The organism is Isoptericola sp. NPDC057191 (assembly GCF_042670225.1).
GTDB lineage: Bacteria > Actinomycetota > Actinomycetes > Actinomycetales > Cellulomonadaceae > Isoptericola.
Map to the genome: position 1 here is coordinate 1 of NZ_JBHUWC010000002.1, position 57,671 is coordinate 57,671.

General features: G+C 73.5%; 43 protein-coding genes (1 of these 43 running past the window's edge). 21 read left to right on the forward strand and 22 right to left on the reverse strand.

What is annotated here, in order from left to right; translation table 11 throughout:
- Positions 1–48: 48 nt before the first annotated feature.
- Positions 49–2,091: a heavy metal translocating P-type ATPase gene (locus tag ACFT55_RS00575; protein ID WP_380240527.1), complete on the reverse strand. Its 2,043-nt coding sequence runs from the start codon at positions 2,089–2,091 to the stop codon at positions 49–51.
- Positions 2,092–2,523: 432 nt separating this feature from the next.
- Here ACFT55_RS00575 and ACFT55_RS00580 point away from each other — a divergent pair, with 432 nt between their 5' ends.
- Both ACFT55_RS00580 and galE read left to right on the forward strand, forming a co-directional pair.
- Positions 2,524–4,761 (forward strand): HelD family protein, encoded by a 2,238-nt coding sequence (locus tag ACFT55_RS00580; RefSeq protein ID WP_380240377.1) that lies wholly within the window; start codon positions 2,524–2,526, stop codon positions 4,759–4,761.
- An 89-nt stretch (positions 4,762–4,850) separates the two neighbouring features.
- Positions 4,851–5,951 carry a UDP-glucose 4-epimerase GalE gene (galE, locus tag ACFT55_RS00585; RefSeq protein ID WP_380240379.1) on the forward strand — a complete coding sequence of 367 codons (1,101 nt, stop codon included), beginning with the start codon at positions 4,851–4,853 and terminating at the stop codon, positions 5,949–5,951.
- A gap of 40 nt (positions 5,952–5,991) precedes the next feature.
- Here the strand turns inward: galE and ACFT55_RS00590 are convergent, their stop codons facing one another.
- The 6 genes from ACFT55_RS00590 to ACFT55_RS00615 form a co-directional block, all read right to left on the reverse strand.
- Complete coding sequence (locus ACFT55_RS00590; protein ID WP_380240381.1) at positions 5,992–6,594, reverse strand: gamma carbonic anhydrase family protein; 603 nt, start codon at positions 6,592–6,594, stop codon at positions 5,992–5,994.
- A gap of 72 nt (positions 6,595–6,666) precedes the next feature.
- Positions 6,667–7,647 (reverse strand): TAXI family TRAP transporter solute-binding subunit, encoded by a 981-nt coding sequence (locus ACFT55_RS00595; RefSeq protein WP_380240383.1) that lies wholly within the window; start codon positions 7,645–7,647, stop codon positions 6,667–6,669.
- Complete coding sequence (locus tag ACFT55_RS00600; protein ID WP_380240386.1) at positions 7,644–9,059, reverse strand: ATP-binding protein; 1,416 nt, start codon at positions 9,057–9,059, stop codon at positions 7,644–7,646. The genes ACFT55_RS00595 and ACFT55_RS00600 overlap by 4 nt, the downstream gene beginning before the upstream one ends.
- A 6-nt stretch (positions 9,060–9,065) precedes the next feature.
- Complete coding sequence (locus ACFT55_RS00605; protein WP_380240388.1) at positions 9,066–9,791, reverse strand: response regulator transcription factor; 726 nt, start codon at positions 9,789–9,791, stop codon at positions 9,066–9,068.
- Between the two features lie 84 nt (positions 9,792–9,875).
- Positions 9,876–10,859: a CorA family divalent cation transporter gene (locus tag ACFT55_RS00610; RefSeq protein WP_380240390.1), complete on the reverse strand. Its 984-nt coding sequence runs from the start codon at positions 10,857–10,859 to the stop codon at positions 9,876–9,878.
- A 112-nt stretch (positions 10,860–10,971) separates the two neighbouring features.
- On the reverse strand, positions 10,972–12,255 hold the full coding sequence (locus ACFT55_RS00615; RefSeq protein ID WP_380240392.1) for an MFS transporter: 1,284 nt from the start codon (positions 12,253–12,255) through the stop codon (positions 10,972–10,974).
- Positions 12,256–12,365: 110 nt separating this feature from the next.
- On the opposite strand from ACFT55_RS00615, the gene ACFT55_RS00620 reads away from it, so the two are divergent.
- The gene (locus tag ACFT55_RS00620) at positions 12,366–13,331 is read left to right on the forward strand and encodes a DUF5937 family protein (RefSeq protein WP_380240529.1); all 966 of its coding nucleotides are present in this window, start codon (positions 12,366–12,368) and stop codon (positions 13,329–13,331) included.
- Positions 13,332–13,364: 33 nt separating this feature from the next.
- Here the strand turns inward: ACFT55_RS00620 and ACFT55_RS00625 are convergent, their stop codons facing one another.
- Positions 13,365–13,940, reverse strand: coding sequence for a TetR/AcrR family transcriptional regulator (locus tag ACFT55_RS00625; RefSeq protein WP_380240394.1), 576 nt, complete (start codon positions 13,938–13,940; stop codon positions 13,365–13,367).
- 97 nt (positions 13,941–14,037) lie between these two features.
- Between ACFT55_RS00625 and ACFT55_RS00630 the strand changes: the two genes are divergently transcribed.
- Together ACFT55_RS00630 and ACFT55_RS00635 are read left to right on the forward strand one after the other, a co-directional pair.
- Positions 14,038–14,352: a DMT family transporter gene (locus ACFT55_RS00630; RefSeq protein ID WP_380240396.1), complete on the forward strand. Its 315-nt coding sequence runs from the start codon at positions 14,038–14,040 to the stop codon at positions 14,350–14,352.
- A 1-nt stretch (position 14,353) separates the two neighbouring features.
- Positions 14,354–14,731 carry a DMT family transporter gene (locus tag ACFT55_RS00635; protein WP_380240398.1) on the forward strand — a complete coding sequence of 126 codons (378 nt, stop codon included), beginning with the start codon at positions 14,354–14,356 and terminating at the stop codon, positions 14,729–14,731.
- Positions 14,732–14,749: 18 nt separating this feature from the next.
- Here the strand turns inward: ACFT55_RS00635 and ACFT55_RS00640 are convergent, their stop codons facing one another.
- The 3 genes from ACFT55_RS00640 to ACFT55_RS00650 all read right to left on the reverse strand — a co-directional run bounded on the left by ACFT55_RS00640 (position 14,750) and on the right by ACFT55_RS00650 (position 17,642).
- Positions 14,750–15,502, reverse strand: coding sequence for an SDR family NAD(P)-dependent oxidoreductase (locus ACFT55_RS00640; protein ID WP_380240400.1), 753 nt, complete (start codon positions 15,500–15,502; stop codon positions 14,750–14,752).
- A gap of 83 nt (positions 15,503–15,585) precedes the next feature.
- Entirely contained in the window at positions 15,586–16,416 is an 831-nt protein-coding gene (locus tag ACFT55_RS00645; protein WP_380240402.1) for an aldo/keto reductase, read from the reverse strand.
- A gap of 32 nt (positions 16,417–16,448) precedes the next feature.
- Positions 16,449–17,642, reverse strand: a complete 1,194-nt coding sequence (locus ACFT55_RS00650; protein ID WP_380240404.1) for an MFS transporter — start codon at positions 17,640–17,642, stop codon at positions 16,449–16,451.
- A gap of 149 nt (positions 17,643–17,791) precedes the next feature.
- Between ACFT55_RS00650 and ACFT55_RS00655 the strand changes: the two genes are divergently transcribed.
- Positions 17,792–18,238 (forward strand): MarR family winged helix-turn-helix transcriptional regulator, encoded by a 447-nt coding sequence (locus tag ACFT55_RS00655; protein WP_380240406.1) that lies wholly within the window; start codon positions 17,792–17,794, stop codon positions 18,236–18,238.
- 24 nt (positions 18,239–18,262) lie between these two features.
- On the opposite strand, the gene ACFT55_RS00660 is transcribed toward ACFT55_RS00655, so the two are convergent.
- From ACFT55_RS00660 to ACFT55_RS00670, 3 genes are read right to left on the reverse strand one after another with little or no spacing between them, the layout of a single operon-like run.
- Positions 18,263–19,141 (reverse strand): alpha/beta fold hydrolase, encoded by an 879-nt coding sequence (locus tag ACFT55_RS00660; protein WP_380240408.1) that lies wholly within the window; start codon positions 19,139–19,141, stop codon positions 18,263–18,265.
- A 12-nt stretch (positions 19,142–19,153) separates the two neighbouring features.
- Positions 19,154–19,807 carry a transcriptional regulator gene (locus ACFT55_RS00665; protein ID WP_380240410.1) on the reverse strand — a complete coding sequence of 218 codons (654 nt, stop codon included), beginning with the start codon at positions 19,805–19,807 and terminating at the stop codon, positions 19,154–19,156.
- Positions 19,804–20,253 (reverse strand): DNA-binding protein, encoded by a 450-nt coding sequence (locus ACFT55_RS00670; protein WP_380240412.1) that lies wholly within the window; start codon positions 20,251–20,253, stop codon positions 19,804–19,806. Before ACFT55_RS00670 ends, ACFT55_RS00665 begins: the two co-directional genes overlap by 4 nt.
- 82 nt (positions 20,254–20,335) lie before the next feature.
- Between ACFT55_RS00670 and ACFT55_RS00675 the strand changes: the two genes are divergently transcribed.
- From ACFT55_RS00675 to ACFT55_RS00700, 6 genes are all read left to right on the forward strand, one after another.
- A complete protein-coding gene (locus ACFT55_RS00675) occupies positions 20,336–21,562 on the forward strand; it encodes a PEP/pyruvate-binding domain-containing protein (RefSeq protein ID WP_380240414.1) in 1,227 nt (408 codons plus the stop codon).
- A 54-nt stretch (positions 21,563–21,616) separates the two neighbouring features.
- On the forward strand, positions 21,617–22,768 hold the full coding sequence (locus ACFT55_RS00680; protein WP_380240416.1) for an RDD family protein: 1,152 nt from the start codon (positions 21,617–21,619) through the stop codon (positions 22,766–22,768).
- Between the two features lie 340 nt (positions 22,769–23,108).
- Entirely contained in the window at positions 23,109–23,687 is a 579-nt protein-coding gene (locus ACFT55_RS00685; protein WP_380240418.1) for a hypothetical protein, read from the forward strand.
- Positions 23,684–24,826 carry a peptidoglycan-binding protein gene (locus tag ACFT55_RS00690; RefSeq protein WP_380240420.1) on the forward strand — a complete coding sequence of 381 codons (1,143 nt, stop codon included), beginning with the start codon at positions 23,684–23,686 and terminating at the stop codon, positions 24,824–24,826. Before ACFT55_RS00685 ends, ACFT55_RS00690 begins: the two co-directional genes overlap by 4 nt.
- Positions 24,823–25,470, forward strand: a complete 648-nt coding sequence (locus ACFT55_RS00695) for an ABC transporter ATP-binding protein (RefSeq protein ID WP_380240422.1) — start codon at positions 24,823–24,825, stop codon at positions 25,468–25,470. Before ACFT55_RS00690 ends, ACFT55_RS00695 begins: the two co-directional genes overlap by 4 nt.
- Positions 25,467–26,621: an FtsX-like permease family protein gene (locus ACFT55_RS00700; RefSeq protein WP_380240424.1), complete on the forward strand. Its 1,155-nt coding sequence runs from the start codon at positions 25,467–25,469 to the stop codon at positions 26,619–26,621. Before ACFT55_RS00695 ends, ACFT55_RS00700 begins: the two co-directional genes overlap by 4 nt.
- 22 nt (positions 26,622–26,643) lie before the next feature.
- Here the strand turns inward: ACFT55_RS00700 and ACFT55_RS00705 are convergent, their stop codons facing one another.
- Positions 26,644–26,964: a hypothetical protein gene (locus ACFT55_RS00705; protein ID WP_380240426.1), complete on the reverse strand. Its 321-nt coding sequence runs from the start codon at positions 26,962–26,964 to the stop codon at positions 26,644–26,646.
- A 242-nt stretch (positions 26,965–27,206) separates the two neighbouring features.
- Positions 27,207–27,875 (reverse strand): DUF4097 family beta strand repeat-containing protein, encoded by a 669-nt coding sequence (locus ACFT55_RS00710; RefSeq protein ID WP_380240428.1) that lies wholly within the window; start codon positions 27,873–27,875, stop codon positions 27,207–27,209.
- A 232-nt stretch (positions 27,876–28,107) separates the two neighbouring features.
- Between ACFT55_RS00710 and ACFT55_RS00715 the strand changes: the two genes are divergently transcribed.
- Positions 28,108–28,818, forward strand: coding sequence for a MarR family transcriptional regulator (locus ACFT55_RS00715; RefSeq protein ID WP_380240430.1), 711 nt, complete (start codon positions 28,108–28,110; stop codon positions 28,816–28,818).
- A 10-nt stretch (positions 28,819–28,828) separates the two neighbouring features.
- Here the strand turns inward: ACFT55_RS00715 and ACFT55_RS00720 are convergent, their stop codons facing one another.
- Entirely contained in the window at positions 28,829–29,338 is a 510-nt protein-coding gene (locus tag ACFT55_RS00720; RefSeq protein WP_380240432.1) for an LURP-one-related/scramblase family protein, read from the reverse strand.
- 122 nt (positions 29,339–29,460) lie between these two features.
- Here ACFT55_RS00720 and ACFT55_RS00725 point away from each other — a divergent pair, with 122 nt between their 5' ends.
- Positions 29,461–30,513: a YihY/virulence factor BrkB family protein gene (locus ACFT55_RS00725; protein ID WP_380240434.1), complete on the forward strand. Its 1,053-nt coding sequence runs from the start codon at positions 29,461–29,463 to the stop codon at positions 30,511–30,513.
- A 13-nt stretch (positions 30,514–30,526) separates the two neighbouring features.
- On the opposite strand, the gene ACFT55_RS00730 is transcribed toward ACFT55_RS00725, so the two are convergent.
- Positions 30,527–31,705, reverse strand: coding sequence for a VanZ family protein (locus ACFT55_RS00730; RefSeq protein WP_380240436.1), 1,179 nt, complete (start codon positions 31,703–31,705; stop codon positions 30,527–30,529).
- A gap of 80 nt (positions 31,706–31,785) precedes the next feature.
- Positions 31,786–32,544, reverse strand: coding sequence for a GH25 family lysozyme (locus tag ACFT55_RS00735; RefSeq protein WP_380240438.1), 759 nt, complete (start codon positions 32,542–32,544; stop codon positions 31,786–31,788).
- A gap of 57 nt (positions 32,545–32,601) precedes the next feature.
- Between ACFT55_RS00735 and ACFT55_RS00740 the strand changes: the two genes are divergently transcribed.
- Positions 32,602–32,784, forward strand: a complete 183-nt coding sequence (locus ACFT55_RS00740; protein WP_380240441.1) for a hypothetical protein — start codon at positions 32,602–32,604, stop codon at positions 32,782–32,784.
- Positions 32,785–32,790: 6 nt separating this feature from the next.
- Here ACFT55_RS00740 and ACFT55_RS00745 read toward each other — a convergent pair whose 3' ends face one another.
- Complete coding sequence (locus ACFT55_RS00745) at positions 32,791–33,795, reverse strand: phosphotransferase enzyme family protein (RefSeq protein ID WP_380240444.1); 1,005 nt, start codon at positions 33,793–33,795, stop codon at positions 32,791–32,793.
- Positions 33,796–33,915: 120 nt separating this feature from the next.
- On the opposite strand from ACFT55_RS00745, the gene ACFT55_RS00750 reads away from it, so the two are divergent.
- Both ACFT55_RS00750 and ACFT55_RS00755 read left to right on the forward strand, forming a co-directional pair.
- Entirely contained in the window at positions 33,916–34,335 is a 420-nt protein-coding gene (locus ACFT55_RS00750; protein ID WP_380240446.1) for a transferase, read from the forward strand.
- 116 nt (positions 34,336–34,451) lie between these two features.
- Entirely contained in the window at positions 34,452–35,546 is a 1,095-nt protein-coding gene (locus ACFT55_RS00755; protein ID WP_380240448.1) for an AI-2E family transporter, read from the forward strand.
- Positions 35,547–35,781: 235 nt separating this feature from the next.
- Here ACFT55_RS00755 and ACFT55_RS00760 read toward each other — a convergent pair whose 3' ends face one another.
- On the reverse strand, positions 35,782–43,770 hold the full coding sequence (locus ACFT55_RS00760; RefSeq protein WP_380240450.1) for a DUF5979 domain-containing protein: 7,989 nt from the start codon (positions 43,768–43,770) through the stop codon (positions 35,782–35,784).
- Positions 43,771–43,909: 139 nt separating this feature from the next.
- Positions 43,910–52,531 (reverse strand): GEVED domain-containing protein, encoded by an 8,622-nt coding sequence (locus tag ACFT55_RS00765; RefSeq protein ID WP_380240452.1) that lies wholly within the window; start codon positions 52,529–52,531, stop codon positions 43,910–43,912.
- Between the two features lie 226 nt (positions 52,532–52,757).
- Here ACFT55_RS00765 and ACFT55_RS00770 point away from each other — a divergent pair, with 226 nt between their 5' ends.
- The 4 genes from ACFT55_RS00770 to ACFT55_RS00785 form a co-directional block, all read left to right on the forward strand.
- A complete protein-coding gene (locus ACFT55_RS00770; RefSeq protein ID WP_380240454.1) occupies positions 52,758–54,443 on the forward strand; it encodes a SulP family inorganic anion transporter in 1,686 nt (561 codons plus the stop codon).
- Entirely contained in the window at positions 54,440–55,306 is an 867-nt protein-coding gene (locus tag ACFT55_RS00775) for a bile acid:sodium symporter family protein (RefSeq protein WP_380240456.1), read from the forward strand. The genes ACFT55_RS00770 and ACFT55_RS00775 overlap by 4 nt, the downstream gene beginning before the upstream one ends.
- A gap of 22 nt (positions 55,307–55,328) precedes the next feature.
- A complete protein-coding gene (locus ACFT55_RS00780; RefSeq protein WP_380240458.1) occupies positions 55,329–56,789 on the forward strand; it encodes a DUF1254 domain-containing protein in 1,461 nt (486 codons plus the stop codon).
- A gap of 71 nt (positions 56,790–56,860) precedes the next feature.
- A protein-coding gene (locus ACFT55_RS00785) for an alkyl/aryl-sulfatase (protein WP_380240460.1) crosses the window boundary here: on the forward strand, positions 56,861–57,671 show its 5' portion. It continues 1,076 nt past the right edge of the window; only the first 811 of its 1,887 coding nucleotides appear in the window; it begins with the start codon at positions 56,861–56,863; its stop codon lies off the right edge, out of view.

Genomic DNA, 57,671 nt, shown 5'->3' on the forward strand with positions numbered 1-57,671 from the left:
CGTTCTGACACCTCAGAACGTGTACAACCACCTGTTCGGCGACGGGGGTCAGCGGCCCAGGACCGCCCGGGTCGCGACGTCGGGCCGCAGGTCGAGGCGCCGCAGCAGCTGCGCGTTGAGGGCCACCACCACGGTGGACAGCGACATCAGGAGCGCCCCGACCGACATCGGCAGCACGAACCCCACCGGTGCGAGCACGCCCGCCGCCAGCGGCACCGACAGCAGGTTGTAGCCCGCCGCCCACCACAGGTTCTGCTTCATCTTCCGGTACCCGGCCCGGGACAGCTCGATCACCGACAGCACCGACCGGGGGTCGTCGCTGGCCAGGATGACCCCTGCCGACGCGATGGCGACGTCCGTGCCGGCACCGATCGCGATGCCGACGTCGGCCTGCGCGAGGGCCGGGGCGTCGTTGACGCCGTCCCCGACCATCGCGACCCTGCTGCCCTCCGCCTGCAGCTCCGCGACACGCGCCGATTTGTCCCCGGGCCGCACGCCCGCGAACCAGCGGTCGACGCCGAGCTCCTCCGCCACGGACCGCGCCACGGCCTCGGCGTCGCCGGTGATCATCACGACCTGCACCCCGAGCCGGTGCAGCGCCGCGACCGCCTCCGCCGACTCCGGCCGGACCTCGTCCGCGAGCTTCAGCCCGCCGACGACGACGCCGTCGCGCAGCACGTGCAGGATGATCGCGCCGTCGCCGCGCCACCCGTCGGCCTCGGCGACCTCGCTCACCCCCTGCTCCTCGAGCAGGCGCGGCCCGCCGACGCGGACCGCGTGGCCGCCGACCGTCGCGACCACGCCGACCGCGGGCGACGACGAGAAGTCCGTCGCGCGGGGGACGTCGAGGCCGCGCGCCTCCGCGGCGCGGACGATCGCCCGCGCGAGCGGGTGCTCGCTGTCCGCCTCGGCCGCAGCGGCCAGGGCCAGGACGGCGTCGTCGTCGAGGTCGGCGCCGGAGGTGGACACCGCCGCCACGGTCGGCTCGCCCTTGGTGAGCGTGCCGGTCTTGTCGAAGAGGACGGCGTCCACGGTGCGCATGCTCTCCAGCGCGAGGCGGTCCTTGATCAGCACCCCGCCGCGGGCGGCCCGCTCGGTGGCGATGGAGACGACCAGCGGGATGGCGAGCCCCAGCGCGTGCGGGCAGGCGATGACGAGGACGGTGATGGTGCGGACGACGGCGTCGTCCGGGAACCCGAGCGCCGTCCACGCGACTGCCGTGACGACGGCGGCGCCCAGGGCGAACCAGAACAGCCAGCCTGCGGCGCGGTCCGCCAGCCGCTGGGCCCGCGACGACGACGCCTGCGCGTCCGCGACCAGGCGCTGGATGCCGGCGAGCGCCGTGTCGTCGCCGGTCGCGACGACCTCGACCCGCAGGCTGGAGTCGGTCGCGACCGTGCCCGCCGTGACGGCGTCGCCCGTCGTGCGGGCGACGGTGCGCGACTCCCCCGTGACCATCGACTCGTCCATCTCGGCGCGACCGTCCACCACGCGACCGTCCGCGGGGACGCTGCCGCCCGGTCGCACGAGGACGACGTCGCCCACGCGGAGGTCCGACGGCGCGACGATGACGACGCGCTGGTCGTCGCCGTCACCCTCGACGCGCTCCGCCTCGTCCGGCAGCAGCGCCGCCAGCGAGTCGAGGGCGGACGTGGTCTGCGCCAGCGAGCGCATCTCGACCCAGTGCCCGAGCAGCATGATCACGACCAGCAGGGCGAGCTCCCACCAGAAGTCGAGCTGGTGGTCGAGCACGCCGAGGCTCGCGCCGAGCGACGCGACGAACGCCACCGTGATCGCCAGCCCGATCAGCAGCATCATCCCGGGGCGGCGGCCCCGGAGCTCCGACACCGCGCCCGTGAGGAACGGCTTGCCGCCCCACGCGAAGATCACCGTGCCCAGCACCGGCGAGACCCAGGAGACCCACGGCGCGGTGGGGAGCTCGTAGCCGAGCACCATCGCGAACATCGGCGACAGCGCGACCGTCGGCACCGCGAGCGCCAGCATGATCCAGAACAGCCGGCGGAACTGTGCCACGTGATCACCGTGGCCGCCGTGTCCGCCGTGGCCTCCATGACCTCCATGGCCGGCCATGTCGTGACCCGCGTGGGCGTCCCCGACCGCGCCGTCGTGCCCGGTGTGGTCGGTGTGCCCGGCGTGCTCGGCATGCTGGGTGTGGTCGGGATGACCGTGCTCCAGCACGCGCGCGGCGTCGTCGGGGCGGCGGTGCCCGGTGTGCTGGTCGGGTGGGGTGTGGTCCACGGTTCGATCCTCGTCTCGTCCGGAGGGTTCGCGACTCGATCTGATACCCCTAGGGGGTATCCAACACTCGGAACCATATACCCCCGCCACGTATTCCGCCACGCCTGACCACCCCCGCCCCGGCGCGCCGAACAGGCGGTTGAGCACGGAATACGGCCTCAGAACGTGCTCAACCACCTGTTCGGCAAGAAGGTCGGGGGCGGGAACGAACTCGCGGCGGCCGGCGTTGGGCCAGGGCCCGTCCGCCGTCCAGATCGAGGTCCCGTGCCCCAGGCTGCCCCGCAGAATCCCGCCGACACCACGCCCGACGCCGACACCCCCACCGACACCGCCCCCGCTCCCGACGCCGTGCCCGACGCCGCGAGCCACGCCGTCGCGGAGGAGCAGACGACGCTCGACGCGGCGTGGGCCCGGCGTGCCACGGTGCTCGACGACCTCGACGCGGCGCTGCACACCGCCCGGCCGGAGGACGCGGCCGCCCGCGCCCGGATCGCGCGGCTGCGGTCACGGCGCGCAGAGCTGCGCCAGGCAGACCACGGCCTCGTCTTCGGCCGGATCGACGGCGACGACGGGTCGGTGCGGCACCTGGGCCGCGTCGGCCTGCCCGGCGCGACGGAGGACGACGAGCCGCTGGTGGTGGACTGGCGCGCCGCCGTGGCCCGGCCGTTCTACACCGCCACGCCGGTGGACCCGCAGGGCCTGCGCCGCCGCCGGCACGTGCGCACCGACGGGCGCCGGGTGGTGGGCGTCGACGACGAGCCGCTCGACGGCGGCCTGGACGACTCGGGCCTCGTCGGCGAGGGCGCGCTCCTCGCCGCGCTCGACGAGCGACGCACGGGTCGCATGGGCACGGCGGTCGCGACGCTGCAGCGCGAGCAGGACGACGTGGTGCGCGCGGACGCCCGCACGCCGCTCGTGGTGCAGGGCGGCCCCGGGACGGGCAAGACGGTCGTGGCGCTGCACCGGGTCGCGTACCTGCTGTTCGCCCACCCCCACCTGGCGGAGCGCGGCGTCCTGGTCGTGGGGCCGTCGACCCGGTTCCTCGACTACATCGCCCAGGTGCTGCCCGCGCTGGGCGAGACGGCCGTCGTCTCGGCGACGTGCGACACCCTCGTCCCGGGCGTGCGCCCGACACGCTCCGAGGACCGAGACGTCGCGGAGATCAAGGGCCGCTCGTCGTGGCTGCCCGCGCTGCGCCGGTTCGTCGCGTCCCTCGAGCCGGCGGACGGCCCGCTCGCCCTGGTGCTCGACGGCGAGGAGCACGTCCTGCCCGAGGCGCAGGTCGCGGCCGCCCGGCGCGCCGCCGCGGGGGCCGGGTCGTACCACCGCACCCGGGACCGCGTCGTCGACCGGGTGCACGACCTGCTCACGGACGCCGTCGCCGACCGGCAGGCCGAGCTGCTCGCCCGCGCGGAGGAGGGCTTCGAGGACGTGCTCGGCCAGCTCGACGCCGCGCTCGCGGCCAAGGACGACCGCGCCGTGCACAGCGGCGCCACGGGCTCCGACGTCGACGGCGTCCTGTCCGACGCGGACCTCGAGACGCTGCGCGAGCGGGTCGCCGTGGACGACGGCGTCGCCGCCGCCCTCGACGCCTGGTGGCCTCTCCGCGACCCGGAGGCGGAGCTCGCGTCCCTGCTGCACGACCCGCGCAGGCTGCACGCGCACGCACCGGACCTCACGCCGGACGAGGTGGCGCGCGTGGTCGCCGAGCCCGCGGGCGGCGACGCCGGGTGGGCGAGCAGCGACGTCCCGCTGCTCGACGCGCTGGCCGACCTGCTCGGCGAGCGCGACGGCGACGCCTCCGTGCGCACGGGAGGCGACGCGGCGCACGACGAGGACGGCGTCTTCGTCGCCGGCCGGGCAGCCGCGCGCCGCGACTGGACGTACGGCCACGTCGTCGTCGACGAGGCGCAGGAGCTCTCCGGGATGCAGTGGCACATGGTGGTGCGCCGCTGCCCGACCCGGTCGGTCACGGCCGTCGGCGACATCGACCAGGCGTCGTCCGCGCACCGCCAGACGGACTGGGGCGAGGCGGTGGGAGACGCCCTCGGCGACCGCTGGCGACGCGCCGACCTCACCATCTGCTACCGCACCCCGCGCGAGGTCATGGCGCTCACCGGCCCCGTGCTGCGGCAGGCCGGCAGCCGCAACGACCCGCCGCGCGCGGTCCGCTCCGCGCCCGTCGCCCCCTGGCGCCTGGAGGTCGCCGGCGACGCGTGGCCCACCGCCGTGGCCGACGCCGCCGCCCGCCTCGGCGAGCGGTACGACGGCGGCACGGTCGGGGTGGTCGCGCCGGTGCGGCGGCTCGACGTGCTGCGTGCCGCGCTGCCCGACGGCGTCCCCGTGCTCTCGGCCACGGACGCGAAGGGCCTGGAGTGGGACGCGGCCCTGGTCGTGGACCCGGACGGCATCGTGGCGGAGCCTCGTGGCTGGAACGGGCTCTACGTGGCCCTCACCCGTTGCACGCAGGAGCTGGGGCAGGTGGTGGTGGGCTCCCTCTGACGTTCCTCAAATCGCTGCGCGCCGACCGTGCGGGCCAGCAGGATGACGGGGCGAGACACCTGTCGTGAGCTGTGAAGCGAGGAACCACCATGCGCGTCCTGGTGACCGGAGGCGCGGGGTACGTCGGGTCGCACACGGTGCTCCGGCTGCTCGAGGCCGGGCACGACGTCGTCGTGGTGGACGACTTCTCCCGGGGCACGCCCGCGGCGCTGGAGCGGGTGGCGGCCCTTGCCGGCCGGCCGGTCCCGGTGCACGCCTCCGACGCCGCCGACATCGACGCGCTCGAGCGGCTCTTCGACGCCGAGGGTTTCGACGCCGTGCTGCACCTCGCCGGGATCAAGCGCGGGGCGCGCGGCACGCGGCCGCTGGACAGCTACGAGACCAACCTCGGCACCACCTTCACGCTGCTGCGCTGCATGGCCTGGTACGGCGTCGCCCGCCTGGTCGTGTCGTCGTCGGCCGCGGTGTACGGCGAGGGCCGTGACCTGCCGCACCGCGAGGACGCGCCCCTCGCTCCCACGGGACCGGTGGGGCGCAGCCACGCGATGAACGAGCAGATCCTGCGCGACGTCGCGGCCGACGCCGGCCCCGCGCTGCGGGTGGGCGTCGTGCGTCACTTCGCGGCCGCCGGCGCCCACCCGTCCGCGACCCTCGGCCCCGACCGGCCGGGTGCCTCGGCGGGGCTGCTCACCGCGATCGCCGAGACCGCAGCGGGGGTCCGGGACCAGCTCGAGGTGCATGGCGCCGACCACCCGACGCCCGACGGCACGCCGATGCGCGACTACGTGCACGTCGACGACCTCGCGGCCGGGCACGTCGCCGCGCTCGACGCGCTCGACGACGCGGAGCAGCAGCTGTCCACGTGGAACCTCGGCAGCGGCCGGCCCACCAGCGTGCTCGACGCCGTCCGGGCGTTCGAGACCGCGACGGGCCGCCCCGTGCCCTACCGGGTCGCTGCCCGCCGGGCCGGCGACGTCGCCGTGTCGTACGCCGACCCCGGCCGCGCGGAGGCCGAGCTGGGCTGGCGAGCCGGCCGCGGCATCGAGGAGATCTGCCTCGACCTGTGGCGCTGGTACCGGCGCAACCCCGGCGGCTACCCCGCGTCCCACACCCCGTCCGCGCCCTGGCGCGGCGGCGTGGGCCACCGGCTGCGGCTCGTCTCCGCCGTCCCGGCCGCGTCGTCCTGGTAGTCGTCGTCGTCGTCGCAAGAGTCGTCGTCGCGCGGCGGCCTCAGACCTGGCGGTCGCCGAGGTGGCGGCCGAGGGCCCGGCCGAACCGCTCCGAGATGCCCGGCATGAGGCTCTCCCCGTCGGCGGGACGCTCCAGCCCGAAGACGTAGCCGGGGAAGTCGAGGTCCTTCTGCACCGCCCAGATCGCCTCGTGCTCCTGCGGCGGGAAGACCTGGGCTGGGTCCCCGACGGCGACCCAGCCGATCGGCACCAGCGAGTCGGCGGGCAGCGCCGTGCGCAGGTGCACGATCCCGTTGATGCGCACCTCCGAGCGGGCACCGATGCGCGCGCCGTTGAACACCCGGCTCCCGGTGGCCAGGAACACCTCGTCCTCGACCGAGCAGCCGCTCAGGGAGGAGCCCGGGCCGACCAGGACCTGCCGGCCCAGGACCAGAGGATCACGACGGGTCCCGCGCAGGACGGCGTTCTCCATCACGATGCAGTCCTCGCCGAGCTCCACCGGCCCGCCCTCGGCGCTGAGCACGGCCCCGAACAGCACCCGGCAGCCCGGCCCGACCCGGACGTCCCCGCACAACGTGGCCGTCGGCGCGACATAGGCCGTGGGGTGGACCGACGGCGAGCGACCCTCGTGTTCGATGAGCATGCGCGTGATCATGCAGCACGCGTGGTCACGCCGGTCCCCCGACGCGCCCGCCGCGCCGCGCGACTCGTGCGGTCAGTCCTTCGTCTCCCGGTAGTACCGGAGCGCGCCGGGGTGCAGCTCGACCGGGTCGGTGAAGATCGCCCGCACGCGGTCGAGGTTGGCCGCCGACGGCACCTGGGCGGCGATCTCGGACCGCGCGTCGAACAGCGTGGACACCAGGGCGTGCGCCACGGCGTCCGGCATGTCGCCGCGCACCATGAGGAAGTTCGGCACGGCGAGCGTCTCGACCGCCCTCGACGACCCGTACATCCCTTCCGGCACGATGCCGTGCCGGTAGCCGCTGCCGTACCGCGAGCGCACCTCCTCGACCAGGTCGCCCAGGGGCACCAGGCGCACGGGCACGACGTCCGCGAGCGCCGTCAGGCCCGGGGTGCGCAGGCCGCCGGACCAGAAGAACGCGTCGATCTCTCCCGCCCGCAGGGCGGCGATCGAGTCGTCGAGGCCGAGGCTGCGGGCGGTGATCGCGTCGACGCGCAGGTCGGCCGCGGCGAGCAGCCGGTGCGCGATGAGCGCCGTGCCGGACCGCGGTGCGCCGAGCGAGACGCGCCTGCCCTCGAGGTCGGCGATGCCGTGCACGGCGGACCCGGCCGGCACCACGAGGTGCACGAAGTCGTCGTAGACGCGCCCCAGCGTGCGCACGTCGAGCGGCTCGTCGAACTCCCCGACGCCGGCGACGGCGTCGAGGGCGGCGTCGGCGGCGCTGAACGCGACCTGCGCCGTGCCGGCGTCGAGGCTCTGCAGGTTCTCCACCGAACCGCCGGTCTGGTCGACCTCGACCGGCAGGTCGTACCGGTCCTCGAGCACCCCCGCGAGGGCGACGCCGTACGCGTGGTAGATCCCCGTCGCGCCGCCGGTCGCCACGGTCAGCGCGGCGGGCCGGTGCCCGTCCCACGGGTCGCCCGCGGCGTCGTCCCCGAGGCACCCGGTCAGCAGGGGCAGCACCAGCAGCACGGCCGCGAGCGCCGCGAGCAGGGGTCGGCGGGTCGCGCTCACGACACCACCGCGGCCGCGCGCGCCGGCATCCGCAGGCGCACCTCGAAGCCGCCGCCGTCGGGCAGGGCGAGGTGCAGGCTGCCGCCGCCCGTGGCGAGCAGCTCCGACGCGATGGCGAGGCCGAGGCCCGAACCGCGCACCGTGCTGTGCCCGGGCGAGCGCCAGAACCGCTCAGCCAGCCGCTCCAGCTCGTCGGGCGGCACGCCTGCGCCGTGGTCGCGCACCGTGACCTCGACCGTGCCCGCCGCGCCCTCTGCGCCGTCCGCGTCGTCTGCGCCGTCGTCGCCGTCTGGCCGGACGGCGACCGTCACGTCGATCCGGCCGCCGTCGGGCGAGAACTTCACGGCGTTGTCGAGGACGGCGTCGAACGCGCACTCGAGCACGATCTCGTTGAGCTCGGCCCACGCCCCGTCGGGGACGGCGTCGAACGCCAGGTGCCGGCCGACGGCGATCAGCCGCCAGCTCTCGACGCGCCGTCCGACGAGCTCTGCGACGTCCACGGGGTGCGCGGCGGCGGCCAGGTTGGCGTCGTCCGCGAGCAGCAGCAGGGCGTCGAGGATGTGCGCCATGCGCACGGCCTCGGCGCGGACGTGCGCCACCTCGGTGGCGTGCCCGGGCGGCGTGGACAGGGCCAGGTCCTCGACGCGCAGCATGAGCGCGTTGAGCGGGTTGCGCAGCTCGTGCGAGGCGTTGGACGCGAACTCCTGCTGCCGGCGCATGGAGTGCTCCACCTGCGCGGCCATGGCGTTGAACCGGGAGACGACGGCGCGCAGCTCGGGCGGCCCGGTGGCCGGCGGGATGCGCGCGTCGAGCCGCCCGCGGCCGATCTCGCCCATGGCGGCGTCGACCGCCCGCACGGGGCGCAGCACCCAGCCGGCGGTGCGGTGCGCGACGGCGACGGCGAGCACGCACATCGCGAGGCCCGCGGCGACGAGGATGCCCCAGCTCGACCAGATGCTGCGCGAGATCGACGACGCCTCCGAGACGGTGACGACCGCGCCGACCAGGTCCCCGCCGTCGTACACGGGCTCGGCCACCACGACCCGGTCCGCCTTCCAGGGCAGGGTGCTGAGCACGGCCTCGCCCCGGCGGCCGGCGAGGGCGGCGCGCCGCTCGTCCACGTCCTCGACGTCGAGCCCGTTGGTCGCCCACACGGCTCCCGCCTGGTCGAGGACGGTCGCGCCCACCCCGTACACGTCGCGGTAGCGCTGCAGGTCGCCCGCGACGATCGCCGGGTCGTCCGAGGTGAGGGACTGGCGGGCCGTGATGACGAGGTAGCCGGCGTCCGCGAGGCGGTCCAGGTAGACCTCCTGCTGGTTGGCCCGCGCCACGTTGCCGGAGTAGGCGGCGCCGAGCAGCACCAGCACGAGCACGCAGGGCACGAACAGGATGATCGCCAGCCGGGTCCGCATCGACGCCTACGCCCCCACGACGTGCGGCACGGCCGGGTCCCCACCGTCGGGCGCGGCCACCCGGTAGCCCACGCCCCGGACGGTCTCGACCAGGTCGGGCTCGCCGAGCTTGCGGCGCAGCGACGCGACGTGCACCTCCAGGGTGCGGCCGAGGCCCTTCCAGCTCGACCCCCACACGTCGCGCAGGATGCGCTCCCGCGTGAGGACCGACCCCTGCTGGCGCACGAGCAGCGCGAGCAGGTCGAACTCCTTGCGGGTGAGCTCGACGACGGTGCCCGCGGCCCGCCGCACCTCCCGTCGTGCCAGGTCGACCACCACGCCCCGCACCCGCACGCGCGCGTCGGGCGCCTCGGCCCGGCCGCCGTCCCACTCGCGGCCGCGGCCGCGGCGCAGCACGGCGTCGATCCGGGCGAGCACCTCGCGCACGTCGTAGGGCTTGGTCACGTAGTCGTCGGCGCCCAGCTCCAGGCCGCGGATGCGCGCGTCGAGGCGGGTGCGGGCCGTGACCATGATGATGGGGGTGTCAGAGACGCGGCGGATCCGGCGGCACACCTCGAAGCCGTCCAGGTCGGGCAGCGTGAGGTCGAGCAGCACCAGGTCCGTGCGGGGGCCGAGCTCGCGCAGCCCGGTCTCGCCGTCGCGGGCCCGCACCACCTCGAACCCGTGCTTGCGGAGCACGGACACGAGGGCGCCGGCGACGTGGTCGTCGTCCTCGATCACGAGCAGCTGCACGGGACCGTCCCTCCGTGGGGCGCCTGGAGCGCACAGGTTAGCGCCCGGTCGCGGGCCGTCTCCACCGGGTCCAGGACGGCCGCGTCAGAGCCAGCCGACGCGCCGGAACGCCCGGTAGAGCACCACGCAGCCCACCACCATGAGCGCCAGCGCGAACGGGTAGCCGAGCAGCCAGTGCAGCTCCGGCATGTTCCGGAAGTTCATGCCGTAGATGCCTGCGACCACCGTGGGGTAGACGAGGATCGCCGCCCACGCGGAGATCTTGCGCATGTCCTCGTTCTGCCGCACCGACACCTGGGCCAGGTGCACCTGCAGCATGTCGGACAGCAGGTCGTCGTGGGCGTCGAGGTGCCGGTCGATGCGCTCGACGGCTGACGCGGCACGTTCCAGGGTGCGACGGTCGGCGACGGCACGGCGGGAGTTGCCGACGTCGGTGAGCTCGGGCAGCTCCGCGGAGAACGGCAGCAGGGACCGGCGTGCCTCGGTGATCTCGCGCTTGAGGTCGTACAGCCGCTGCACCGGGTCGGACACGCTGCGGTCGAAGACGATCCGCTCCGTCTCGGCGACGGCGTCCCCGAGCGCCACCTCGACCTCCGACGCGACGCCCACCATCGCCATGAGCACGGCGAGCGCGACGCGTTGCGCTCCCTCCCCGTGCGCCGGGCCGGGGCCCCGCAGGCGCGCGAGGGCACGGTCGTGCACCCCTGCGTCGCCCACCTCGAACGTCAGCACCTGTCCCGGCCCGACCAGGGCGCCGAGCTCGCCGGTGTGCACCTGGCGGTCGGTCTCGGTGTACCAGACGGTCGGGGTGAACACGGCCACCCAGTCGTCGTCGAGCCAGCGCACCGCGGCGAACGGCCGCCGCGGCACCTGCCGCCCGGCGACGTGCACCGCGGCGAGCCGCTCCCGCAGCGACGGGTCCACCGCCTCCACCGCCGCCAGGAACTCGTCCTTGTCCGCCACCTGGGTCCACCGCGCCGGGTGCGCGTCGTCCGGGGCGTCCACCGGTGCGCCGTGCGACCCCACGAACCACTGCCCCGCCGTCGCCCGTGCCTCGTCGTCCGTCACCCCCGCATTCTCGGACGAGCCGGGCCGAACGGCGCGAGGGCACGCGACGGCAGTTCGGGTTCACGTCGGCAGTCCGAGCTGCCGACGTGAAGCGGAACTGCCGACGCGACGTTCAGACCTCGACGCGGACCGGCTCGACGGCGGCCGGGGACGCGGCCCGGGCGGCGACGGCCGCGGCGCCCGCCCCGGCGGCGACGAAGATCGCGCCGAGGGCGAGCCAGCCAGGGGTGCCGTACCGGATGGGCAGCGCGGTGACGACGACGGGCGCGGCCATCCCGGCGAGCGCGTAGCCCGTCTGCGACAGCCCCTGGTAGGCGCCGGCGCGGCGCGGGTCGGCCAGCTCGAAGGCCATGCCCCAGCCGCCGGCCTCGGACACCACCTCGCCGAGGGAGTGCGCGACGGCGGCCAGCACCAGCAGGACCGTCGCCGCGACGAGGCTGCCGTGCCCGGCCGCCGCGTAGAGGACGCACGCACCGGCCAGCAGGACGGCGCCGCGGCGCACCGCACGGCCGGCGCCCCGCACGTCGTGCGTGCCCCGCGAGGCGCGCACCTGCAGCAGCGCGACCAGCACGGTGTTGACGACCAGCAGCGCGGACACGACGGCGGTCGGGGCGTCGGTGCTCGCGACCCACAGCGGCACCCCGACCGTCATGACACCGAACTGCATCGCCACGACGGCGTTGAGCGCGACGCTCGCGACGTAGGTCCGGTCGCGCAGCGGGTGGCGGGCGGGCGGGCCCGCCTCGCCGTCAGCACCCTCGTCGCCCTGGTCGGCGCCCGACGCGGACGGGTCGGCGAGGAGCCGTGCCGCCAGCTCCGGCACGCGACGCGGCAGCACGACCAGCGGCACGACGGCGCCGAGCAGCAGCGCCGCCGTGGCCACCATCGCGGTGCGGTAGGCGGCCGTCGTGTCGAGCAGCAACGCGATGCCCGCGGCGAGCGTGCCCAGCCCGATGAAGACGTTCATGACGACGCGCAGCCGCGCCCGCACCTCGACGCGCTCGGGGCCGGTGAACCAGCGGGCGAGCAGCGCCTGGCGGGCGGTGGAGTGCACGCCGCGCGCCGCGGTCGCGACGATCGCGACGGCGGTGAAGGTCACGGCGTCGCCGGCGAACGAGTAGGCCGCCAGCGCCAGCGCCTGCGCGGCGACGCCCCACACCTGGACGCGATGCGCCCCGGCCCGGTCGGACCAGCGGCCGGCGAAGAACGCCCCGAGGACACCCGCGCCGCCCGCGATCCCGAGCCCGACGCCGACCGTCCCCGCGGACAGCCCGACGACGCGCGTGAAGTACAGCACCGACACCGTGTAGAACACGCCGTTCGACGCGGCGAGCGCCATGGTCGACAGGGTCAGGGCACGCGCGACGGGGTTGCGCGGGAAGAGGGTCTGCAGCACGGCACCAGTAGGCGGCACCCGCGGCGGCAGAAGAACGGATGTAGTGCAGGGCTACATCTATGCTCGGCCTGCGAGATGGTGGCACGACGAAGGGGGCACCGGTGGGCTGGATGCACTACGAGCTCGCGGGCATGGACCTGGCGGACGTGCGGTTCGCCGTCTCGCCGCTGAACGAGCTGGTCCTGTCGCTGCGGGCGTGGCGCGACCCGGGCCGCTACCCCATGCACCTGCCGTGGCTGCGCCGGGTCGAGGAGGCACGGGCGTCGCTCGACGACGAGATGCTGCTGGCGCTCACCAACGAGTCGCTGTGGACGCCGGACTACCTCACGCCGCGGCCCGGCAGCCCGCTGACGCGCATCGACGACGAGCTGGCCGCGGTGGCCGCCGTCGACGACGCCACGGTGGCCCACGACCTCGCCGAGGTGCACCCCCGCGGCCTCCCTGCCGCGCTGCGGGGCCCGGTCCCCCGGGTGCGGCGCCGGATCGACGCCGCGCTCACGGCCTACTGGGACGCCTGCCTCGCGCCCGTGTGGCCGCGGATGCGGGCGGTGCTGCAGGCCGACGTCGTGTACCGCAGCACGGTGGTCTCGGCGCGCGGCGCGGGCGCGATGTTCGCGGACCTGGCGCCGCGGGTGTCGTTCGCCGACGGTGTCGTGAGCGTGCAGCTCACCTCGCTGGCGGCGGCGCGGCGGCGCTCCACGACGGGCGCCGGGCTCACCCTGGTGCCGACGCTGTTCACGCGGGGGGCGTCGTGCCCGATCGACCCCGAGGAGCCGCCCGCCATCATGTACGGCGCACGCGGGACGGGCACGCTCTGGCAGGCGGAGCGGCCGGTGGCCGGCGACGCCCTGGTGGCGGTGCTGGGCCGGGCCCGCGCCGGGCTGCTCACCGTCCTGGAGCAGCCGGCGTCGTCCACCGAGCTGGCCCGCCGCCTGGACGTCACGACGAGCGCCGTGAACCAGCACCTGCGCGTGCTGCGCGACGCGGGCCTGCTGACCTCGGCCCGGGCGGGCCGGTCGGTGCTGTACCTGCGGTCCGAGGTGGGCGACGCCCTCGTGGGCGGGACGACCCGCTGACCGGCCCGGGCACCGGCCCGAGGACCGCGCGCCTCAGGCGGTGGCGTGGGCCGTCCGGGCCAGGTGCGCGTCCAGGACGACGAGGGCCCAGCCAGGGTCGGCGTCGGGGTCCTGCCGCACGACGTGCAGCGCCAGGCCGTCGACGAGCGCGTGCAGCTCGCGGACGGCGACGTCGGGGGCCGGCCCGCCGGCGAGGGCGGCGAGGGCACCCGCGCACACGTCGCGCACGGCGTCCTGCGCGGCGCGGTGGCCCTCGCGCAGCCCGGGGTCGGTCATGGCCGCGGTACCGAGGGCCAGGTAGACCTCCATCTCGGTACGACGTTCGGCGTCGAGCGGCAGCAGCTGCGCCAGCACGGCTCGCGGCCCGCCGGGGGCGGCGACGTCGACGGCGTCCACCCGCTCGCGCAGGCGCTCGACGACGAGGGAGACGGCGCGCTCGCGCACGCTGGCGACGGTCGGGAACGTGTAGCGCAGCGAGCTCTGGGGCAGCCCGGCCTCGGCGGCGACGTTCCGCACGGACAGGGCCTCGAGGCCGTCGCGCACGAGGACGCGCCACGCGGCCTGGGACACCTGGCGCCGGCGTTCGTCGCGGTCGAGTCTCTGGGGCACGAGCCCATGTTCGCACAGTCGTGCGAGATGTGATAGAAATTTGTTCGCACGCTCGTGCGAAAACAGCGGGGTGCCCGATCGAGAGGTTGTGAGAGCCGTGGACTGGCTGATCCTGATCCTGGCCGGCGTGATGGAGGCCGTGTGGGCCACCGCGCTCGCCACCTCCCACGGGTTCCGGCGCCCCGTGCCGACGGCGGTGTTCGTCGTCGGCCTGGCACTGAGCATGTGGGGCCTGGCGCACGCGATGCTCACCATCGAGGTGGGCACCGCGTACGCGGTGTGGGTGGGCATCGGCGCGGTCCTGACCGTGCTGGTCGCCATCGTGCGCGGCGACGAGCGACTGACCGTCGCGCGGGCGCTGCTGCTGGTCGGCCTCGTCGGGTCGGTCGTCGGACTCAAGGTGGTGAGCTGACATGAGCGCACGGAACGCGAACGGCGTGGCCTGGGGCGTCCTCCTGGCCAGCGCGGTGCTGGAGGCCGTGTGGGCCACCGCTCTGCACGCCAGCCACGGGTTCACCGTGGCGGGCCCGACGATCCTCTTCGTCGCGGCGCTGTCGCTGAGCATGGCCGGGCTCGGCCACGCGGCCCGGCACATCCCGATCGGCACCGCCTACGCCATCTGGACCGGCATCGGCGCGGCGCTCACGGTCACGTGGGCGATGGTCAGCGGCGCCGAGACGGCGTCGGCGCTCAAGGTCCTGTTCCTGGCCGGCATCATCGGCTGCGCCATCGGGCTCAAGCTGGTGGGCGACCCACCGCCGCGCCGCGCCACCGCGGGCCAGGCGGACTGACGGCGCGGTCGCAGGCCGTCAGACCTCGCGCCGGTGCACGACCTGCGCCGCGGCCTGGTCGCGCGGCATGAGCAGCACCTGGTCCACGTTCACGTGCGCGGGCCGCGTGGCGATCCACGCCACCGTCTCGGCGACGTCCTCGGCCGTGAGCGGCTGGACGCCGGCGTAGACGGCGTCGGCGCGCTCCTGGTCGCCCTTGAACCGGACCAGGGAGAAGTCGGTGTGCACCATGCCGGGGTCGATCTCGCTGATCCGCACCGGCTGGCCGAGCAGCTCCAGGCGCAGCACCCGGGTCAGCGCCGCCTCGGCGTGCTTCGCCGCGTTGTACCCGGCCCCGCCCTTGTAGGGCTCGCGGCCGGCGATGGAACCGATGGTGATGACCTGGCCGTCGCCGCTCTCGATCAGCTTCGGCAGGAGCGCCTTGGTGACCCGGACGGTGCCGAGCACGTTGATGTCGTACATGCGCTGCCAGTCGGCGAGGTCGGCGTCGGCCACCGACTCCGCCCCGAGCGCGCCGCCGGCGTTGTTGACGAGCAGGTCGCAACGACCCAGACGCTCGTCGACCGCGCGCGCGAAGGCCTCGACGGACGCGTCGTCCGTGACGTCGAGCGGGAGCGCGGTGCCCCCGGTCTCGGCGGCCACCTCCTCGAGCCGGTCCATGCGGCGCGCGCCCAGGACGACGTGGAACCCCGCTGCCGCGAGCGCGCGGGCGCTGGCCGCGCCGATCCCGCTGCTGGCTCCGGTGACGACGGCGACCGAACTGCTGATCATGGACCCTCCCGCAAGCGACGACTCTCGCTGTGATGCTAGCCGCCCGTCCCCGCGCCTTCGTTCGGCAGCGGTCGGGCGGCGACTCAGCCCTGGAAGGCCGACGGGTGCGGGCCGGTGCGGCCGTCGCGCTCGAGCCCGTCGACGGCGGCGAGCTCCGCGTCGGTGAGGTCGAAGCCGAAGACGTCGAGGTTCGCGGCGATCCGCTCGGGCGTCACGGACTTGGGGATGACGACGCGCCCCTGCTGCAGGTGCCAGCGCAGCACCACCTGCGCGGGCGTGACCCCGTGCGCGCGGGCGGCGTCGAGCACGGGCGCGTCGCCCAGGACGGCGCCCTGCGCCAGCGGGCTCCACGCCTCGGTGACGGCGCCGTGCCGGGCGTTCGCGGCCACGGTCTCGCGGTTCTGCAGCGCCGGGTGCAGCTCCACCTGGTTGACGACGGGCACGGCGCCGCCCAGCGCCGTGATGCGGTCGAGGTGCTCGGGCAGGAAGTTGGAGACACCGATCGAGCGTGCGAGGCCCGCGTCGCGCAGGTCCTCCAGGCCCTGCCAGGCGTCGAGGTAGGCGTCCGTGGCGGGGGCCGGCCAGTGGATCAGGTAGAGGTCCACGTGGTCAAGGCCGAGCCTGTCGAGGCTCCGCTCGAGGCCCTCGCGGGCGGCGGCCCGGCCCAGCCGGTCGACCCACAGCTTGGTGGTGACGAACAGCTCGTCGCGGGCGACGCCCGACTCGGCGAGCGCGCGGCCCACGCCGCGCTCGTTGCCGTACACGGCGGCGGTGTCGATGCTGCGGTAGCCGGACTCGAGCGCGGTGCTGACCGCAGCCGTGGTGTCGGCGTCGGGCACCTGGAAGACGCCGAAGCCCAGCTGGGGCATGGTGCGGCCGTCGGAGAGCGTGACGGAGGGGACGTGCGTGGTCATGAGGGTCCTTTCGGTGGTGCGAGGTCGAGGGGTCAGGCGGCGACGGCCGCGCGCTCGGGCTCGGGCTGGTGGGGCCGGGCGAGCTCGCCCCCGCGGGAGCGGACGGCGAGCAGCAGGACGCCGAGCCCGGCGAGGGTGACGGCGGCGCCGACCCAGAGGGGCGAGGTGTAGCCGGCGCCTGCGGCGAGGGCGAGGCCGGCCGCCCAGGCGCCGAAGGCGTTGCCGACGTTGAAGGCGGCGATGTTGGCGCCCGAGCCGAGGGTCGGCGCCGCGCCGGTGAAGCGCATGATGCGCGTCTGCAGCGCGGGCACGGTGGCGAAGCCGAAGCCGCCCATGAGGAGCAGCGACACGACCGTCGCGACCTTGCTCTGCGCGGTGAGCGCGAAGACCACGAGGACGACGGCGAGCACGGCGACGACGGCGACGAGCGTCCGGACGAGGTCGCGGTCGGCGGCGCGGCCGCCCAGCACGTTGCCGGCGAAGAGGCCGACGCCGAAGACGACGAGCAGCCACGGCACGGCGGCGCTGCTGAAGCCGCTGACCTCCGTGAGCGTGAAGGCGACGTAGCTGAACGCGCCGAACATGCCGCCGTAGCCGAGCACGGTGACGGCCATGGACAGCCACACCTGGCGGTCGCGGAAGATGCGGAACTCCGCCAGGACGGAGCCGGTGCTGCGGTGCGACGTCGCCGGCACGAGCACCGCGATGCCGATCAGGCCGAGCACGCCGATGACGGTGATGGCCCAGAAGGTCGCGCGCCAGCCGGCCGCCTGGCCCAGGAACGTGCCGAGCGGGACGCCCACCACGTTGGCGACGGTGAGCCCGGCGAACATGACGGAGACGGCGGCGGCGCGACGGTGCGCGGGCACCAGGTCGGCCGCGACGACCGCCCCGATGCCGAAGAACGCGCCGTGGCACAGGGCGGCGACGACCCGGCCAGCCAGCGTCATCCCGTAGGTGGGCGCGACGGCGGAGATCAGGTTGCCGGCGATGAACAGGACCATCAGGAGCATGAGTGCCCGCTTGCGGGGCACCCGGGAGAGCGCGGCGGTCAGGGCGATGCCGCCGACGGCGACGGAGAGGGCGTAACCGGAGATGAGGTAGCCCGCGACCGTCTCGGTGACGCCGAAGTCGGCGGCCACCTCCGGCAGCAGGCCCATGATGACGAACTCGGTGAGTCCGATGCCGAAGCCCCCGAGGGCGAGGGCGTACAGGGCGGCGGGCATCGTGGCCTCCAGGGTGGGGAACGAGAACGTTGCACGCGCAGTAGTTGCACACGCAACGTTTTAGATAGTTGCACACGCCTTCTATCGGCGCAAGGCGCTATGCTGGGGTCCGGGCAACGGGCCAGCACCTGGCCCCCGAGGAGGCCGACATGGGAATCGCCGACGACGCCGTCGAGATCCGCGCGCGCGGCTGGCGCACGCTCGCAGCGCTGCACGGGCTGATCGAGACCGACCTGGAGCGCGCGCTGCAGAAGGACCACCAGCTCTCCGTGGTGGAGTTCACCGTGCTCGACGCCCTGAGCCGCCAGGACGGCTGGCACATGCGGATGCAGCAGCTCGCCCGCGCCGCCGCGCTGTCCAGCAGCGCCACGACCCGGCTCGTGACCCGCCTGGAGGACCGCGGCCTGCTCACGCGCATCCTGTGCGCCGACGACCGCCGCGGCATCTACACCGAGCTCACTCCCGCCGGGCGCGACCTGCTGGACGCCGCGCGGCCGACGCACGACCGCGCCCTGGAGGACGCCCTCGCCCGCGCCGACGAGATCCCGGAGATCGCCCCGCTCGCCGCGTCCCTGCACGCCGGCGCGGTCGCGTAGCCGTCCCGGAACCCGAGCTTCGCGTCAGGCCAGAGGCGTCGCCGCGTCGAGGAAGCGGGTCAGGGCGGTGGCGAGCTCGTCGGGCGCCTCCTCGGCCATGTGGTGCCCGGAGTCGATGCCGTGGCCCTGGACGTCGTGCGCCCAGTCGTGCCAGATGAGGCGAGGGTCGCCGTACAGCTGCTCCAGGTCGTCGCGCAGCGACCAGAGGACGAGCACAGGCATCGTGAGCATGCGGCCCGCGGCGCGGTCGGCCCGCTCGTGGTCGGCGTCGACGGTCAGCCCGGCCCGGTAGTCCTCGAGCATCGCGCGCACGACGCGCGGGTCACGCACGGCCGCCCGCCACTCGTCGTGGTTCTCGCGGCCCATCACCTCGGGGTCACCGCGGTACCAGGCGTCCGGGTCGGCGTTGATCACCCGCTCGGGCGCCTCCGGCTGGGCGAAGAAGAACCAGTGCCACCACAGGGTCGCGAACCTCGCGTCGGCCCGGGCCAGGTGCTCGCTCACGGGGATGCAGTCCAGGCCGCCGAACGCGCTCACCCGGTCCGGGTGGTCGAAGGCCAGGCGCAGGGCGACGAGGCTGCCGCGGTCATGCCCGACGACGGCGAAACGGTCGTGGCCCAGCCGGTCCATGACCTGCACCATGTCGCGCGCGACCGCACGCTTCGAGTGCGCCGCGTGGTCGCGCGTGGGCTCCGGGCCGACGGACCGGCCGTATCCCCGCAGGTCGGCGCACACCACCGTGAAGCCGGCCTCCAGCAGCCGCGGCGCCACGCGGTGCCACGTCGCGGACGTGCGCGGGTGGCCGTGCAGCAGCAGCACCGGGCGGCGGCCGTCCCCGGCGTGCCGCACAAGGATGCGCGCGTCGGCCACGTCGACGAACTCTTCGGTGAACCCCTCGAACATGCGGGCATCGTGTCAGCGCTCCGGGATGCCCGCGCCTCGGGGCACCCCGGCCGTGGCGAGGAGGTCCTCGTGCAGCTCCATCCACACCCCGTGGACGGAGGCCGCCCCGACCCCCGCCACGCGCGCGCCGTCGCCGGAACGCGCGCCCGCGAGCGCGTCGTCGAGCCGTTCGTCGTACCCCGCGAACCGGTCGAGCTCGGCCGCGAGCCCGGCGAGCAGCGGCCGCGCGTCGTCGACCACGGCGGCGAGCCCGTCGAGCACGCGAGCGTCCCAGGCGGCGTCGCCGTGGTCGTTGACGTCGAGGCGCCCGTCCCCCGCCGGTCGGAGCTGCCAGTCGGTGCACGCCCGCAGCAGGCGGGCGTTGAGCGGGTCGAACGTCGGGAGCGCCGCCCGCACGACGGCCTCCGTGCGCCCCGACGGGTCCGCCGCCAGCTCGGCCGCGAGCCGCTGCTCGTCCTCGGCGCGACCCCGGGCGGTGAGCGACCAGGCACCCGTGCCGGCGAACTCCGACCAGGTCAGGCAGCCGAGCGCCTCCAGGTCGAGCAGGATCTCGCGCACGACGTCGAGGGCAAGCCCGGAGCGGGCGGCGACCGCGTCGTCGTCCGCGGCGCCCCGCACCCGGACGGCGTGGAGGACCAGGAGCTCGGGGTCGGACGGCCGGCTCATCCCGCCTCCCCGCCATCGTGCGTCCAGTGCGTACCGTCCGACCGCGCGACGAGCCGGTCGAGCCGCTGCTGCACGGCTTGCGGCGAGCCGAGCCCGAGCGCCCCCGCCATCCGGCCCCAGGTGTGCCCGGCGGCGCGCGCCGTGAAGAGCGCCGCGGTCTCGAGCTGCTCGGCCTCGGACCGCGCGGCGGGCACCAGCGCGAGGGCCGCGAGCGCCCCCGCGGCGTCCTCCTCCGCAGTGAGGCCACCGGCAGCCGAGCGCCACAGGTAGTGCCGGACGAGGTCCGTCGCCGACGGCGGCACCCCGGCCGGCTGCCACGGACGTCGGGCGAGCGCCTCCCCGCCGAGGTCGAGCAGCGTGCGCCGGGCCCGCGCCTCGACGTCGGCGGCGTCCTGGTCCGAGCCGGGGCGATGTCCGGAGTCCTCGGCGTGGGGCTTGCGTTCCATCCCGTGACCGTGCACCATCAACACACTGTTGTCAACACCGCGTTGACAACGCTCTGTTGATGTCGCCGGGCGGAGGTGTGGTGTGGAGACGGTCGTGTCGCTCGACGGCGCCACCGCGGCGCACGGAGGCAAGGCCGCCGCCCTCGGTGCACTGCGGCGGACCGGCCTCCCGGTGCCGGCGGGCTTCGTAGTGCCCGCCGGCGTCCCGGACCACGACCTGCCCGCCGCAGTCGCCGCCGGGCTGGACGACCTCGCCGGGCCCGGGGCCGAGAGAGCCGCCGTCGCGGTGCGGTCCTCGGCGACGGACGAGGACGGGCCGCGCGCGTCGGCGGCAGGACAGTACGAGACGGTGCTCGGCGTCGTCGGCCCGCGCGCCGTCGCGGCCGCGGTCGTGGCCTGTCGCGCGTCCGCGACGAGCGTGCGCGCCACCGCCTACCGCGGGGCGACGGCGGGCACGAGGACGGGCACCGCGGCCGGGGAGGGCGAGATCTCCGCTGTCGAGGTCGCGGTCCTCGTGCAGCGCCTGGTCGACGCCCGCGCCGCGGGTGTGCTGTTCACGGACGGCGGGCACACGGTGGTCGAGGGCTCGTGGGGACTGGGCGAGAGCGTCGTGCGCGGAGCGGTGGACCCCGACCGCTGGACGGTCGACGGCGGCGGCCTCCGGGACCGGCGCCCGGGGTCCAAGCGCACCCGCGTCGACCGCTCCCCCGGCGGGACCGCCGTGCGCGACGTCCCCGCGTCCCACCGCGACCGGCTCTGCCTCGACGACGCCACGGTGCTGCGCGTCGCAGCGCTGGGCGACCGCGCGGCCGCGCTGCTCGGCGGGCCGCAGGACGTGGAGTGGGCGGTGGACGACGACGGCGCCGTCTGGCTGCTGCAGGCCCGCCCCGTCACGGCCCCCCTGCCCGCTGGTTGTGGGCGGGCGTTTGGCCCCGTTCCAGGCCGAATCAAGGGCCAAATGCCCGCTCACAGCGACAGGGAGGCGGTGGTGCGGGGCGTCGGGGCGAGCGGTGGGCGCGCGACCGGGCCCGCGCGCGTGGTGCGCGGGCCGGAGGTCTTCGGCACGGTCCGCGCCGGCGACGTGCTCGTGTGCCGCGAGACGGACCCGGCGTGGACGCCCCTGTTCGGCGTCGTCTCCGCCGTCGTCACCGAGACGGGCGGGCTGCTGTCGCACGCCGCGATCGTCGCGCGCGAGCTGCGGCTCCCGGCGGTGCTCGGCGTGCCCGGCGCGACCGACGTCCTGCGCGACGGCGGGACGCTCGCCGTCGACGGCGACGTGGGCACGGTCACCGCGCACCCCGCCCGCTGAGCAGGGGCTGGGCACGCCATGGACGCGGACGCTCGCCCGTGGAAACATCCCGCCATGACCTCGCCGGCACCGGTGGCGCCTCCGCCCGCACCACCGAACCCGCCCCTGACGATCGAGCACGCCCTCGGCCCGTTCTCCGACGAGCGGCCCCGCGCCGCCTGGGGTCTGCGCCTGCTCGCCGTGCTGCTGGACTCCGCCGTCGTGGGGTCGGTCGTCTTTCTCGCCACCGGCAGCGACACGGGGCTGGCAGCTCTCCCCGGCCTGGGGGACAGCAGCGGCCCGTCCGACGACGCCGCCGCCGCGGCGTGGGCCGCGGGCACGTTGCTGCTGCTCGGCGCGCTCCAGGCGTACACGGGCATGACGCCGGGCAAGCGGGTCGCCGGCATCTCGGTGGTCGACGACCGGTCCGGCCGCCCGATCGGGCTGCCGGGCACGGCGCTGCGGTGGTTCGCGCACGTGCTCGACGCGATCCTCCTGATCGGCTACATCCGTGCCGCCTTCCACCGCGAGGGCCGCACGTTCGCCGACTCGCTGCTCGGTACCGTCGCCGTCCGCACCACTGCTCCCCCGCCGCACCCGCTCGTGGCTCGCCTGCGGGCCGCCCGCGACTCCCGCGCGCCGTGGCTGCGCTGGCCCCGGCGCGTGACCGGCGCCGTCGCCCTCGTCGTGTGCGCGGCGGCGACCGCCGCCAGCATCACGTCGACCAGCGGCGGGAGCCAGCAGATGTCCGAGCAGACGTCGTGCATCGGCACCGGGGACTTCGCGGCGACGGCCGTCCTCGCGAGCTCGCGCGACACCCGGTGGGTCTCCCGCCTCGGATTGACCCGCATCACCGAGCAGCGCTGGCAGGTCTCCGTGGCCTGGTCCACCGGCCTCGGCATCGATGCGGACGACAACCCCGACGTCGGCACCACCACGGCCGCCGTGGCGGTGACCTCGCCCAGGGGAGACGACGCCTATACCTCGGGTGGCCCGTTCGGCGGGGTCGTCGACGACGGCAGCACCGACGACGGCAGCACCGGCGACGTCGATGACCTCGGGCTGTCCGTCCCCGACGAGATCGCGTCCGCGACCGTCGCCGTGCCGCGGGACCCAGCCGGCTGGACCGCCCGCGCGGCGCTCATGGACGAGCACGGGTCAGTGCTGGCCGAGTGCTCGGTCCCCGTGCCGGCCATCGACGCGGACCCCCTCCCCGACCGCCTGTGACCGGGCGGCGCGACATCTCCGTCAAGACGACGACCACGCCGCTGCCTCGACCGGTCCGAGGGCTGCCCCAGGACGCGGAGCAGCCCGTTCGGCCGGACCACGTGGTCTCGCGCATCGGGGAGTCGCCACCCCTGCTGACCAGGCACGATGCTCGCGCATGGCCGGTCGTCGACTTCTGCTATCTTCAGCGCCACGAGGGCCACGAGGATCTCTTCGCCCAAGGAGAATGGATGAGATTCGGCAAGGCGCTGAGTGCCTCCGCTGCCACGGCTGGCCGCGTGAAAGCCGCATGACGAGGGGTCGGCGTGGCGCACGGCAGCATCTCTGGACGACGGTGGTCATGGTCGCCGCAGCCGGTGGGGTCTCGGCGTGCTCGGGTGGTGACGGCTCCGTCGCAGAATCGCCTCTGCAAGCCAGCGAGGTACAGGCGTCCCCCACGCCGACCTCCTTCGATCAGGTCGGGCCGGACGGGCTGATCGACGGCAAGACCCTGTCCCAGCTCAGCGGCGAGATCGCGTACGCCTGCATCACTGAACGAGGCTGGGCGCAGGTTCAGCTGACCGACGACGGCGAGATCAGCGGTCTGGTTCCGGAGGAGCAGCAGGACGCCTACAGCAAGGATCTCGACGCGTGCTGGGCCGAAGCCAACGCCCGGTACCCGTTCCCCGAGGTCACGGAGGACTCGCTGCGCGAGAGATACGCCCTCGAGGTCGAGACGCGTTCGTGCCTCATGGACGAGGGTTACACGATCGCCGAGCCACCGTCGGTGGACGTGTGGATCGATCAGATGAACCACCCGGACGGGGACGTGTGGCTGCCGTACGCCGAGCTCCAGTTCAGCAGCACCTTCGACAGCACGAAGCTCCCGGAACTGTACGAGAAGTGTCCGGATCCGGCGCAGAGGATCTATCTCCCGTGACGATCGTCCGGACGACGGCTGACGGGACCAGATCCACCGGTGCTGGTCAGCTGGACGAGGTCCTGACGGCCGACCGCCGTCGCCGGTGGCCTCTCGTCGTCGGCGCCGTCGCCTGCATGGCGGTCGCCGGGGCCGCCGGTTGGGCCGCGAGCCAGGTGCTCCAGGGTCCTGGCGCGGCGCCCCCGCAGGCGGCGTTCACGACGGTGGCGGTGACCTCGGGCGAGATCGGGGAGTCGATGACGCTCAACGCCGCAGCCCGTTGGGCCCCGCGCCCCACGGGGATCAACCGCGCCGCAGGCATCGTGACCTCGGTCGGCGTGCGGCCGGGCGACCGGGTCGCGCCGGGGGACGCTCTGTACGACGTCGACGAGAGGCCGGTGGTCGCGGCGAGCGGTCAGGTGCCGGCGTACCGGGACATGGCCGCTGGGACGAAGGGCGAGGACGTCGCGCAGCTGCAACGGCTGCTCGTGGGCCTCGGATACCTCCGCGTCGAGCCGAACGGAGAGTTCGGCAGCGTCACGTCCACCGCCGTGCGCGCGTGGCAACGCGACCTCGGGGTCGTCGCCGACGGCGTGGTCCGGGTCGGTGACGTGGTCTTCCTGCCTGAGAGCCTCCCGACTCGCCTGATGCTGGACGACGACGTGGTGCAGCGCGGGGCGCGGCTGAGCGGGGACGAAGCGGTGGTGAGCAGCCTGCCGAAGGCCCCGGCGTTCACGGTGCCGCTCGCCCCCGAGCAGGCCGACGCGGTGATCGACGGCACGGAGGTCCGCATCACCGGCCCGAAGGGTGACCCGTGGTCCGCGACCGTGGCGGGGCGCCACGAGGACACGACACAGGGCACCGTCGTCCTGGAGCTCCGCGGGGCCGACGGTGCGGCGATCTGCGCAGATCAGTGCGCCCAGATACCGGTGGCCGAAAGGTCGCTCCTGTCGGCGGAGATCATCACGGTGCCAACAGTCGGGGGCCTCGTGGTGCCGTCCGCGGCGCTGAAGACCGACGCCGACGGAGGGGTCGTCGTGGTCGACGCGCACGGGGCCGAGCACCCGGTGACCGTCGTCGCGTCCGCAAAGGGGATGGCCGTGATCGACGGCGTGGAGCCCGGCCTGCGCGTCCGAGCACCGGCAGAGGGCGGGGCATGACCGGCGTGCCCGCGCTGGCCTGCGAGGGCCTGGAGTTCGGCTACCGCCGGAGCGCACCGGTGCTCACCGGGTGGTCGCAGGAGTTCGCGGCGGGGCACGTCACCGCGCTGACCGGCCCGTCCGGGCGGGGCAAGTCCACGTTGCTCTACCTGCTCGGGCTGATGATGCGTCCGCGGGCCGGCCGCATCCTCCTCGACGGTCGGGACGTCACCAGGCTGCGCGACACGCAGCGCGCCGCGCTGCGGGCCCACCACTTCGGGTTCGTCTTCCAGGACGCGGCCCTCGACGCGACCCGCACGGTGCTCGACAACGTCCTGGAGACCACCCTCTACCGCCACGAAGGGCGACGGGAGAACGTCGCGGAAGCACAGGCGCTGATCGAACGCCTGGGCGTTCACGTCCCCGTCCACCGCAAGCCCGGGCAGGTCTCCGGCGGCCAGGCGCAACGCATCGCGCTGTGCAGGGCGCTCCTGCGCGAGCCGCGCGTCCTCCTCGCGGACGAACCGACCGGGAACCTGGACGCCGAGAGCGCGGCCGCCGTCGTCGCGGCCATGCGCGAGGTGGCCGACCGCGGCGGGAGCGTCGTCGTCGCCACCCACGACCCGGCCCTGGTCGACCGCTGCGACCGCGTGGTGCGACTGTGACGGGCGGGACGGCGATGCGGGCGCGCCGCGCGGGAGCCGTCCTGCGCGAGTCGGCCGAGATGGCGCGCTCGAGCCCGGTCATGTCCATCATGACGATCCTCGCCGTCGCCGCCATGTGCGCGGCGGTGCTGCTCACCCAGGGGCGCGCCGTCGGCGCCCGGGAGGCTGTCGCCGACACCCTCGACTCCGCGGGGTCGAGGACCATCGTCGTCTATGCCGATCCCCGCGCCGGCGTGACGACCGACGTCATCGGGCGGATCGCGCCCATCGACCAGGTCGCGTGGTTCGGGGTGTTCGGCCAAGCGGCCGACGTCACCGCGACCGCCGTCCCCGGCGGGCTCAAGGTGCCGGCTCGCGCGGTCTACCGCACGTCCGACGCTCCCTCCGGTCATGACGGCGAGGGTCACGACGGCGAGCTCGGGGTCCCCCCGACGACGCCCCTGCCCGGCCAGGATGCCTATGCCTCGGCACAGGCGATGGACCGGCTCGGCCTCGTCGCGGGGTTCGGTTCCGTGTCCGCCGTCGACGGGGGGTCCCTCGGCGTGGTCGGCACGCTCGACACCCCCGCGCAGCTGGCGTTCATGGAGCCCCTGATCCTCGTCCCGACGGCGGCGACAGGCGACGAGCCCGTCGGCGCCGTCGTCCTGGTCGCCAAGACGGCACAGGACGTCCCGGTATTGGCCGACACCGTCGTCTCCGTGCTCGGGGTGCGGGACCCGGAGTCGATCACCGTGACGACCAGCCGGCAGCTCGCCGAGCTGCAGGCCATCGTCGGCGACACGCTGGGGACGTTCGGCTCCACCCTGGTGGTAGGCGTCCTGGTGCTGACCGCCCTGCTGGTCGGCAGCCTGCTCTTCGGGCTGGTGATGATGCGGCGCAAGGACTTCGGCCGACGGCGGGCGCTCGGCGCGTCGCAACCGCTGCTCGTCGCCCTGCTCCTGGTCCAGGTCGCGATCCTCGCCGCCATGGGCGCCGTCGTCGGGACCACCGCGGCGGGTGCGGTCCTCATCGTGTCCCAGGACCCCGTCGCTCCCCCGCGCTTCGTCCTCGCCGTCGCACTGCTCGCCGTCGTGACGGCAGTCGTCGGCGGCATCGCCCCCGCCGTCGCGGCCGCCCGTCGCGACCCGCTCCACGAGATGCGGGTGCCCTGACCGCAGTCGGGCGCACCGTGCGTCAGGGGCGGAACGTCGTCTGACCGTGCGGCGACTTGGCGAACGCGAGCACCTTGTCGGGGACGACGCGGTAGACCAGGGCGCGCTGGCCGTGGGGGTCGAACGCCTCGTCGTCGTTCTCGAAGTCCCAGGCGTCGCCGTACTTGGCGCGGAACGCGTGGGCGAGCCGGCGCAGCTCGGGACCGCCGGTCGCGCGGACGGCGTCGCCCTCGACGACGACGTCCAGCCCGGCGTCCCAGGTGTCCGAGCCGATGGTGACCGCCACGTGCGGTCCGTGGGCGAGGTTGCGGGCCTTCTGCTCCTCGGGCCCGGTGCAGAACACGAAAGCCGCCGTCGACCCACACGCCGACCAGCGGCGTGACGTGCGGGCGACCGTCCGCCCGCACCGTCGTCAGGCGGTAAGACGTCGCGGCCGTCAGCGCGTCGTCGACCTCCTGCCACGGCGTCGGTGCGGTGGCCTCGCTGAAACGGGCGTCGAGCCTTCCGGTGAGTGTCATGGCGGGCAGACCCGCCGGAGCGACGAAACTCGTCGCCCCGGCGAGCCTGTGCGCCGGTGCCACCCGCTCAGAGGCTGTGGGCGGAGATGTCGCCCATCGCGGTGGTGGCGCGGATCTGCAGCGTGACGGCGCCGCCGGTGCTGGCGAGCGCGTTGCGCACCCGGCCGAGGGCGGTGCCGGAGTCGAGCGACGCCGTCACCCCGGCGGCGACGCCCACGGTGATGCCGCCGAGCTGCGTGTCCAGCTCGAGCGTGCCCGCGGTGGCCTCGTCGACGCGCAGGTCGCCCTTCGCGGTGCGCAGCGTCGAGGAGTCCGTGAGCCGGCCGACGGTGATGTCCCCCGCCTGGGTGGTGAGGCGGGCCGTGGCGGCCTCGTCGACCTTGATGTCGCCGTGCGCGTTCTCGACGACGACGTCGCCGAGGCGGCCGACGACGCGCACCTCGGCGCTGGCGACCTCGGCCTGGAGCCGGGACCCGGAGGGCACCTGCACGGTCACGTCGACGAAGCCGGTGCTGCCGAGGGCACGGTGCTCCGCAGGCGTGGTGACGCGCACGACTCCGTCGGCGAAGTCGACGGTCGTGCGCTCGGCGGCCTCGACGTCCCGGCGCTTCGCAGGGTTGGCGGGCCGCACGTCGACGGTGGTGTCCTGGCGGTCCGCCGCGACGACGGTGAGCCGGCCGGCCGGAAGGTGGACGACGGCGGTGGCGGTGGCGGTGGTGGTCTGGAAGGTCTGCATCGTGCTCAGCTCCTGTGGTGATCCGTGCGGTCGCTTTCTGACTTGCGAAACGCTACGTTGCGTTCGCCATCTCGGCAAGAGTGTTTGTTGCACGAGAGATATGTTTACGCAGGTCATATGCCCTTTATCGTTGCATCCGTCGTGAAGAGTAACGCAACCTCGAGCGCGCTATTCGTTGCATCCAACCCAGGATGAACGTAACGTGGGTGCCCCACGACCCAGGAGGACCGCCATGCCGGGAGGCCGGCTCACCGCCCAGGAGCGTCAGCAGATCGCCGCCGGCCTCGCCGACGACCTCGCCTACGCCGAGATCGCCCGACGCATCGACCGGCCGACGTCGACGGTCACGCGCGAGGTGCTGCGCCACGGCGGCCCCGGCGCCTACCGCGCCGACCTGGCCCACCGCACGGCGCAGCAGGCGGCGCACCGCCGTCGTCCCGCCGCGCGCGGCACCCGCACCACGAGTGCGGCGGGCCAGGACGACGCGGCGCTGCGCGCGTACGAGGAGAGCTTCACGACCCTGCTCATGCAGTCCGGCCTGCCCCGCACGGCGGCGGGCGTGCTCACCCTGCTGTACGTCGCGGACTCCGGCAGCCTGACCGCGGCCGAGCTCGTCGAGCGGCTCCAGGTCAGCCCGGCGTCGGTCTCCAAGGCGATCTCCCTCCTGGAGAACCTCGGCCTCGTCCGGCGCGAGCGTGCCGAGGGGCGCCGGGAGCGCTACGCCGCCGACGGCGACGCCTGGTACCAGTCGATGATCGCGGCGGCGCGCTCCAACGCCCAGCTCGCCGAGGCCGCCCGCGCGGGCGTCGGCGTCCTCGGTCGCGACACGCCTGCGGGCGCGCGCCTCGAGAACATGGCCCGGTTCATGGACTTCGTCGGGGAGAGCATCAGCCGTGCCGCCGAGCAGGCCCGCGAGCTCCTGCACACCCCGGCAGAGCGGTAGGCGGACGGCGTCAGCGCCTCTCGACCCAGCGGTCCACGGCCCACAGCACCGCGAGCGCGAGCCCCGGGACGACACCGTCGGCGACGTCGAGCGTGTAGGTGTCACGCACGGTGACCCACTTCTGGGTGATCACGGCGACGGGCACACCGCCCGAGGTGACGGTGTACTCCTTCTCGACGAAGTTCCCCTGCAGCTCCCACGCCGGCCCGTCGGGCACCGTGAGCGTCATCCGCGACCGCACGGGCGAGAACAGCTTGCCGTGCAGCGAGGCGACCTCGGTGCCCGCCGCGTCCGTGATCGTCATGTGCTTCGGGACGTTGAGCACCCGGCCGGCGACGCGGTAGAGGATGGTGCCCGCGGCGTCGAGCACGTCGGCCCGCTCACGCGGCCCCACCTTGCCGTCGACGACGAAGACGTCGCTGCCGGCGAGGTCGGTGACGCGGAAGTCGCGGCCGACGCTCAGCGCCTTCGCCTTCACGACGTAGCGGGTCCAGCCTGGTGACGGCGGAGGGAGAGCCATGGACCCAGCATGCCGAGCCTCCCGCGGCCGTGCCATCGGGTCTGCCTTGCGGGCATGCCCGCACGCATCGAGCCTGGTGGTGTCCCTGGTGGCACCCCGCCGCCGCGCCTGAGGAGGTCGCCGTGCCCGACACCGAAGATCCGCGCACCGAGCCCGCGCCTGACGACCCCCGCAAGCCGGACTCCCCGAAGGACCTGAAGAAGCCGTCGTGGCGACTGGCGTCCAAGGGGGCCGTCCGGGAGTTCATGGACGACCAGTGCACCGACCTGGCCGCCGCGCTGACCTACTACGCCGTCCTGGCCGCGGCCCCCGCCCTGCTGGCGCTGGTGTCGTTGCTCGGCTTCGTCGGCGACCCCGAGAAGGCGATCAACTCGATCCTGACGACCGTGAGCGACTTCCTGCCCGAGGAGACGCTCGCGATCGTCAAGCCGCTCGTCGAGAACCTGGTGAACTCCACCGGCGCCGGACTGGCCCTGGTGGTCGGCCTCGTCATCGCGCTGTGGTCCGCCTCCGGGTACGTGACGGCGTTCGGACGTGCGATGAACCGCGTGTACGAGGTCGAGGAGGGACGCCCGATCTGGAAGCTGCGGCCGCTGCTGCTGCTGGTGACGCTCGTCGTGGTCGTCCTGGCGGCGATCATCGTGGCGTCGCTGGTGCTGTCCGGGCCGGTCGCCCGGTCGATCGGGGACGCGGTCGGCCTCGGGGACGCCGCCCTGACCGCGTGGAACATCGCCAAGTGGCCCGTCGCGCTCCTGCTCGTCATCGTCGTCGTCGCCCTGCTCTACCACCTCACCCCCAACGTGAAGCAGCCCAAGTTCCGCTGGATCAGCGTCGGCGCCGTGGTGGCGATCGTCGTCTGGTTGATCGCGTCGGCGGCGTTCGCCTTCTACGTGGCGAACTTCGGGAGCTATGGCTCGTACGGGATGCTCGGGACCGTCATCGTGTTCCTGCTGTGGCTGTGGATCACGAACCTCGCCCTCCTCTTCGGCGCCGAGCTGGACGCCGAGCTGGAGCGCAGCCGCGAGCTGCAGGGCGGGATCGCCGCGGAGGAGGCCATCCAGCTGCCGCCGCGCGACACCCGCGCCAGCGACAAGAAGGCCGCCAAGCGCGCCGACGCCGTCGCGGAGGCCCGTGCGGTCCGGGAGTCCGCCGCCCGCGACGGGCGCGGCGACTGACCGCGGCCCACCGTCACCGCGGGCCCCGGCCTGAACGGGCGGGGTCCGGGAGGTCGGGGTCGACAGGGACGCGGGCGTCGACGAGGCGCGCGCCAGTGAGTGCGCAGGCGAGGCCGCGACGGTCACGGGTCGCGGCGACGCCGACGAGCGCCGCGAGGGCGACGACGTTCTGCAGCGTGCCGGCCCACGCGTTCGACGCGTCGCCGGGCGGCACGGCCTCCACGACCCCGAGCGCGCCGTACAGGCCGAGCAGCAGGTACCCGCGGGCCACCCGGTGCGGCAGCGAGCCGCGGCGCAGGCCGCCCGCGCCGTCCGGCCAGCGCGGCTCGAGCCACACCGCCCGCTGCCCGAGCGACGCCCCCGTCCCGACCCACGGCGGCACGAAGAAGACCAGCACGGCCGGCACCACCGTGCCGAGCAGCACGTCGGGCCAGGTGGTGGCCGAGGGCAGCTCGTGGCCGGTCGCCACGACCCCCGCGCGGTACGCCAGCTGCAGCGCGGCGCCCAGCGCGAACGCCGCCAGCAGGTCCGTGAGCATCCCGAGGAGACGGCGCCAGAACGTCACCGGGCGAGGCTCCAGGCGTGCCGCGGAGAGCGCGCGCGACTGCGGCATCCAGCGCAGCACGACCGGCGCCACGAGGGCGCCGACCAGCCCGCCGAGGGTGTTGGCGAGGACGTCGTCGACGTCCGCGACGCGGTACGAGCACGGGATGAGCCCGAAGATGCCCGTGTACTGCACGGTCTCGATCCCGACCGACGCGACCAGCGCGCTCACGGTGGACACCACGACGCCCCAGCCGAGGTAGCGGCGCGCCAGCACACCCCACGGCACGAAGAGCAGCACGTTGAACGCCACCTGCAGCACCGCCACGCTGCGCAGCGTGGCCAGCAGGCCGAGCCCGGCCGTGTCCCGGCGGACGTCGTCGAGCGAGTGCAACGGCGTCAGCTCCGCCCCGGCGACACCGTGCGCGGCGCACCACTGCACGAGGTCGCCCGACGGCAACGGCAGCATCGTGTACGCGAGCAGCGTCACGACGTACACCGCGAGCGCCGCCGCCCCCAGCACGCGCCGCGCGTCGAGCCGCCCGTACCGGCGCTGCTGCACCAGGAGCACGGGGACCAGCACCGCGAGGAACGCGACCACCCCGAAGCCGATGCCGATCATCGCCGGCCATGCCCACCGATCCACCACGCGGCCGACCGTAGCGGCGCCGTCCCCCTCCCGCCGGTCGGACGGCGGAGATCACACCGGAGCCGCCCGGGGACGGGAGGTCACGGCTGCGTCAGGGCGCGGAGGTCGTCGAGGGTGCCGTCAAAGACGTTCATGTCGATGTACTGCTCGTCACCGGCGTAGCCCGGCAGGGTGTCGTGGTCGGAGTACTGCCAGAACTCCCAGTCGCGCCGCGGCACGTCGGGGCTGGTGGCGACGGAGCGGATCCACAGCGGGTAGCGGTCGTACGCGCCGCCCAGGTACTCCGACCGGATCTGCTCCGTCGTGTAGATGATCGGCGGGACGCCGTAGTGGTCCTCGAGGGCGTCGAGCATCGGGTCGAGGATGCCCCGCAGCTTCGAGACCTCGGGCGGGTGGCTGGCGAAGTCGCCGTAGTACTCGACGTCGACGACGGGCGGGAGCGTGCCGCTCTCGGCGGGGACGACGTCGATCATGTGGGCCGCCTGGTCGGCGCCCGTGCTCTCGAAGCTGAGGAAGTGGTACGCGCCGACGAGCAGGTCGGTGTCACGGGCGGCGGCCCAGCTCGCCGCGAACCGCTCGTCCTCGTGGCTGGAGCCCTCGGTGGCCTTGATGAACGCGAAGTCGATGTCCTGGCCCGCGAGCGTGGGCCAGTCGATCTCGCCCTGGTAGGCGGAGACGTCCACGCCGCGGACGGCGAACTTCGCGGCCGTCACCCGGTTGGGCCACAGCACCCCCGCCCACACCAGGACGGCGAGGACCGCGAGCACCAGGACGACCGCCCCGGCAGCGATCCCCACGGCACGCCAGGGCCTTCGGCGGGGCGTTGCGCTGTCGTTCACCCTCTGATCCTGCCGGACGACGGTGCCTGCGGTCTCCCTCGCGCGTACCGTGGAGGGATGACGGCCGAGACCGTGGGTCCCTCGAACGGGCCCGACCCGCGAGAGCGCTACCGGCACCTCGACGCGCCCGCAGCACCTGACGAGCTCCGCGCCTCGCTCGATGTCAGCCCCGTCCCGGACCAGAAGGACGACGAGCTGCGCGAGGCGGAGTGGCTGCTGCGGACGGTCGGAGCGGGCTGAGCGGGCTCACAGCACGGCGTCCAGCATGACGAGGGCGGCCTCGTGCCGCTGCCGTGCATACGTCCGGAGCACGTCGTCCACCGTGTGCGGGTCGTGGACGGGAGCGCCGAGCGGGTACGTCGAGGCGAGCGTGTAGGCGCAGCCCACCGCCACGACCGACGCGAGGTCGGCCGGACGCACGGCAGGGTAGGCCGTCTCGTAGGCGTCGAGGAGTGCCGACAGCCCGTGCTGCCATCCAGGGGTGGTGACGACGGTGCGGGGGTCGCAGGCGATCCGGGCGATCTCCCAGGCGAGGTACCCGGCCGAGGGCGGCTGGAAGTCGATCACCGCCGCCACGGCATCCCCGCGCACCAGGACGTTCGGTGCCGCCAGGTCGCCGTGCAGGGTCTGGACCGTCAATGGCGGCAACGCGTCGAGCAACCCTCCGACGTGCGGCAGCAGCGCCCGCCTCTCGACCAGGGCGTCGTGCGCCCACGCACCGAAGTCGTCGGTGACGCCGCTCCGGCGGTACTCCTCGACGAGCCGGTCATACCGGGCCCTGGCGGCCGGGAGGTCGACCAGCGCGGACGCCGGGATCGTCGTCGGTGGTCCGGCCGGGTGGGTCGCCAGGTGCCGGTGCAGCTGGCCGACCGTCGTCCCGACGGCGCGCCACAGGTCACCCCGGAGCCCGCCCTCCGCGGTGGATGCCTCCTCGACGAGCTCCCAGACCGAGACGCTCAGCCCGTACCCCTGCCCGACCACGCCCCCGGAGGCGTCCCGGTACACGCGGGGCACCGGCGTCCCCCCTGCCCCGGCGAACTCGGTGAGCTCGATCGCGGCCACCGCGGCCGACACCTCCCCGGGTGTGCGGTACGACTTCACGAAGCGGCGCGCGCCGTCCGACGTGGTCACGACGACGTTGTCGGTCGCCGTGCCCGCGGGGACCCGCTCCACGCCGTGCACCTGCACGCCGAACGCGTCCCGGAGCAGGGCCGTGAGGGGCCCGGCGGCGGGCGACGGTGCGGCATCCACCTGGCCACCCTCTCACCGCGTGCTCGCCCTGGGACCGGTGCCTCGGCACACCGTCCGGGAACAACTCCACCCCGTGGCACGTTATGTCAGCGGATTCACGGCACCGAACGAGGAGCACCGTTGCGACGCATCGCCCGAAAGGTCGAGATCGAGCACGAGCCGGGGAAGTTCACCCGCTACCTCCGGCACGACAACGGCGAGGGGTACGTCTCGCCGCACGCCACCGTCCACCCCGACGCGACCATCAGGCCCGGCGCGTACGTCGAGGCGGGGGCCCGCGTGGGCGCGCACGCCCAGGTGGGCCGGTTCAGCTGGGTCGACGTGGACGCGGTCGTCGGCCGCGGCGCCCACGTGGACGAGAACGTGCACGTCGGCGTCCGCGGCGTCGTCGGCGACGGGTCACGGGTCGGCGCCGGGAGCCGGCTCGGCACCGACAGCCGCGTGCCCGCCGGCACCGTGGTGCCGCCCGACGCGATCGTGCCCGACGGCGAGACCGCGCACGGCACGCGCCGTCGCAAGGACTTCGGCACCGCGGCCTGACCGCACCGCCACCCAGCCTCACGCACCGTCAGCCCGCCACCTGCGCGGACGCTCCGCGCGACGCGCGCTCGGCGGCCGTGCGCGGGATGATGCTCGGGACCGACCCGAGGAGAGCCGTGCCGGACCCCGTCCCCGAGACCGCCCACGCACCCGGCGAGCGCGTGCTGCGCCTGGGCCGGATCGGATGGGCCGTCGTCGGCATCGCCGCCGCCGCGGTCGTCGTCTACGCCACCGTGTCCGCCATCAGCGGGCTGGCCGTGCCGCTCGTCGTCGCGGCCGTCCTCGGCCTGCTGCTCCATCCCCTCGTGGACCGGCTCGAGCGCCTCGGGCTGCGCCGCGGCCTCGGGTCGCTCGCCGTCCTCGTCGCGCTGGGCGGCGTCCTCGCGCTCGCCGTCGGCGTGACGGCCGACGGCATCTCCGACCAGTCCGCCGAGATCGCCGACCGGCTCGCCAGCGGGCTCGCCACCCTCCAGGAGCAGCTCGCCGGCACGACGTGGGACCTGTCCGGGGTCGATCTGCAGGACACGTCGGGCGCTCTGGCAGGCGGCGTCGCCAGCCTGTTCGGCAGCGTGTTCTCCAGCGCGGCCGCGTTCGTCGTCGGCACGTTCATCGCCGTGTTCTTCCTCTTCTACGTCATGGCCGACTGGCCCCGCATCGAGGAGTTCGCGGCGCGGCACTCGTCCGTCGGCGGCACCTCCGGCCGCGTCGTCGTCGACGAGGCCACCACGACGCTGCGCCGCTACTTCGGTGCGCTGACGACGTCGAGCCTCGTCACGGCCGCGCTCATCGCGCTCGCCGCGGTCCTGCTCGACGTGCCGCTCGCCTTCTCCATCGCGCTCGTCACCTTCGTGACGTCGTACATCCCCTACCTGGGCGCGATCTTCTCCGGCGCGTTCGCCGTCCTCATCGCGCTCGGTTCGCAAGGCCCCACGCAGGCCCTCATCCTGCTCGGCGTGATCCTTCTGGTGCAGAACGTGGTGCAGACGCTGATGCTCACCAAGCTGTCCTCCGACCGGCTGCGCCTGCACCCCATCGTCAACCTCGGCTCGACGATCGTCGGTGCCGTCCTGGCCGGCCTGCTGGGCGCGATGCTCTCCGCGCCCGTGACCGTCATCGTGCGCGACGTCCTCGGGCACGCAGGCAGCCAGGCCGACCGCGACACCGAACACCCCGAGCCGCAGCCACGGCCTGAAGGTCGCCGCTCGCGCTGACGCACCGAAGGCGCCGGCCCCGCGAGTGCGGGACGGGCGCCGTCAGTGACTACCTCGGCATTCTCCGAACTACCTCGGCACGTTCAGAACTACCTCGGCAGGTTCAGAACTACCTCGGCATCCTCCGAACTACCTCGGCAGGTTTGGTGCTACCTCAGCAGGTTTGGTGCTACCTCGGCAGGTTCGGAACTACCTTGGCAGGTTTGGTGCTACCTCGGCAGCGTTGACCTTCCTGTCAGTGCTGGTGGCGGCGGCGGATGCCGACGAGGACCACGCCACCGGCGACCAGGGCGACCGCGATCCCGAGCCACAGGATGATGTCGGCACCGGTCCGCGGGAGGAACCCGCCGTTGTCGCCCCCGTTGTCCGGGGGGCCCGGCGGGGTCGGGGGTGCCGGCGGGGCCGGGAACGTGTTGGTCACCGTGAGCTGCGCCGGGTCGCCGGCCGCGACGGTCACCGCGCCCGGGTCGCCGTCGCCGACGGTCGAGATCGTCGACGACGCAGCGCCGCCGTCGTCGGTCTCCGTCACCACGCAGTCGGCGCCTACCGGGAGGCCCGCGTAGGTGACGGTGTCACCGGCCGCGATCTCCCGCGCCGCTCCGTCCGGGATCGTGATGTCCTCGCCCTGGAACGTGCAGGCGAGGGTCACCTCGAACGGACCCACGTCGTAGGCGTCGCCCTCGAAGTCGACCACCTTCTCCACCGCGATCGACCCGGCGTCGAACGTGTTCGTCACCGTGACGACCGCGGGGTCGGCGTCGGCGCCCGGCACCACGACCTGGCCCGGGTCGCCGCCCTCGACGGTCGTCGAGACCGTCGACGACGCCGCACCCGCGGCGTCGGTCTCCGTGACCACGCACTCCGCGCCGATCGGCAGGCCGTCGTACATGGCGGGCTCGTCCGGCGTCACCGTCCGCGTGGCCCCGCCCGGGACCTCGATGTCCTGGCCCTCGAACGTGCAGGCCAGCGACACCTCGAACGGCGCCGTCACGAACGCCGCGGCGTCACCGTCCACCACCTTGTCGACCTCGACCGACCCGGTGTCGTAGGTGTTGGTCACCGTGACCTCTTGCGGGTCCTCGAACGTGGTGTCGCCGTCGATCTCCACCGGCTGGTCCGGCGAGATCGTCGACGAGGTCGCGCCGCCGTCGTCCGTCTCCGTGACGGTGCACAGGTCGCCGTCCTGGAGCCCGAAGTACACCGCGGGGAACCCGGGACCGAACCGGCGGTCGGCACCGCCGGGGATGACCTCCACGGGCTGGCCCTGGTTGTCGGTGCACTCCAGCGTGACCTCGTACGGGAAGTCCTCGAACGGGATGGCGCTGAAGTCGTAGTCCGCCAGCTCCTCCAGGGTGGTGGGCAGCGGCTCGAAGTCCGGCATCGGCGGCGCGAAGGCCGCACCGTCACCGTCGACCACCTTGCGGACCACCAGCGGGCTGGTCTCGAAGGTGTTCGTGATCCCCACGTCCACCGTGGTCGGGTCGCCGTCGGTCGCCGGGGGCACGGTGATGTCGACCGTCGTGCCGTCGACCGGCTCGCCGCCGTCCACCGTGATGGTGGTGGACGACGCCCCGAAGTCGTCGGTCTCCGTGAGCGTGCACTCGGAGCCCACCGGGAGGCCCGAGTAGAGCACGCCGTTGCCGCCGGCCTCCAGCTCCCGGTCAGCACCGCCCGGGATGGTGAGGTCCGCCCCCTCGTAGGTGCACGCGAGGCTCACCTCGAAGGGCCCGGGCCCGTACAGCGCCCCGAGGCCGGCGAGGTCCTTGTCGACCTGGATGGCGCCGACGTCGAACGTGTTGGTGATGACCACGTTCGCCGGGTCGTCGGCGTCGACGGTCACCTGGTCCGGGACCACGACCGATCCCGTCGCCCCGGAGTCGTCGGTCTCGACGATGTCGCACTCCGCGCCGGCGGGCAGGTTGCTGATCTGGGCCGACAGCGGCCCGGCACCACCGAGCACGACCGTGTCGTCGTAGACGGTCTGCGGCCCGGTGCCGTCGCCGTCGTCGAACGTGCAGGTCACCTGGATGTCGAACGGCCCACCGCCGTAGGCGCCCGCGCCGTCGCCGTCCACGACCTTCTGCAGGTTGATGACGCCGACGTCGTAGGTGTTGGTCAGCGTGACCGCGTTCCTCGGCTCGCCGACGATGTCGCCCGCCAGGGTGAGGTCGGCCGACGTGCCGTCCGTGACCACCGGCTCGCCGAGCGGGCCCTGCTGCACCGTGATGGTCGTGGTCGACGCGTTGCCCGCGCCCGTCTCGGTCACCGTGCACTCCGCGCCGACGGGGAGGCCGTCGAACTCGACCGAGTCGCCGTCGTCGAGCTCGAAGGTCATCGGGTCGTCCGGACCGTAGCCGTCCGCGTACACGTCCTCGCCGAGGAACGTGCACTCGACCGTGCCGTCGAACGGCCCGAACTCGACCGGGTTGCCGTCCTGGTCGACGGCGTCGCTGACGACCTCCTTGTCGATGACGATGCTCGACAGGTCGTACCGGTTGTCCGCCGTGATCGTCGTCGGGTCCTCGTCGACCGTCTCGCTGTCGATCGTCACCGTGCCGACGATGAGCTGTGTCTGCCCGGCGTCCCCGTCCTCCGTGATGGTGCACTCGGCGCCGTACGGCAGGTCGGGCACCACCACCGGTGTGCCCGGGGTGACGGTGATGGGTATCGGATCCAGGTCCTCCTCCACCCAGGTGCCCACGGCGGACGTGCACTGGACGGTGAGGTCGAACGAGTCGGGGGCGTTCGCCGCGCCGTCACCCGTGACGATCTTGTTCACCTGGAGCGGGCCCGACGCCGTGGCGACGCCGACCTTCGTGCCCTCGGTGGACAGCGAGTTCACCCGGTCCCCCGAGGACGTCACGATCGCGCCGGACGCCGCGGCCGAGTTGAACGCGATGGAGCGGTCGCCCGCCTCCGGCACCTCGGGCGGGGTGGTCGTCGTGCCCTCCAGCGAGAGCGAGCTGCCCGGCCGGAAGAGGTTCCCGTCCGCCATCGTGACCACGGCCTTGAGCGCCCTGATCTGCTCGTACGTCGCCTCCGAGGTGTCGGCGGTGAGCTCGGCCCAGCCGGTCTCCGGGTCGTCCGGGCACGTCGGCTCGTTGACCGGGTCGGTCAGGTCGTCCCCGCAGTAGTCGTCGACGGTCGTGTAGTAGAACGTCGTCGTGCTGCCCAGCGGGGCGTTGACGATCTGCGGGGGCGGGTCGTTGGTGAGGATCGGCGTCCACTCGGAGTCACGCGGCGACACGCTGTCGGGGTCCGACCCGGTGTCCCCAGGCCTGGGGAGGCGGTCGTAGATGACCACCTTGTCCATGGGGAGGTTGCCGACGTTGTTCACCTGGACCCGCCAGGTCTCGTTGTGCCCCGGGATGATCACCGGCGTGCACGGGTAGGCGTAGAAGCCGTCCGGGCCGTTCGGCGCGCTGCAGTCGACGCTCTGGTCCGGCGCGGCCGGGTCGAGCATGACGTCGATCTCGTCGTCGTCGGTCGCCTTGACGTACTTCGACTCCGACAGCACGCCGGAGGGGATCGGCGTCACGTCCGAGTCCGCCTCGCACGCCCCGGTGTCCTCGTTGATCCGTCCGTCGATCGTGCTGCCGTCGTCGCCGGACTGGGCCTGGCAGACGTCCCACGGCCGGTCGCCGGTGACGCCGGCCGTGTTCTCGACCAGCGTGTTGGCGGGCAGCGTGTCCCGGAAGATCACCTCGACGGTGATCGTGTAGGTCTGCCCCACCTCGAGCACCGTGCCCTCGGGGAACGTCCAGGTCAGGTTGAAGATGTTGCCGGTGCGGTCGACCGTCACCTGGTCGGGGTCGGTGGGCATCTGCGGCCCGTTCGGCTGCCCGGGGGGCGGTGTGTCGGGCTCGGTCAGCGCGTAGCTGTACGGCTGGTCGACGTCCGCCAGCCGCAGCTGCGGCCCGTCGGCGTCGCGCGGCATCACGTCCTCGATCACGGGGTCGTAGATCGGCCGGTTGCCGACGTTCGTCACCGTGATGTTCATCGGGAACGGCGACCCCGGGGGCTTCGTCCCGCCGGAGATGTCGGTGTCGAAGTCCTTGACGATCTTCACGCCGTTCTCGGCGTGCTCGTAGGTGATCGTCGCCGACGCGTCGTCCTCGCTGGACACCGGGATCGGGTTCTCCGGGTCGTCCGGGTTGAAGACGAGGTCGGCGCCGGTGACCGTCGAGGTCACGTCGTTGGTCGCCAGCCCGGGGGCGTCCTCGCCCGGGGCGGGGTCGTTCTCCGCCAGGTCGTTCGGCACCGGGGTGCTCGGGTCGGAGCGCAGCGTGTCCCGCACCTGGACGGTGAGGTTCACCGGCTGGGTCGGGTTGGCGGGGTTCTCCCAGATCGCGCCGTCGGCGCGGGTGAACGTGAACCGCAGCCCGGTGACGTCGGCGGCGGCCACGCCGGCCGGCAGCGCGAACGTTGCGGCCGGTTCGCCGTCCGTCCACGTGCCACCCGTGAAGGTGTCGCTCGCCGCGTCGTACGTGCCGCCGGTGTAGGCGTCCACCTGGACCTGGTCGATCGGCGTCACCAGAGCGGAGCTGTCGAAGTCGACGAGGTCGTACTGGTTCCAGAAGCTGCCGTCGACGTCCGTGAGCGTCATCTCGACCGCACGCGACGGCCCCGTGGGCTGGCCGGTGATGGTGAGGGTGGACGTCGGGTTGTCCTCGGCGTCCGAACCGGGCTCGACGATGGTCGCCGGGTCGAAGGACTTGGTCTCCTCCATCGTGATCTCCGCGTCACGGAGCTCCATGTCCGCCGTGTCCCACGCCTGCGGTGTCTGGTCGCTCGTGCCGCCCGGGTCCGACACCTCGGCGCCGGCGCTGTTCGGCACCGGGTTCGGGTCGTGGTCCACGGTGATGCGCTCTTCGGTGTACCGGTCGAACTCACGGAGCTTGAGGTTCATCTGCAGGACGCCCTCGTTGTTGCCCGACTCCGTGGACGCGATGCGGCCGTCGAACGTCACCTCGACGCCGACGACGTCCGCCAGCTGCGCCGCGGTGAGCGCCTCGGCGGCAGCCTCGTCGTAGTCGGTGGTCGTGCCGTCCACGGTGGTCAGCGTGACCGTCGTCGTCTCGGCCCCGTCCGGCGGCGAGACGTCGATGATGTCCGTCAGCGTGAACGCGTCGAACGGGCTCGTCCCCGCGGCGACCTCGGGCTCGACGACGTTGTCCGGGTTCGCCGTCGACGGCTCGGCGATCCGCAGCTCGTCCACCCGCGCGACGGAGTTGTTCGACCCGGTGACGGTCACCACGGTCGACGGGAAGTCGGCGTACGGCGTGCCCTCCGGAGGTACCGAGAGCGGCCCGCCCGTCCACTCCTTGTCGATGCCGACGTTGATCGGCTCGTCGATGATGAGCACCTGGTCGTCGTCGGTGTCCGTGCGCTCGACGGGCTCGCTGCCGTCCGGCGGGTTGAACGTGGCCGTGCCGCGCGCCGTGTCGGTCACGAGGCCCGGGTCGTCGCCGTTGTTGTAGATCTCCCCCTGGTCCCGGCCGAGCGCAGGTCCGCCGCTGCGGCGGTCGTCGCGCAGCTCGAACGTCAGGTCGAGGTGCCGCCCGTCCGCCTGGGTCGAGCGGGCCACGCCGCTTCCGGCGGCGGGGACGGTCGGGTCGGTCGGGAACTCGGCCCGCGACGGCGACTCGGTGTAGGTGAGCCGGACCGAGGTCGCGGCCTCCTGCTCGTCGGCCGTCAGCGTGTAGCCGGGGAACGACCCGTCACACGGCGCGGCCACGCTGCACGGGTCGCCGGACGCGTCGACCCAGGCGCCGTCGATGAACAACTCGACCCCGGTGATGGCGTCGTACTGGATCAGCGGGTCCACCGAGCTGTCGATCGCCTCGACGCGCGTGAGGTTGAACGCGTCGTAGAACGAGCCGGAGATTGCCGGGTCGTCCGCGGCGACGGGGTCGGCGATGTCGCTGATGACCATCGGGTCCACGTTCTCGAACCCGTTGGTCGACCACGTGATCTGCGCCGTGATCCCGTCCTGGGTGCGCGCCCGCAGCGTGTAGGGCTCACCGGTCTGCCCCTCGGGGGCGAGGAAGTCCTTCGCGATGAAGTCGAGGTCGCCCGGGCCCACCGGCACCGGGAACGGGTCGACGGTGTCGCAGCCCTCGGCGGGGTCGGTCGGCGCGATCGCGCTGTTGGACGCGCTCGACGCGCCGCAGTTCTCGATCGGGGCGTCGCGGTCCTCGGGGCCCGTGTACGCAGCGATGAAGTTCGGGGAGAAGCTCGTCCCCGGCGGGATGCCCTCGCCGGTGTTGTCCTCGTAGACGAACTGGACGCCCTGCGCGCCGTCCGGCAGGTCGCAGTTCACCGTCGCGGCGCCCTCCACGGGGCTGCCGCAGTCCGGCGCCTCCACCCACGCGGTGCCGTCCCAGTAGTTGATGGTCAGCGACGTGCCGGCGGGCACCTCGGTGGACCGGACGGACGAGGCGGTGAAGTTGTCCCAGAACTCGCCGGGTGCACCCGTGTCGGTCGGGTCCTGGATGACGACCTCGTCCGCGTTGGTGGTCGACCCGTCCGGGCCGAACGGCAGCAGCTGGGTCGGGAGGCCGACGACGACGGTCTGGCCGGGCAGCGCCGGGATCGTGGACGGCGAGATCGACTTGGTCGTGTCGGTCGCGAGCCGGTCCGTCAGCGTCGTGAGGTCGTCGGACGCGGTCTCGGAGTCGTTCGGGATCGTCGCCGTGATCTCGTTCGGGTGGACGACGTCGTCCACCTCCTGGTCCGGGTCGGTGTCCGCGGTGAACGGGATCGTCGCCTCGGCGCCGGTGACGATGTCGCCGGTGAACTCGACGGAGAACCCGACGACCTCACAACCAGCAGGCGGGTCGGGCAGCGTGTCCTCCGCCTCGGCGGGGATCGGGTCCGTCGTGGTCCCGTCGGCGCAGGTGAACGTCACGCTCGCGGCGTCCGCGTTGTTCGGCCACACCACGCCCGCGCCGGCGCCGTCCGTGCCCCACCCGGTGAAGGTGAGCGGGTCGGCGCCCTCGAACGGGCTGTCCGTGCCGGGCGACGGCTCCGTGATCGTCAGCTCGGTGGTCGGGTCGCCGTCGTTCGTCGCGCCCAGGGTCACCGTCGTCGGGTCGCCCGCGCTCACCACGTCGGGGCTGAACGTCTTGGTCGGCGTGACGCTGTTGTTCGGCGGCGTGATCACGTAGGTGTCGGTCGCCGTCGTCGGGTCCGACTCGTCGTCGCCGTGGACCACGTTGGACGACGTGGAGTTGGTGACCGTGGTCGTGTCGGTGAGCTCCGTGACGGCGTCGGTCTGCTCGACGGCGATCGGGATCGACGCGGACGCGCCCTGCTCGATCGCGCCGGTGAACGTCACCGTGAAGCCCTCGACGTCGCACCCGGCCGGCGGGTCGGGCAGCGTGTCGGCGGTGGTGCTGGTCGCCGTCGGCGTGGTGCCGTCCGCGCAGGTGAACGTCACGTCCGCCGCCGTCGCGCCTGCGGGCCAGGAGACGTCGCCCCACCCGGTGAAGCCCAGGTAGGTGAACGGGTTCGGGTCGGTGCCCGCCGTCGGCTCGACGATCACCAGGGAGTCGACCGTGTCGTTCGAGGTGTTGGTGCTCCCGATGGTCATCGTCGCGGCCGTGCCGGGGTTCGCGATCGCGCCCGCAGGGTCGATCGTCTTGGTGGTGTCGGAGTCCAGGCTCAGCGGCACCTCGGGGACGATGTCGTCGCTCGCGGACTGCTCGGCGGCGTTGTCCGAGTCCACCGTGGCGGTGTTCGTGATCGGCTCACCGCTCGCGCTGTACGGGATGTCGTCGGCGATCGTGCCGGTGATGAGGATCTGGACCTGGCCGCCGTTGTTCACGCTGTCGGCCGTGTACGTCACGGTGTCCGTGTCCGTGTCGGCGTCGAGCGAACCGCCCGTGGCGCCGTCCTGGTTCTGGATCGACGCGCTGACCAGCTCGACGTAGTCCGGCAGCGGGTCGGTGACCGTGGTCGGCGTGCACGGGTCCTGGTTCGGGTCCGAGCACGACACCGTGATCACCCACGTGACGGTCTCCCCCGGCTGGTACGGCCCGGTGCTCGTCTCGAGCTTGCCGATCTGCCAGTCCGCCGCGGACGCCGACGTCGCCGGGATGACGGCGCCACCGAGCGCGAGCGCGAGCACGCCGAGCACGGACCAGCCGCGGCTGAAGCGTCTGCCCTGCCGCCTGCGTGCGTGCCGTGCGCCGTGCCTCGTCGTCGTGCGTCCGTCTGCCATCGAAGCTCTCCCCCACCCCGGTGCCACCACCCCGCGCACACCCTCGTGCGCAGACCACACCGACGGTGTCAGAGTTCACACGACTTGGCGCGTTGAACGACGATTTCTTCGCGTTCGCCCCCACCAGGCCGCGTCCGGGTCATTCCTCCCGTCGTCGCGTCCCGAAGCGGTAGAGCAGCGCCCCACCCAGCAGGAGCACGACCGCGGCCAGGAGCGCGGCGACCACGTCCGCGCCCGTCCGCGGCAGGAAGCCGCCCCCGGAGCCGGGCACGACGTCCGTGGAGGTGGTGCACCCGTCGTCCGCCGCGCAGGACCCGCCGGAGCCTTCCGGCGTCACCACGACGTTCACCATCGTCCCGTCGCCCGCGGCCGGGTCGTCCACCCGCAGCGCGTACGTCACGGTGACCGTGCCGCCGACGTCCAGCGGACCGCGCCAGGCGAGGACCGGGTCGTCGAACCGCAGCTCGCCCGCGCTCGCCGTCGGCAGGCCCGCCGGCGTGGCGTCGTCCAGCACGTCGGACAGGTCGTCGGAGACGCTCGCCGGTTCCTCGTCCGTGTACGGCGCGGCGCCCGTCGAGGTCACCGTGACGGTGTACGTCACCAGGTCGCCGGGGGCCGCCTCGTCCGTGTCGACGGACTTGGTGACCTCGAACGCCCGGACCGGCGTGACGACCTGGCAGCCCTCCGGCAGCTGCGGGATCGCGGTGGACACCCCAGCGGCCATCCCGCCGCCGCCGGTCGGGACCGCGACCGGGCAGTTCGACTCCGGCGGCCCGAGGACGGCGTTCGCCAGGGTCGCGTCCCCGCCCGGCGGGTCGCCCACCGTCACCGAGTAGGTGATCGTCGCGGTCTCGCCGGGATCGAGCGCACCCGACCACGACAGCTCCGGCTCCGCGTACGAGACCTCACCGACGTCCGCCGTCGCGTCGCCGTCGTACACGGCGTCGTCCAGCACGTTCGTGAGGTCGTCGGTGACCGTCGCGGGGCTCTCGTCGGTGTACGCGGTCTGACCGGTGTTCGTCACCGTGATCGTGTACGTGACCGTGTCGCCGGCCGTCACCGCATCCTGCGGATCCGCCGTCTTGCGGATCTCCAGGCCGTTGACCGGCACGTCCGTGGTGCAGCTGTCCTCCGTGCCGTCGTCACAGTTCGACTCGGGCGGCCCGACGACGGAGTTCGTCAGCGTGCCGTCGCCGTCCTCGGCCGGCGGGGCGTCCACGGTCACCGAGTACGTGATCGTCGCCGTCGCCCCCGGTTCCAGCGCGCCGGACCAGGAGAGCGTCGGCTCGGCGTACGACGCCGTCCCGACGTCGGCCGTCGCGTCGTCGTTGAACGCCGCATCGTCCAGCACGTCCGACAGGTCGTCCGTGAACGACGCCGGGTCGTCCGCCGAGTACGCCACCTTGCCCGTGTTCGTCACCGTGACCGTGTACGTCACCGTGTCCGCGGGGCTGGCGGAGCCGGCGGGAGCGGCTGTCTTGCTGATCTCCAGCGCCCGGACCGGCACGTCGGTGGTGCAGCCGTCCTCCGTGCCGTCGTCACAGGTCGACTCCGGCGGTCCCACGACGGCGTTCGTCAACGTGCCGTCGCCGTCCTCGGCGGGCGGGTCGTCCACCGTCACGGAGTACGTGATCGTCGCCGTCGCCCCGGGCTCGAGCGCGCCCGACCAGGAGAGCGTCGGCTCGGCGTACGACGTCGTCCCGACGTCGGCCGTCGCGTCGTCGTTCCAGGCCGCGTCGTCCAGCACCCCGGTCAGGTCGTCCGTGAACGTCGCCGGGTCGTCCGCCGTGTACGGCGCCTGCCCCGTGTTCTGGACGGTGACCGTGTACGTCACCGTGCCACCCGGAGCCACCTCGTCCGCCGGATCCGCCGTCTTCGTGATCTGCAACGCCCGCACCGGCAGGTCCGTGGTGCAACCGTCCTCGGTGCCGTCGTCACAGCTCGACTCCGGCGGTCCCACGACGGCGTTCGTCAGCGTGCCGTCGCCGTCCTCGGCCGGGGGGTCGTCCACCGTCACCGAGTACGTGATCGTCGCCGTCTCCCCCGGGGCCAGCGCGCCGGACCACGACAGCGTCGGCTCCGCGTAGGTCGCCGTCCCGACGTCCGCCGTCGCGTCGTCGTTCCACGTCGCGTCGTCCAGCACGTCCGACAGGTCGTCCGTGACCGAGGCCGGGTCGTCCGCCGTGTACGCCACCTGCCCGGTGTTCTCCACCGTCACCGTGTACGTCACCGTGCCACCCGGAGCCACCGCGTCCGCCGGATCCGCCGACTTCGTGATCTGCAACGCCCGCACCGGCACGTCCGTGGTGCAGCCGTCCTCCGTGCCGTCGTCACAGCTCGACTCGGGCGGCCCGACGACAGCGTTCGTCAATATGCTGTCGCCGTCCTCGGCGTGCGGGTCGTCCACCGTCACCGAGTACGTGATCGTCGCCGTCTCCCCGGGTTCCAGCGCGCCGGACCACGACAGGGTGGGCTCCGCGTAGGTCGCCGTCCCGACGTCGGCCGTCGCGTCGTCGTTGAACGTCGCGTCGTCGAGGACGTCCGTGAGGTCGTCGTCGAACGTCGCCGGGTCGTCCGCCGTGTACGACGCCTGCCCGGTGTTCTGGACGGTGACCGTGTACGTCACCGTGTCGCCCGGAGCCACCTCGCCCGCCGGGTCAGCGGTCTTGGTGATCGTCAACGCCCGGATCGGTACCGTCGTCACGCAGTCAGCCGGCGAACCGGGCGGCTGCTCCGGGGTGTTCGGGTCACCAGCGCAGTTCGACTCGGACGGGCCGAAGACGAGGTTCGTCAACCTGCCGTTCCCACCCGCTGCCGGCGGGTCGTCGACCGTCACCGAGTACGTGATCGTCGCCGTCTCCCCCGGGTCCAGAGCACCCGACCACGACAGCTCGAGCTGCCTGTACGACGTCGTCCCGATGTCGGCCGTCGCGTCGTCGTTCCAGGTCGCGTCGTCCAGCACCCCGAACAGGAGGTCAGTGAACCTCGCCGGATTCTCCGCGGTGTACGGCACCTGCCCGGTGTTCTCCACCGTCACCGTGTACGTCACCACGCCGCCCGGGGTCACGGCGTCCGCCGGGTCGGCCGACTTGTGGATCTCCAGCGTCCGGATCGGCACGTCCGTGGTGCAGCCGTCCTCCGTGCCGTCGTCACAGGTCGACTCCGGCGGCCCCACCACAGCATTCGTCAACGTGCCGTCGCCGTCCTCGGCGAGCGGGTCGTCCACCGTCACCGAGTACCTGATCGTCGCCGTCTCTCCGGGCTCCAGCGCACCCGACCACGACAACGTCGGCTCCGCGTACGACACCGCACCCGTGTCGGCAGTCGCGTCGCTGTTCCAGCTCGCGTCGTCCAGCACCCCGGTCAGGTCGTCCGTGACCGTCGCCGGGTCGTCCGCGGTGTACGCCACCTGCCCGGTGTTCTCCACCGTCACCGTGTACCTCACCGTGCCGCCCGGGGCCACCTCGGCGGCCGGGTCGGACGTCTTCGTGATCTGCAGCGCCCGCACCGGCACCGCGGTGGTGCAGCCGTCCTCCGTGCCGTCGTCACAGGTCGACTCCGGCGGCCCGACGACGGCGTTCGTCAGCGTGCCGTCACCGTCCGCGGCCACGGGATCGTCCACCGTCACCGAGTAGGTGACGGTCGCCGTCTGTCCAGGATCCAGCGCGCCGGACCACGTCAGGGTCGGTTCGCTGTAGTCCACCGTGCCCACGTCCGCGGTCGCGTCGTCGCCGTACGCGGCGTCGTCGAGGACATCGGTCAGGTCGTCGGTGAACGTCGCCGGGTCGTCCGCCGTGTAGGCGTACTGCCCCGTGTTCTCCACCGTCACCGTGTACGCCACCGTGCCCCCGGGCAGCACCTCGCCGGCCGGGTCCGCAGACTTGGTGATCTCCAAGGACTGCACGGGCGTCTGCGTGGTGCAGCCCTCCTCCGTGCCGTCGTCGCAGTTCGACGCCGGCGGCCCGACCAGGGCGTTGACCAGCACTCCGTCGCCCGTGACCGGGTCGTTCACCGTCACCGAGTACGTGACGGTGACCGCCTCGCCGACCTCCAGCGGCCCCACCCAGAATAGGTCCGTCCCGAACAGGCCCAGGTTGTTCGTCTCGCCGTCGGCCGCAGCGTCGTCGTTGTACGTCGCGTCGTCCAGCACCCCGGACAGGTCGTCCAGCAGGAACGCCGCCGACTGGGACTCCGCGGTGAACGGCGCGGTGCCCGTGTTCGTCAGGGTCACCGTGTAGCCCACCGTGCCCCCTGGCGCCACGCTCTCGACGTCCGCGGTCTTCTCGATCTCCATCATCAGCACCGGCAGGGTGACCGTGCAGCCCTCCTCCGTGCCGTCGTCGCAGTTCGACTCCGGCGGGCCGGTCACCGCGTTGACGAGCTCCTCGTCGCCCGCCGGGGGGTCGCCGACCGTCACCGAGTACGTGATCGTCGCGACCTCCCCGACCCCGAGGGCCCCCGACCAGGACAGCTCCGGTTCGGTGTACGACACCGTCCCGACGTCGCCGGCCGCGTCGTCGTCCCAGGCCGCGTCGTCCAGCACCTCGGTCAGGTCGTCGGTGAACGTCGCCGGGGCGTCGGCCGTGTACTCCACCTGGCCGGTGTTCTCCACCGTCACCGTGTACGTCACCGTGCCCCCCGCGGACGCCGCCGCCGCCGGGTCGGCCGTCTTGGTGATCTGCAACGACCGGACCGGCAGGTCGGTCGTACAGCCCTCTTCGGTGCCGTCCACGCAGCTCGACTCCGCCGGGCCGACGACGGCGTTCGTCAACGTCCCGTCCCCGCCCGCGGGCAGCGGGTCGCCGACCGTCACCGAGTACGTGATCGTCGCGGCCTCCCCGACCGCGAGGGGGCCCGACCACGACAGCGTCGGCGCGCTGTAGTCCACGGTGCCGGCGTCCGCGGTCGCGTCCCCGCCATACGTCGCGTCGTCGAGGACGTCCGTCAGGTCGTCGGTGAAGGCGGCCGGGTCGTCCGCGGTGTACGGCACCCCGCCCGTGTTCTCGACGGTCACCGTGTAGGTCACCGTGTCGCCCGGCAGCACCTGGTCCGCGGCGTCCGTCGACTTGGTGATCGTCAGACCCGCCTGCAGCACGTCGGCCGGGTAGTCCTCCACCTCGCCGCCGTCCGCCGGACCCGTCGGCGACGGAGCCGGCACGTCGCCGGGGAACAGGCGGAAGCGCGCGTACGTACCGGCCGTCGTCGTCGCGGCGCCGAAGGCCAGCTCGTAGTCCGCCGTGCCGGACGACGCCGGGACCGTCACGCTCTGACGCTCGTCCGCCTGGAACGCACCGTCCCCGTCCAGGTCCACCCAGCCGGCGAGCGTGGCCGCCGCGTCGGTGTCGTTGGTGACGGAGACCGTCACCGTGGTCGCCCCCACCGGGCTGAGCCTGATCGGGGCGGCGACGCCGTCCTCGTCGTCTGCCGCACCGGCCGTGTCGTCGCCGTCCGCTCCCGCTGACGGGACGCCGTCGTCTTCCGCGTCGACCGCCGACCCGAGCATCAGCGGGGACGTGCCCGCCTCCGGGTCGAACGCGAGGAGCTCGTGCCGCGGGCCGTCCGAGGCGACCGTGGTGCCGTACGAGTCGGGCGCGTCGCCGAGGTCGGTGGGGCAGGCGAAGCCCAGGACGCTCGTCGCCAGCCCGCGGACGGCGGGGTCGAGGTCGAGCGTGTACACGTAGAGCTGGCCGTCCGCCGGGTAGTCGAAGCCGTCGAGGGTCTCCGTCACGGCGTCCGGCGCGATCCGCCACGGCACGGTGTCCAGGACGGTCCCGTCTGAGTCGGTGACGTACGCCGTGAGGACCGTGTTGGTGCTCGGCTTGCTGAGCGTCAGCGACACCGGCGCCCCCGGCGTGCCGCTCACGTGGCTCACCGTGACCATGACCTCCGAGCGTGGCACCAGGCCGTTCGCCGCCGCGGCGTCGGTCACCGTCTCGCCGTAGTCCCCCATGTCCGACGCGTCGGGGATCTGCGTCGTGGCGACCGGTTCGCCCAGCAGCCCCCCGTCGACCGCCGTCGCTCCCGTGGCGTCGTTGATGTAGACGGGGCTCAGGTACGGGTTCGCGTCTCCCGCGACCCCGTTGTTCGTGGTCTCCGCACCGTCCGGGTCGATGGCTACCCCGCCGTCCGGCACCCAGAGGTTGCGGACGGACGCCGTGCCGAAGTCGTCGTTGTAGAACGTGTTGGTCGTGATCCACCGGTACCGGGTCGCCGTCCCGCACTGCAGCGGCAGGTCGGGGACGAACGGCTCCGCCACCACGGCGGCCGGGTAGTCCTCGACCTCACCCCCCGACACCGCCCCCGTCGGGGCAGGGTCGTCGACCGCACCCGAGAACACGCGGAACCGGGCGAACGTGTCGCCCGACGTCGCGGCCGCCGGGAACGTCAGGTCGTACGCGGCCGTGCCCGAGCCCGCCGGCACCGCGGCCGTGGCCCGCTCTCCGGCCGTAAAGATGCCGTCGCCGTCCAGGTCGACCCACCCGGCCAGCGTGGCGGGCTCGTCCGCGTCGTTCGTGACCGTGACGCTCACGGTGGACTCCGACGTCGGGCTCACCTCGACCGGGCTCGCGACGGCGGCCTCGTCGTCCACGCCCGCCGCGTCGTCGCCGCTCGCGTCGGGGGTCGGCGCGCCGTCGTCGTCCGGGTCGACGGTGTTCGCGTCGCCCAGCATGAGCGGCGCGGTGTTCGTCGTGGCGTCGAAGCCGACCAGCCCGTGCCTGGCGCCGTCCCGCGACAGCGTCGTGCCGTAGGTGTCCGGCGCATCCCCCAGGTCCGCCAGGATCGGCGCGGTGGCGCACCGTGCGCCGTCGTTGTTGTTCGTCGGCCCGGGTCCGTAGGCGAAGAACGTCGCCGACGTCGGGTCGTCGGCCGGGATACGCCAGATCTGGCCCGTCTGGTTGTTCGCCCCGTACAGGAACCCCGGGCTGCCGTACGTGGCACCGAAGGGAGAGCTGCCGCCCGTCGCGGACTGGCCGTTCGGGGCGGTGAGGGCGCCCAGCGCGGCCACCTGGACGAACCCGGCCGACGGGTCGTCCGGGTCGAACGCGTAGATGAACGCGTTGCCGTTGTTGGTGTTCACCCCGAAGGAGTAGAGGCGTCCGTCGTCCGGGTTGTAGACCCAGTCCAGACCCGCGTTGACGGGCGCTGCCGGCGCGGGCACGGTGCCCCCGTCGAGCACCTGGAGATACGTCGGGGAGTCCTGGTCGACGTCCACCGCCATCCAGGACCGGGTGCCCGAGCCGCCGCCGCCCAGGTAGAGCACGCCGTCGGGCGAGACGTCACCGATCGGGACCCCGTTCGGGAAGAGCTGGGCGAACGTGAAGGACACGTTCGAGTAGTCCGGCGACCCCAGGTTCGCCACGGTCGTGTAGTCCGGCGAGACCAGGTAGATCTGGTCCGTCGGGTTGTCCATGCCGAAGAACGCGTCGGCGAGCTCGCTGTACCCGACGCCGTTGAACGCGACGTCCGTGAGGGCCGGCCGGTCCACGAGCTCGCCGGTGACCAGGTCGATCTCCGTCGGCGTGGCCGACGGCGCGTTCTGGAAGAGGAACGCCGGCGTCGGGCACGCGCCCGAGCCGACGAACGGGGTGAACGTGACCGACGTCTCGGCGGGAAGGTCGAGCCCGGTGGTGGGTTCGACGTCCGACGGGCCGTTCGTGTACGTCCCGGCGGTGCGCGACGTGACGTCGACGCTGATCGTGCACGACGTCTCGCCGGCGGCGAGCACGCCGTTCGTCACCGCGACGGTCGTCCCGCCACCGGTGGCGGCGACGTCGGCGTCGCAGTCCGTCTCGACCGACGGCGGCCGGGCCACCTCGAGCCCGGCGGGCAGGTTGTCCGTGAACTCCCAGCCGTCCTTCCCCGCGAGCTCCGAGGTGTTGGTGACCGTGAACGTCAGCGTGGACCGCCCGCCGACGACGGCCGACGTCGGCGAGAACTCCTTGTCGAGCTGTGGGCTGACGTCGAGCACCTGGATGTTGTCGTAGGCGCCGTCGTTGCCGTTCGCCGCGCTGTTCTGGTTGCGCAAGCGGATGCCGAGGCTGTCGCCCGTGACGAGGGTGGAGCCGTTGGCGGCGAACGTCCCGACGCGCACGGTCCGGCTCGTGCCCCCTGGGGTCGGGACGCCGGTCAGCGTCTCCCCCCGCGGATCGGTACACACGTTGATGGGCGAGCTGGACACCGCCGTCTCCGTGTTCGCCGCGTCGAGGAAGTAGAACCGCAGCAGAGGGGCGGAGACGTTGCAGTTCATCGCGCCGGCGTCCACGGAGAACGTCACGAAGCGGTTGGCCACGGGCAGCGCGACCGGGGTCGCGGTCTGGAACTGGATCTGGGCGCCGGTCGCGCCGTCCGCGGTGTACGACGCCGCCGCCCCGTTGGTCTGGGGGTCGACCCCGCGCAGCTGCCCCAGCGCGTGCGGGATGGCCAGCATGGCGTCGTACACCGAGGCGGCGTTGCTCACGTCGGTGCAGTCGGCCGCGTCGCGCGGGCTCCCCCAGTCGACGATGAAGCCGTTGCAGTTGGCCCGGTTCGCCCAGAAGGCGGCGGCCGTGTAGCTCGTCCCCTGGGCGCCCGTGTAGTCGGTGAGCAGGACGTTCGAGCCGTTGGGGGCGTTCTCGAAGTCCTCGGTGTAGAGCACCTCGGGGTCGCCGGGGACGCCAGGGTTGCCGGGTACGGCGGCCGCGGTAGGTGCGGACGTCACGGGCGTGGCCACGACGACGAGCGTCCCGCCCAGGGCCAGCACGCCTGCGGTCACCGCGGACACCCCACGGCGTAACCTTTCCGGCGAACCAGACATACCTCGACCCCCAGGAGCACTTCGGCGTCCTACACCGGGCCCCGCGCGGATGTGACCTGCGCCACCCCGGAACTAGCCTCACCCTGGCACGTGACACCCCGGTTGTCGCTCGAAACCGCGCTCGGCGATGCCCCCGACCCTTCCTGCGGCCCCCCGGTCGCGCTGCTCGAGGGTGTGGTGCAGGGTGCTGGATGTGCCGAAACCCACCCCCCGCGACGTGGTCTCCGGCTTCGTGACCGGCCTCTTCTCCATCCCGGAGGGGATGGCGTACGCGACCGTCGGGGGGTTCGCCGCCCCGCTGGGCCTGTGGTCGGGTGCCGTGCCCACGGTGATCGGGTCGATCTTCTCCCGCACCGTGCTCATGGTCACCACCCTCACCAGCGCGATCGCCTTCACCGCGAGCAGCGTGCTGTCGGACGCCGGGCTCGACCCGGGCGACGTCGGTGCCGTCGCCACGATGACGCTGCTGGTCGGGCTGTGGATGGCGCTGCTGGGCGTGCTGCGGCTCGGCTCGGTGATGTCGTTCGTCTCGACGGCGGTGATGACGGGCTTCACGGCCGGGATCGCCGTGCAGATCGTCGCCGGGGTGGTCAAGGACGCCACCGGGTACGTCCCCGAGGCGCACAACACCGTGGGCAAGCTTGTCGAGGCCCTGGTGCACGTGGGCGACTGGGACCTGTCGACCGTGCTGGTCGCCGCCGCCACCGTGGCCGTCTGGGCGGTGCTCCACGCGGTGCGACGCCTGCGCAAGACCGCGACCCTCCTCGCCCTCGTCCTCGTGACCGTGGTCGTCGCGATCCTCGGCACGGACGTCGAGCGGGTCTCCGACATCGCCGCCATCCCCCGGTCGCTGCCCCCGTTCACGCTCCCCGACCTCGGCGCGCTGCCCGCGCTCGCCACCGGGTCGTTCGCCATCGCGCTCGTCGCGCTCGCACAGGCCGCCGGGATCGGCGCCGCCGTGCCCAACCCGGACGGCACGCGGACGAACGTGTCCAAGGACTTCACGGCCCAGGGCCTCGCCAACGTCGCCGGCGGGTTCTTCGGCGCGCTGCCCACCGGCGGGTCGCTGTCGCGCACCGGCGTCGCGACCAGCGGCGGCGCGCAGACCCGCTGGGCCGGCATCTTCGCCGGGCTGTGGCTCGTCGTCCTCGTGCTGCTCCTCGGCCCGCTCGCCGGCGAGATCCCGATGGCCGTGATCGGCGGGCTGCTGCTCGTCATCGGCGGCGAGCTCGTCGTCGGGCGCTGGGCCGACATCGTGCTGGTGTTCCGCACCTCGTGGCTCTCCGCAGCCGCGCTCGTCGTGACCTTCGCCGCCACCACGCAGCTCCCCCTGCAGCAGGCGATCTTCCTCGGCGCCGCGCTGTCGATCGTGCTGTTCGCCGTGCAGTCCGCCCGGCGCGGTCGGCTGGTCGAGCTCGTCCCGACGACGGACGGCGAGTTCCGCGTCGAGGACGCGCCCGCCGCCCTGCCCAGCGGCCGCACCACCGTGCTGCACTACCTGGGCAGCGGGTTCTTCGCCGAGGTGAACCGCCTCGAGGAGGAGTGGCCCCACACCGCCGGCACCCGCGACGCCGCCCTGGTCATCTCGCTGCGCGGCTCGGCCGGCATCCCGTCCACGACGTTCCTCAAGTCCCTCGACCGCCTCCTGGACCGCTGGCACGACCACGGCGTCGAGGTCGTCGTCTGCGGCGTCCCCGCCGCCCTGGCGGGCCGGTTCGCCACCGGCGGCGTGTCGCAGCGGCTGCAGGACGCCGTCGTCCCCGAGTCCGACGTGCTGCTCGGCTCCGTCCGCGAGGCCTACGACCTGGCCGAGCGCCGCCGCACCGCACGCGCGCCGAGCACCCCGACAGACCCGACCACCGCGCAGGAGCCCTCGTGACCGACGTCCTCACCGCCATCGCCCAGGTGGCGATCCTCGTCTTCGTGCTCGCGTCGATGATCGGCCTCGGCCTGTCGTTGACGGTGCAGCAGATCCTCACCCCGCTCAAGGACGTCAAGCTCGTGGTCCTCGGCCTGGTGACCAGCTTCGTCGTCGCGCCCGCCGCCGCCTGGGCGATCGCCGCGCTGTTCGGCCTCAGCGACTCCCAGTCCCTCGGCCTGCTGCTCCTCGGTGTCGCCGCCGGCGCACCCTTCCTGCCCAAGCTGGCGCAGCTCGCCAAGGGCGAGGTGCCCTACTCCGTGGGCCTCATGGTGCTGCTCATGGTCGTCACCGTGGCGTACGTGCCGCTCGTGCTGCCGCTGCTGGTCGACGGCGTCACCGTCAGCGCCTGGGACATCGCCCGCCCGCTGCTCCTGCTCATGCTGCTGCCCCTCGCCGTCGCGCTGGCCGTGCGGGCCCGCTACCCCGAGTCCGCGAAGCTCGCGCCCATCCTCAACCGGGTGTCGACGACGGCGCTCGCGCTCGGCATCGGCTCCGCGGTGCTGGTGGGGCTGCCCCAGATCTGGGACCAGGTGGGTACCGGCGTGCTGCTCGCGACCCTCCTTTTCACCGCGGTGTGCCTGGTCGTCGGCTGGCTGCTCGGCGGCTCCGGCCGCGCGCAGCGCTCGGTCACCTCGCTCGGGACCGCGCAGCGCAACCTGTCCGCCGCCCTGCTCATCGCCGGGACCAGCTTCGTCGACACGCCGGAGGTGCTGGTGACCGTCATGGTGGCGTCCCTGCTGCTCACCGCCGCGCTGCTGCTCGTCGCGGCGGAGCTGGGCAAGCGCTCGGGCACCTCCACGCCCTCGACGACCCGTTCCTGAGACAACAACGGAAGGACGACCCATGACCGACAGGTACGAGGAGCTTGCGGCCCTGCCCTTCGACGGGGGATACCCCACGACCGAGACGCGCGACGCCCTCGACGACGAGCTGTTCTTCCAGCGCGCCACGCAGACCTACCTGTGGGCGCTCCCGGCCGTGAACATGTACGCGATGAAGGTCGGCATGGGCCAGGCCGGCGGCGGCACCGGGTACAACGTCATGGCCGTGACGGAGCAGCGGCTCAAGCCGAACACCGTCATCACGACGCCGAACTCCGACGTCATCTACGGGCTCGGGTTCGCGAACCTCGCCGAGTCGGGCCCGCTGGTCATCGAGGCCCCGCCGAAGCTGCAGGCCTTGCTCGACGACTTCTGGCACCGCCCGCTGACCGGCCCCACGATCGACGGCCGCACCTACCTGGGCGACGTCGGCATCCCCGGCCCGGACCACGGCGAGGGCGGCACGTACCTCATCGTGCCCGAGGGGTACGACGGCGAGGTCCCCGAGGGCCACTTCGTGTTCACCAGCCCCACGGACGGCGTGTTCATCTTCGTGCGCGGGTTCTTCTCCTCCAACGAGGACCTGAGTCCGGGCGTGCAGTCCGTCGAGGCCATCACGGTGCGCCCGCTGCACGGCGAGGCGCAGCCGATGCGGTTCGAGCACGTCTCCGACACCCCCGCCGACGCCCTGTTCCCCCGCGGCGCCGCGTACTTCGACCTGCTGGACGAGTTCATCCAGTCCGACCGCGTGGACGCCGTCGACCCGTACATGCACGGGGTGCTCGCCGCGCTCGGCATCCGCAAGGGAGACACCTTCGCGCCCACGGCCCGCCAGCGCGAGCTCCTCGAGGCCGCCGCCGTCACCGGGTGGAAGATGGCCAAGAACATCGCCGCCAACTTCGACCGGGAGAACAGGGGCCTGTGGTGGTCCGACCGCCAGTGGGCCGCGCACGCGCTCACCGAGACGGACGACTTCTGGCACACGCTCCTCGACGAGCAGTGGCGCTGGCGCGACACCGGGCACACCCACGTCGACGCCAAGGCGCACATGTTCGTCAACCACTACTCCATCAGCACCGGCATGATCTCCTCCGTGCCGGGCCTGGGCGCGAAGTACGGCGGCGCGTACAAGGACTCCGACGGCGAGTACCTGCGCGGCGAGCGGACCTACCGCCTCGACATGCCCGCCGACCCGCCCGCGCGCCTGTTCTGGTCGATCACCCTCTACGACGCCGACACCGCTGCGGGCGTCGACGCCGAGGGGCAGACCTACCCGTCGCTGAACTCCATGAACGACCTCGTGCACAACGAGGACGGCTCGACCACGTTCATCATCGGGCCGGACGAGCCCGAGGGCGCCGGGAACTGGCTCAAGACGGTGCCCGGCCGCGGCTGGTTCAGCCTGTTCCGCTTCTACGGTCCCACCGAGGTCTTCTTCGACCGCGGCTACAAGACCGGCGGCTTCGTCCGCGTCGACGCCTGACCCACCCGCGCGCCGGGGCAGCAGGCCTGGCTCGGCGCGCGCTCGTGGTCCGGCGGTGCCATCGTGGCGCCATGCCTACCTCCCCGAAGCCAGCCACGCCTTCGATCGCCGCCCAGCAGCGTGCGCTCCTCGACAGCCTGCCCTTCGCCGACCGCCAGGACTTCGAGGACGCGACGCGCGGCCTCCTCGCCCGCCGCACCCCCAACGCGATCACCGCGGAGGACGGTCGGGTCGTCTGGGACAACGACACGTACTCCTTCCTCTCCGGCGACGCGCCCGACACGGTGAACCCGAGCCTGTGGCGCCAGTCCACGCTGGTCGCGGAGCAGGGCCTGTTCGAGGTGGTGGAGGGCATCTACCAGGTGCGCGGGTTCGACCTGTCGAACGTGACCTTCATCGAGGGCGACGCGGGCGTCATCGTGCTCGACCCGCTGATCGCCACGGAGACGGCGGCCGCCGCCCTCGCCCTGTACCGCGAGCACCGCGGCGACCGGCCGGTCACGGGCGTCATCTACACCCACTGCCACGTCGACCACTTCGGCGGCGTCAAGGGCGTCACCACGCAGGAGGACGTCGACGCCGGCCGCGTGCCCGTCATCGCGCCCGCCGAGTTCACCGAGCACGCCGTGGCCGAGAACGTCTACGCCGGCACCGCGATGGGCCGCCGCGCGGGCTACATGTACGGCGCCGCGCTCGCCCGCGGCCCGCAGGGACAGGTCGGCGCCGGCCTCGGCCAGACCACCTCCACCGGCACCGTCACCCTCATCAACCCCACGGTCGAGATCACCACGACGGGGCAGGAGGAGACGGTCGACGGCGTCCGCATGGTGTTCCAGATGGCGCCCGGCACCGAGGCGCCCGCCGAGATGCTGGTCTACTTCC

Bases quoted from the DNA above. Each gene is read 5' to 3' on its own strand.
- ACFT55_RS00685 (WP_380240418.1), top strand. From the start codon at position 23,109: ATGGTCGCCGCAGCCGGTGGGGTCTCGGCGTGCTCGGGTGGTGACGGC.
- galE (WP_380240379.1), top strand. From the start codon at position 4,851: ATGCGCGTCCTGGTGACCGGAGGCGCGGGGTACGTCGGGTCGCACACG.
- ACFT55_RS00665 (WP_380240410.1), bottom strand. From the start codon at position 19,807: ATGAGCCGGCCGTCCGACCCCGAGCTCCTGGTCCTCCACGCCGTCCGG.
- ACFT55_RS00720 (WP_380240432.1), bottom strand. From the start codon at position 29,338: ATGGCTCTCCCTCCGCCGTCACCAGGCTGGACCCGCTACGTCGTGAAG.
- ACFT55_RS00740 (WP_380240441.1), top strand. From the start codon at position 32,602: ATGACGGCCGAGACCGTGGGTCCCTCGAACGGGCCCGACCCGCGAGAG.
- ACFT55_RS00575 (WP_380240527.1), bottom strand. From the start codon at position 2,091: ATGGCCGGCCATGGAGGTCATGGAGGCCACGGCGGACACGGCGGCCAC.
- ACFT55_RS00645 (WP_380240402.1), bottom strand. From the start codon at position 16,416: ATGACCACGCACGTCCCCTCCGTCACGCTCTCCGACGGCCGCACCATG.
- ACFT55_RS00760 (WP_380240450.1), bottom strand. From the start codon at position 43,770: ATGGCAGACGGACGCACGACGACGAGGCACGGCGCACGGCACGCACGC.
- ACFT55_RS00600 (WP_380240386.1), bottom strand. From the start codon at position 9,059: ATGCGGACCCGGCTGGCGATCATCCTGTTCGTGCCCTGCGTGCTCGTG.
- ACFT55_RS00695 (WP_380240422.1), top strand. From the start codon at position 24,823: ATGACCGGCGTGCCCGCGCTGGCCTGCGAGGGCCTGGAGTTCGGCTAC.
- ACFT55_RS00670 (WP_380240412.1), bottom strand. From the start codon at position 20,253: ATGGAACGCAAGCCCCACGCCGAGGACTCCGGACATCGCCCCGGCTCG.
- ACFT55_RS00780 (WP_380240458.1), top strand. From the start codon at position 55,329: ATGACCGACAGGTACGAGGAGCTTGCGGCCCTGCCCTTCGACGGGGGA.
- ACFT55_RS00655 (WP_380240406.1), top strand. From the start codon at position 17,792: ATGGGAATCGCCGACGACGCCGTCGAGATCCGCGCGCGCGGCTGGCGC.
- ACFT55_RS00680 (WP_380240416.1), top strand. From the start codon at position 21,617: ATGACCTCGCCGGCACCGGTGGCGCCTCCGCCCGCACCACCGAACCCG.
- ACFT55_RS00710 (WP_380240428.1), bottom strand. From the start codon at position 27,875: ATGCAGACCTTCCAGACCACCACCGCCACCGCCACCGCCGTCGTCCAC.
- ACFT55_RS00590 (WP_380240381.1), bottom strand. From the start codon at position 6,594: ATGCTCATCGAACACGAGGGTCGCTCGCCGTCGGTCCACCCCACGGCC.
- ACFT55_RS00660 (WP_380240408.1), bottom strand. From the start codon at position 19,141: ATGTTCGAGGGGTTCACCGAAGAGTTCGTCGACGTGGCCGACGCGCGC.
- ACFT55_RS00635 (WP_380240398.1), top strand. From the start codon at position 14,354: ATGAGCGCACGGAACGCGAACGGCGTGGCCTGGGGCGTCCTCCTGGCC.
- ACFT55_RS00640 (WP_380240400.1), bottom strand. From the start codon at position 15,502: ATGATCAGCAGTTCGGTCGCCGTCGTCACCGGAGCCAGCAGCGGGATC.
- ACFT55_RS00620 (WP_380240529.1), top strand. From the start codon at position 12,366: ATGCACTACGAGCTCGCGGGCATGGACCTGGCGGACGTGCGGTTCGCC.
- ACFT55_RS00715 (WP_380240430.1), top strand. From the start codon at position 28,108: ATGCCGGGAGGCCGGCTCACCGCCCAGGAGCGTCAGCAGATCGCCGCC.
- ACFT55_RS00650 (WP_380240404.1), bottom strand. From the start codon at position 17,642: ATGCCCGCCGCCCTGTACGCCCTCGCCCTCGGGGGCTTCGGCATCGGA.